53 protein-coding genes and 1 tRNA gene (2 of these 54 only partly in view) are annotated in these 56299 nt (G+C 66.8%); 28 read left to right on the top strand and 26 right to left on the bottom strand.

Annotated features, from left to right (window positions below; all coding sequences use genetic code 11):
• On the bottom strand, positions 1-1882 hold the 5' portion of the coding sequence (ppk1, locus tag I7X39_RS15020; RefSeq protein ID WP_198111968.1) for a polyphosphate kinase 1. It extends 176 nt beyond the left edge of the window; 1882 of the gene's 2058 nt are visible here — the first part of the coding sequence; the start codon lies at positions 1880-1882; the stop codon falls past the left edge of the window.
• A 62-nt stretch (positions 1883-1944) separates the two neighbouring features.
• Between ppk1 and I7X39_RS15015 the strand changes: the two genes are divergently transcribed.
• The 3 genes from I7X39_RS15015 to I7X39_RS15005 all read left to right on the top strand — a co-directional run bounded on the left by I7X39_RS15015 (position 1945) and on the right by I7X39_RS15005 (position 6134).
• Complete coding sequence (locus tag I7X39_RS15015) at positions 1945-2820, top strand: hypothetical protein (protein WP_198111967.1); 876 nt, start codon at positions 1945-1947, stop codon at positions 2818-2820.
• Complete coding sequence (recJ, locus tag I7X39_RS15010) at positions 2817-4547, top strand: single-stranded-DNA-specific exonuclease RecJ (protein ID WP_198111966.1); 1731 nt, start codon at positions 2817-2819, stop codon at positions 4545-4547. Before I7X39_RS15015 ends, recJ begins: the two co-directional genes overlap by 4 nt.
• 186 nt (positions 4548-4733) lie before the next feature.
• Positions 4734-6134: a hypothetical protein gene (locus I7X39_RS15005; protein WP_198111965.1), complete on the top strand. Its 1401-nt coding sequence runs from the start codon at positions 4734-4736 to the stop codon at positions 6132-6134.
• Between the two features lie 69 nt (positions 6135-6203).
• Here I7X39_RS15005 and I7X39_RS15000 read toward each other — a convergent pair whose 3' ends face one another.
• The gene (locus I7X39_RS15000; RefSeq protein WP_198111964.1) at positions 6204-7598 is read right to left on the bottom strand and encodes a wax ester/triacylglycerol synthase domain-containing protein; all 1395 of its coding nucleotides are present in this window, start codon (positions 7596-7598) and stop codon (positions 6204-6206) included.
• A gap of 68 nt (positions 7599-7666) precedes the next feature.
• On the opposite strand from I7X39_RS15000, the gene I7X39_RS14995 reads away from it, so the two are divergent.
• Entirely contained in the window at positions 7667-8530 is an 864-nt protein-coding gene (locus I7X39_RS14995) for a 3',5'-nucleoside bisphosphate phosphatase (protein ID WP_198111963.1), read from the top strand.
• A 4-nt stretch (positions 8531-8534) separates the two neighbouring features.
• Here the strand turns inward: I7X39_RS14995 and I7X39_RS14990 are convergent, their stop codons facing one another.
• Positions 8535-9230 (bottom strand): DUF3047 domain-containing protein, encoded by a 696-nt coding sequence (locus tag I7X39_RS14990; RefSeq protein ID WP_198111962.1) that lies wholly within the window; start codon positions 9228-9230, stop codon positions 8535-8537.
• A 90-nt stretch (positions 9231-9320) separates the two neighbouring features.
• On the opposite strand from I7X39_RS14990, the gene I7X39_RS14985 reads away from it, so the two are divergent.
• From I7X39_RS14985 to I7X39_RS14960, 6 genes are read left to right on the top strand one after another with little or no spacing between them, the layout of a single operon-like run.
• Positions 9321-9539: a DUF4266 domain-containing protein gene (locus I7X39_RS14985; protein ID WP_198111961.1), complete on the top strand. Its 219-nt coding sequence runs from the start codon at positions 9321-9323 to the stop codon at positions 9537-9539.
• Positions 9526-10629 carry a DUF3570 domain-containing protein gene (locus I7X39_RS14980; protein WP_198111960.1) on the top strand — a complete coding sequence of 368 codons (1104 nt, stop codon included), beginning with the start codon at positions 9526-9528 and terminating at the stop codon, positions 10627-10629. The genes I7X39_RS14985 and I7X39_RS14980 overlap by 14 nt, the downstream gene beginning before the upstream one ends.
• A complete protein-coding gene (locus tag I7X39_RS14975) occupies positions 10629-11522 on the top strand; it encodes an FAD:protein FMN transferase (protein ID WP_198111959.1) in 894 nt (297 codons plus the stop codon). Before I7X39_RS14980 ends, I7X39_RS14975 begins: the two co-directional genes overlap by 1 nt.
• Before the next feature lie 9 nt (positions 11523-11531).
• Positions 11532-12419 carry a hypothetical protein gene (locus I7X39_RS14970; protein WP_198111958.1) on the top strand — a complete coding sequence of 296 codons (888 nt, stop codon included), beginning with the start codon at positions 11532-11534 and terminating at the stop codon, positions 12417-12419.
• On the top strand, positions 12416-12892 hold the full coding sequence (locus I7X39_RS14965) for a TlpA family protein disulfide reductase (protein WP_198111957.1): 477 nt from the start codon (positions 12416-12418) through the stop codon (positions 12890-12892). The genes I7X39_RS14970 and I7X39_RS14965 overlap by 4 nt, the downstream gene beginning before the upstream one ends.
• Positions 12893-12903: 11 nt before the next feature.
• Complete coding sequence (locus tag I7X39_RS14960; protein ID WP_198111956.1) at positions 12904-13527, top strand: L-threonylcarbamoyladenylate synthase; 624 nt, start codon at positions 12904-12906, stop codon at positions 13525-13527.
• Here I7X39_RS14960 and I7X39_RS14955 read toward each other — a convergent pair.
• From I7X39_RS14955 to ybaK, 4 genes are all read right to left on the bottom strand, one after another.
• Positions 13510-13929, bottom strand: a complete 420-nt coding sequence (locus I7X39_RS14955; protein WP_198111955.1) for a hypothetical protein — start codon at positions 13927-13929, stop codon at positions 13510-13512. The two genes, I7X39_RS14960 and I7X39_RS14955, sit on opposite strands and share 18 nt — an antisense overlap.
• Positions 13926-14267, bottom strand: coding sequence for a RidA family protein (locus I7X39_RS14950; protein WP_198112040.1), 342 nt, complete (start codon positions 14265-14267; stop codon positions 13926-13928). The genes I7X39_RS14955 and I7X39_RS14950 overlap by 4 nt, the downstream gene beginning before the upstream one ends.
• A gap of 23 nt (positions 14268-14290) precedes the next feature.
• On the bottom strand, positions 14291-14905 hold the full coding sequence (gene plsY / locus I7X39_RS14945; protein WP_198111954.1) for a glycerol-3-phosphate 1-O-acyltransferase PlsY: 615 nt from the start codon (positions 14903-14905) through the stop codon (positions 14291-14293).
• Positions 14906-14989: 84 nt separating this feature from the next.
• On the bottom strand, positions 14990-15484 hold the full coding sequence (gene ybaK / locus I7X39_RS14940; protein ID WP_198111953.1) for a Cys-tRNA(Pro) deacylase: 495 nt from the start codon (positions 15482-15484) through the stop codon (positions 14990-14992).
• Between the two features lie 54 nt (positions 15485-15538).
• Between ybaK and I7X39_RS14935 the strand changes: the two genes are divergently transcribed.
• Both I7X39_RS14935 and I7X39_RS14930 read left to right on the top strand, forming a co-directional pair.
• The gene (locus I7X39_RS14935) at positions 15539-16192 is read left to right on the top strand and encodes a hypothetical protein (protein WP_198111952.1); all 654 of its coding nucleotides are present in this window, start codon (positions 15539-15541) and stop codon (positions 16190-16192) included.
• Complete coding sequence (locus I7X39_RS14930) at positions 16189-17073, top strand: alpha/beta fold hydrolase (RefSeq protein ID WP_198111951.1); 885 nt, start codon at positions 16189-16191, stop codon at positions 17071-17073. The genes I7X39_RS14935 and I7X39_RS14930 overlap by 4 nt, the downstream gene beginning before the upstream one ends.
• Position 17074: 1 nt before the next feature.
• Here I7X39_RS14930 and I7X39_RS14925 read toward each other — a convergent pair whose 3' ends face one another.
• From I7X39_RS14925 to I7X39_RS14885, 9 genes are all read right to left on the bottom strand, one after another.
• Positions 17075-17293 (bottom strand): hypothetical protein, encoded by a 219-nt coding sequence (locus I7X39_RS14925; RefSeq protein WP_198111950.1) that lies wholly within the window; start codon positions 17291-17293, stop codon positions 17075-17077.
• Positions 17294-17425: 132 nt separating this feature from the next.
• Entirely contained in the window at positions 17426-19138 is a 1713-nt protein-coding gene (locus I7X39_RS14920; RefSeq protein WP_198111949.1) for an ABC transporter substrate-binding protein, read from the bottom strand.
• Complete coding sequence (locus I7X39_RS14915; RefSeq protein ID WP_198111948.1) at positions 19138-19911, bottom strand: transporter substrate-binding domain-containing protein; 774 nt, start codon at positions 19909-19911, stop codon at positions 19138-19140. The genes I7X39_RS14920 and I7X39_RS14915 overlap by 1 nt, the downstream gene beginning before the upstream one ends.
• 24 nt (positions 19912-19935) lie before the next feature.
• Positions 19936-20628 (bottom strand): 3'-5' exonuclease, encoded by a 693-nt coding sequence (locus I7X39_RS14910; RefSeq protein WP_198111947.1) that lies wholly within the window; start codon positions 20626-20628, stop codon positions 19936-19938.
• Complete coding sequence (locus I7X39_RS14905) at positions 20625-22514, bottom strand: DUF294 nucleotidyltransferase-like domain-containing protein (RefSeq protein WP_198111946.1); 1890 nt, start codon at positions 22512-22514, stop codon at positions 20625-20627. The genes I7X39_RS14910 and I7X39_RS14905 overlap by 4 nt, the downstream gene beginning before the upstream one ends.
• 68 nt (positions 22515-22582) lie before the next feature.
• Positions 22583-24709 (bottom strand): VC_2705 family sodium/solute symporter, encoded by a 2127-nt coding sequence (locus tag I7X39_RS14900; protein ID WP_198111945.1) that lies wholly within the window; start codon positions 24707-24709, stop codon positions 22583-22585.
• A gap of 1 nt (position 24710) precedes the next feature.
• Entirely contained in the window at positions 24711-24968 is a 258-nt protein-coding gene (locus I7X39_RS14895) for a DUF4212 domain-containing protein (RefSeq protein WP_198111944.1), read from the bottom strand.
• Between the two features lie 71 nt (positions 24969-25039).
• Positions 25040-25597 (bottom strand): tetratricopeptide repeat protein, encoded by a 558-nt coding sequence (locus tag I7X39_RS14890; RefSeq protein WP_198111943.1) that lies wholly within the window; start codon positions 25595-25597, stop codon positions 25040-25042.
• Positions 25588-25884, bottom strand: coding sequence for a hypothetical protein (locus tag I7X39_RS14885; RefSeq protein WP_198111942.1), 297 nt, complete (start codon positions 25882-25884; stop codon positions 25588-25590). Before I7X39_RS14885 ends, I7X39_RS14890 begins: the two co-directional genes overlap by 10 nt.
• 196 nt (positions 25885-26080) lie before the next feature.
• On the opposite strand from I7X39_RS14885, the gene prfB reads away from it, so the two are divergent.
• From prfB to I7X39_RS14870, 3 genes are all read left to right on the top strand, one after another.
• A protein-coding gene (gene prfB / locus I7X39_RS14880) for a peptide chain release factor 2 (protein WP_198111941.1) occupies positions 26081-27185 on the top strand; the annotation gives its coding sequence in 2 pieces (ribosomal slippage) (positions 26081-26161 and positions 26163-27185; 1104 coding nt in all).
• 54 nt (positions 27186-27239) lie between these two features.
• Positions 27240-29897 (top strand): aminopeptidase N, encoded by a 2658-nt coding sequence (gene pepN / locus I7X39_RS14875; protein WP_198111940.1) that lies wholly within the window; start codon positions 27240-27242, stop codon positions 29895-29897.
• On the top strand, positions 29894-30907 hold the full coding sequence (locus tag I7X39_RS14870) for a class 1 fructose-bisphosphatase (RefSeq protein ID WP_198111939.1): 1014 nt from the start codon (positions 29894-29896) through the stop codon (positions 30905-30907). The genes pepN and I7X39_RS14870 overlap by 4 nt, the downstream gene beginning before the upstream one ends.
• A gap of 46 nt (positions 30908-30953) precedes the next feature.
• Here I7X39_RS14870 and I7X39_RS14865 read toward each other — a convergent pair whose 3' ends face one another.
• The 5 genes from I7X39_RS14865 to I7X39_RS14845 all read right to left on the bottom strand — a co-directional run bounded on the left by I7X39_RS14865 (position 30954) and on the right by I7X39_RS14845 (position 36521).
• Positions 30954-31319, bottom strand: a complete 366-nt coding sequence (locus I7X39_RS14865; RefSeq protein WP_198111938.1) for a response regulator — start codon at positions 31317-31319, stop codon at positions 30954-30956.
• Positions 31320-31354: 35 nt separating this feature from the next.
• Positions 31355-32323, bottom strand: coding sequence for a chemotaxis protein CheX (locus tag I7X39_RS14860; RefSeq protein WP_198111937.1), 969 nt, complete (start codon positions 32321-32323; stop codon positions 31355-31357).
• Between the two features lie 11 nt (positions 32324-32334).
• Positions 32335-32937, bottom strand: coding sequence for a hypothetical protein (locus tag I7X39_RS14855; protein ID WP_198111936.1), 603 nt, complete (start codon positions 32935-32937; stop codon positions 32335-32337).
• Positions 32934-33650: a methyl-accepting chemotaxis protein gene (locus tag I7X39_RS23705; RefSeq protein WP_310739932.1), complete on the bottom strand. Its 717-nt coding sequence runs from the start codon at positions 33648-33650 to the stop codon at positions 32934-32936. The genes I7X39_RS14855 and I7X39_RS23705 overlap by 4 nt, the downstream gene beginning before the upstream one ends.
• Positions 33651-33719: 69 nt before the next feature.
• A complete protein-coding gene (locus I7X39_RS14845; RefSeq protein ID WP_198111935.1) occupies positions 33720-36521 on the bottom strand; it encodes an ATP-binding protein in 2802 nt (933 codons plus the stop codon).
• A 245-nt stretch (positions 36522-36766) separates the two neighbouring features.
• On the opposite strand from I7X39_RS14845, the gene I7X39_RS14840 reads away from it, so the two are divergent.
• Positions 36767-36842 (top strand) — tRNA-Thr (locus tag I7X39_RS14840).
• Between the two features lie 523 nt (positions 36843-37365).
• Here the strand turns inward: I7X39_RS14840 and I7X39_RS14835 are convergent.
• Positions 37366-42429 carry a hypothetical protein gene (locus I7X39_RS14835; RefSeq protein WP_198111934.1) on the bottom strand — a complete coding sequence of 1688 codons (5064 nt, stop codon included), beginning with the start codon at positions 42427-42429 and terminating at the stop codon, positions 37366-37368.
• 500 nt (positions 42430-42929) lie between these two features.
• Here I7X39_RS14835 and I7X39_RS14830 point away from each other — a divergent pair, with 500 nt between their 5' ends.
• From I7X39_RS14830 to I7X39_RS14820, 3 genes are read left to right on the top strand one after another with little or no spacing between them, the layout of a single operon-like run.
• A complete protein-coding gene (locus I7X39_RS14830; RefSeq protein WP_198111933.1) occupies positions 42930-44069 on the top strand; it encodes a nucleotidyltransferase-like protein in 1140 nt (379 codons plus the stop codon).
• A gap of 28 nt (positions 44070-44097) precedes the next feature.
• Positions 44098-45042, top strand: a complete 945-nt coding sequence (locus tag I7X39_RS14825; RefSeq protein WP_198111932.1) for an anti-phage phospholipase — start codon at positions 44098-44100, stop codon at positions 45040-45042.
• A gap of 13 nt (positions 45043-45055) precedes the next feature.
• Positions 45056-45949, top strand: a complete 894-nt coding sequence (locus tag I7X39_RS14820) for an anti-phage nucleotidyltransferase (RefSeq protein ID WP_198111931.1) — start codon at positions 45056-45058, stop codon at positions 45947-45949.
• Positions 45950-46193: 244 nt separating this feature from the next.
• Here I7X39_RS14820 and I7X39_RS14815 read toward each other — a convergent pair whose 3' ends face one another.
• Positions 46194-46445 (bottom strand): helix-turn-helix domain-containing protein, encoded by a 252-nt coding sequence (locus I7X39_RS14815; RefSeq protein WP_198111930.1) that lies wholly within the window; start codon positions 46443-46445, stop codon positions 46194-46196.
• A 151-nt stretch (positions 46446-46596) separates the two neighbouring features.
• Between I7X39_RS14815 and I7X39_RS14810 the strand changes: the two genes are divergently transcribed.
• From I7X39_RS14810 to I7X39_RS14780, 7 genes are all read left to right on the top strand, one after another.
• Positions 46597-46818: a hypothetical protein gene (locus I7X39_RS14810; protein ID WP_198111929.1), complete on the top strand. Its 222-nt coding sequence runs from the start codon at positions 46597-46599 to the stop codon at positions 46816-46818.
• 7 nt (positions 46819-46825) lie between these two features.
• Positions 46826-48094 carry a tyrosine-type recombinase/integrase gene (locus I7X39_RS14805; protein ID WP_198111928.1) on the top strand — a complete coding sequence of 423 codons (1269 nt, stop codon included), beginning with the start codon at positions 46826-46828 and terminating at the stop codon, positions 48092-48094.
• Positions 48095-48410: 316 nt separating this feature from the next.
• Entirely contained in the window at positions 48411-48800 is a 390-nt protein-coding gene (locus tag I7X39_RS14800; protein ID WP_198111927.1) for a hypothetical protein, read from the top strand.
• A complete protein-coding gene (locus I7X39_RS14795; protein ID WP_198111926.1) occupies positions 48790-49239 on the top strand; it encodes a hypothetical protein in 450 nt (149 codons plus the stop codon). Before I7X39_RS14800 ends, I7X39_RS14795 begins: the two co-directional genes overlap by 11 nt.
• The gene (locus I7X39_RS14790; RefSeq protein ID WP_198111925.1) at positions 49236-49622 is read left to right on the top strand and encodes a BPSL0761 family protein; all 387 of its coding nucleotides are present in this window, start codon (positions 49236-49238) and stop codon (positions 49620-49622) included. Before I7X39_RS14795 ends, I7X39_RS14790 begins: the two co-directional genes overlap by 4 nt.
• 225 nt (positions 49623-49847) lie before the next feature.
• Positions 49848-50180 carry a hypothetical protein gene (locus I7X39_RS14785; protein ID WP_198111924.1) on the top strand — a complete coding sequence of 111 codons (333 nt, stop codon included), beginning with the start codon at positions 49848-49850 and terminating at the stop codon, positions 50178-50180.
• 387 nt (positions 50181-50567) lie between these two features.
• On the top strand, positions 50568-51611 hold the full coding sequence (locus I7X39_RS14780; protein WP_198111923.1) for a hypothetical protein: 1044 nt from the start codon (positions 50568-50570) through the stop codon (positions 51609-51611).
• A 153-nt stretch (positions 51612-51764) separates the two neighbouring features.
• Here the strand turns inward: I7X39_RS14780 and I7X39_RS14775 are convergent, their stop codons facing one another.
• Together I7X39_RS14775 and I7X39_RS14770 are read right to left on the bottom strand one after the other, a co-directional pair.
• Complete coding sequence (locus I7X39_RS14775; RefSeq protein ID WP_198111922.1) at positions 51765-52292, bottom strand: DUF2199 domain-containing protein; 528 nt, start codon at positions 52290-52292, stop codon at positions 51765-51767.
• Positions 52293-52299: 7 nt separating this feature from the next.
• Entirely contained in the window at positions 52300-52608 is a 309-nt protein-coding gene (locus I7X39_RS14770; protein ID WP_310739931.1) for a helix-turn-helix domain-containing protein, read from the bottom strand.
• A gap of 131 nt (positions 52609-52739) precedes the next feature.
• Between I7X39_RS14770 and I7X39_RS14765 the strand changes: the two genes are divergently transcribed.
• Both I7X39_RS14765 and I7X39_RS14760 read left to right on the top strand, forming a co-directional pair.
• Positions 52740-53585: a CsgG/HfaB family protein gene (locus I7X39_RS14765; protein ID WP_198111920.1), complete on the top strand. Its 846-nt coding sequence runs from the start codon at positions 52740-52742 to the stop codon at positions 53583-53585.
• Between the two features lie 57 nt (positions 53586-53642).
• Positions 53643-53966, top strand: a complete 324-nt coding sequence (locus I7X39_RS14760; RefSeq protein WP_198111919.1) for a hypothetical protein — start codon at positions 53643-53645, stop codon at positions 53964-53966.
• Between the two features lie 429 nt (positions 53967-54395).
• Here the strand turns inward: I7X39_RS14760 and I7X39_RS23700 are convergent, their stop codons facing one another.
• On the bottom strand, positions 54396-56299 hold the 3' portion of the coding sequence (locus tag I7X39_RS23700) for a calcium-binding protein (RefSeq protein ID WP_310739930.1). Its footprint extends 8416 nt past the window's final position; 1904 of the gene's 10320 nt are visible here — the last part of the coding sequence; the start codon falls outside the window, past its right edge; the stop codon is at positions 54396-54398.

Genomic DNA, 56299 nt, shown 5'->3' with positions numbered 1-56299 from the left:
CCAGCTCGATGCGGCCGCGCATATTGCGGCTCATCCAGTCGGCACTCGACAGGTACAGCGCCTCCTCACGCTCGTTCTCGCCCCAGCGGAAGTACATCACCCGGGTGTGCTCCAGGAAGCGGCCGACGATCGAGCGCACGCGGATGTTGTCGCTCAGGCCCGGCACACCGGGCGCCAGCCGGCAGGCGCCGCGCACGATCAGGTCGATCTGCGCCCCGGCCTGGCCGCAGGCCACCAGGGCCTCGATCAGTTCGACATCGGTGAGCGCATTGATCTTCACCACCACGCGCGCGCTGTGGCCCGCCGCGGCGGCCTTGCGCACCTGCTCCAGGTAGCCGCACCAGCGTGCGTGCATGGCAAAGGGTGCGAGCACCAGCTTGTGCATGCGCCGCATATGGCTGGTGCTGGCCAGCAGGCCGAACACGGCATCGGCGTCGGCGGTCAGCGCCGGGTCGGCGGTCAGCAGGCCGATGTCGGTATAGAAGCGCGCCGTGCGCGGGTTGTAGTTGCCGGTGGAGAGGTGCAGGTAGCGGCGCAGCCGGCGCTTGGCGCCGGAGCCTTCGCGGCGCGTCACCAGCAGCATCTTGCCGTGCGTCTTCAGGCCCACGATGCCGTACACCACCTGCGCACCAGCGGCCTCCAGGCGCTCGGCCCAGTTGACGTTGGCCTCTTCGTCAAAGCGGGCCTTGAGCTCCACCACGGCCAGCACTTCCTTGCCGCGCCGCGCCGCCTCCACCAGCAGGTCCATCAGCACCGATTCCGTGCCGGTGCGGTAGATCGTCTGCTTGATGGCCAGCACCTCGGGGTCGTCCACGGCCTGGCGCAGGAACTTGATGACGGGCTCGAAGCTCTCGAAGGGGTGGTGCAGCAGCACATCCGCCTTGGCCAGGCGGTCGAACATCGGCTTCTGGCGCGGCAGCCGGCCCTGCGGCCAGACCGGCTCGTGCGGTTCGAAGCGCAGGTCGGGCGCCTGGGTCTGGTCGATCAGCTCGTTCAGGCGCACCAGGTTCACGGGCCCGTTGACGCGGTAGAGCGCGGCATCGGGCAGGTCGAACTGGCGCAGCAGCAGCTGATAGAGCTCCTCGGGGCAGCTGCGCACGACCTCCAGGCGCACCGCGCGGCCGAAGTGGCGGGTGGTGAGGCTGCTGCGCACGGCGTGGCGCAGGTTGCCGACCAGGTCCTCGTCGAACTCCAGGTCGGAATCGCGCGTGACGCGGAACTGCGAGAAGGACACCACCTCGCGGCCCGGGAACAGCTCGGTGAGATGGGCACGGATGACGCTGCTGAGCAGCACGAAACATTGCTCGCCCGGCGCCACATGCTGAGGCAGGCGGATGACGCGCGGCAGCACGCGCGGCACCTTGACGATGGCGATCGGGCTGTCGCGCCCCAGCGCGTCCTTGCCCGAGAGCTTGACGATGAAGTGCAGCGCCTTGTTGGCCACCTGCGGGAAGGGGTGGGCCGGGTCCAGGCTCACCGGCACCAGCAGCGGCCGCACCTCGCGCTCGAAGAAGCGTGCCACCCAGCGGCGCTGCGTCTCGTTGCGCTCGGCATGGTTGCGGATCAGGATGCCGCGCTGCTGCAGCGCCGGCATCAGCTGGTCGTTGTAGATCGCGTACTGGCTGTCGATCAGCTCGTGCGCGGCCGCACCCACGCGCTCCACGTCCTCGTGCTTGATGTCGCCGCTCTTGTCGCGCAGGGCGTCGAGCAGGTCCGAGAAGCGCACCTCGAAGAACTCGTCGAGGTTGCTGGAGACGATGCACAGGTAACGCAGGCGTTCCAGCAGGGGCACGTCCTCGCGCATGGCCTGGGCCAGCACACGGCGTTGGAACTCCAGGATGGCCTGTTCGCGGTCCAGCAGGCGCAGCGCTTTGAGGGTCATCGAATGATTCTAGAAATCGGTCGTGACGGTTCGGTGACAGGCTCGCTTCGATAATCCCATTCATGCATTGCGTGATCGCCACCTCCGGCAACGCTCCGGAGCTGCGCGCCGGTGCGGAGCTGCAAGCCCTCCTGAACGACTGGCAGATCGCCGGCCCCGACCTCGGCGGCGACGCCAGTAGCCTGGACACCCCCTTCGAACAGACCCTGGCCGCGGCCGCCGGGCTGCACGGCGCCGCGCCCCTGGCTGCCTGGGCCGCCGCGCCGCAAGGCCTGCAGGCACCGGCCTGGGCCTGGCTCAGCCCCCTGCACCTGCAGCTTGACGCCCAGCAGGCCATCGCCCTGCCCCCGGCCCTGCTGGCGGTGGAAGCCAGCGAAGGCCGCGCCCTGTTCGAGCTGTTGGCACCGTTGTTCCCTGCTACCGAGGGCTGGCAGTTCGAATGCCTGCAACCCGACCGCTGGCTGCTGGGCCACGAGCAACTGGCCGGACTTCAGCTGGCCAGCCTGAACCGCATCGCCCAGCGCTCACTCAGCCCCTGGCTGCCGGCCGAGCGCTGGCTGCGCCGGCTGCAGAACGAGGCCCAGATGCTGCTGCACGAGCACCCGATCAACCAGGCCCGTGCCGCGCGCGGGGCCCTGCTCGTCAACAGCGTTTGGATGTGGGGGGCGGGCAAGGGGCCGGCATTGCCCAGCCACCTGGTGCTGGAGCCCGAGCCCCCGCTGGACCCCGCCGACCATGCCGAACATTGGGCACGCCTGGATGGCGGCCCGATCGCGGCCCTGCGGCGCGAGGCCGCGATCGGCCGCCCGGCCCGTTTGACCCTGGCTGGCGATGTGCGTGCGCGCAGCTGGGTGCCGGCGCCCAAACGCTGGCGTTGGCCCTGGCAGCGCCGCAATCCGGTGGCACTGAATGCGCTGCTGCAGGAGCTGGACCAATGAGCGCGCCGCTGCGCGTCATCGCCCGCAGCGCCGAGCCGCGCAGCGCCTGGGCGCTGGAGCAGCAGGGCCTGAGCCCGCTGCTGGCGCGTCTGTACGCCGCCCGCGGCGTGCGCAGCGCGGCCGAGCTTGACCCGGACCTGCGCCACCTGCACCCACCCGCGCAGCTCAAAGGCGCCGAGCAGGCCGCTGCCCTGCTGGCTGATGCCCTGGCCGCCGGCCGGCGCCTGTGCGTGGTGGCCGACTACGACTGCGACGGCGCCACCGCCTGCGCCACACTCTTGCGCGGCCTGGCCCTGCTGGGCGCGCGGCCCGAGCAGCTGGATTACGTCGTGCCCGACCGTGCCGTGCACGGCTACGGCCTCACCCCCGCCATCGTCGACCTCGCGCTCGCCCAGCAGGCGCAGGTGCTGATCACCGTGGACAACGGCATCGCCAGCCTGGAGGGCGTGGCGCACGCCAAGGCCCAGGGCCTGCAGGTCGTCGTCACCGACCACCACCTCTGCGCGGCCGATGCCGAGGGCCAGGTGCAGCTGCCGGCGGCTGACGCCATCGTCAACCCCAACCAGCCCGGCTGCGCCTTCCCCAGCAAGGCCCTGGCCGGCGTGGGCGTGGCCTTCTACGTGCTGCTGGCCCTGCGTGCCGAGCTGCGCGCGCGCGGCGCCTTCGAAGCGGGCAACCAGCCGCGACTGGACAGCCTGCTCGACCTCGTCGCTCTGGGCACCGTGGCCGACGTGGTGCCGCTGGACGCCAACAACCGCCGCCTCGTCGCCCAGGGCCTGCGCCGCATCCGCGCCGGCCAGATGCAGCCGGGCGTGCGCGCGCTCTTCCAGGTGGCGGGGCGCGAGAGCGAGCGCGCCTGCAGCCAGGACTTCGGCTTTGCGCTCGGCCCGCGCATCAACGCCGCCGGCCGCCTGGCCGACATGCGCCTCGGCATCGAGTGCCTGCGCTGCGACGACCCCGCACGCGCGCTGCTGCTGGCGCAGCAGCTCGACGCCATCAACCGTGAGCGCCGCGCGGTGGAGACCGATATGCGCGAACAGGCCGAGCTGCTGCTCGCACGCGCCCTCCCAGAGGGCGCGCCACCGCCCGCGCTGGCCCTGTTCGACGAAAGCTTCCACGAGGGCGTGGTCGGCATCCTGGCCGGGCGCCTGAAGGACGCGCTGCACCGCCCCTGCTTCGTGTTCGCCCGCGGCGCCGATGGCCGGCTCAAGGGCTCGGGCCGCTCCATCCCCGGCTTTCATCTGCGCGACGCGCTGGACCTGCTGGCCAAGCGCGAACCCGGCCTGCTGGCCAAGTTCGGCGGCCATGCGATGGCGGCCGGCTGCACGCTCGACGCCCCCGAGCCCGCGCGCTTCGAGGCCGCGCTGCGCGCCATCGCGCAAGACTGGCTGCCGCCCGAGGCCCTGGCGCGCGAGCTGCGCCACGACGGCGCCCTGGGCGCCGAACAGCTCACGCTGGCGATGGCCGAGCAGCTGGAGAGCCAGGTCTGGGGCCAGGGCTTCGAGGCGCCGCTGTTCGTCGATGAATTCGAGCTGCGCGATCAGCGCCTGGTGGGCAGCGGCCACCTGAAGCTGCGCCTGCGCCAGCAGGGCCAGGACTTCGACGCCATCTGGTTCCGCCGCGCCGACACGCTCGACGGCCCGCGTGTGCGCCTGGCCTACCGGCTGCAGCGCGATGCCTGGAACGGTCAGGCCAGGCTGCAGCTGCTGGTTGAAGCCCTGGCTTAGGGCTCAGCTGAGCAAGCCGGCCGGACTGATGGATGCACGAACCGGATGGCTTCAAGCGTGACCGAGGCGGGCGCAGACCTTCCACCGGCCAAAGCCAACCTCTTTCGGTGACTCTTTGTGTGCACCGACTCGCATTCAGCCAGTCGCGCAGGGCAAGATGCCTTCATCGATCTCCGCTGCCAACTCATGCCCCTGCGTCCTCTCCGCTCCGCTTTCAAAGCCCTTGGCTTTGGCATCGTGCTGCCTCTTGCCCTTGCGCTGCAAGGCGCCCAAGCGAGCGACATGGCGCGCCTGGTGACGGAATTGATGGAGAGCACCAAGCTGCATGCGCTCACCAAGACCGAGGCAGCAGCGCGCCGCCATGTGGCGGATGGGCGTCCTGAAACATTGGAAGTACTGCTGATCTCAGATCGGCTCAAGGGTGTCAGCCGGGTCAGCGAAGACGGCGAGCTGATCTTGCAGTACCGAGAGTCAGACGTCCCGGCGGCAGAGCTGGTGCAGCGGGCTTTCATCCTGCGCGCCCTGCGCAAGATCGAAGATCAGGGGAGCGCAGGGGGCGGACTGGCTGGCATGGGCCCTTGGCACTTCGGCATGAGCCGGGACGAAGTGCGGCAGCAGTCCCTTTTCGGTCCGTACTACAGCTTTCAGAACGCGGACATCGGAACTGAGGGGGGGCTGTTTGCGGGCGATAGGCGTCCGCTGTCCTTCTACTTTGAGCAGGACCGGCTCGATCGCATGATGCTGGTCGTCTATTTCGGCAAGGATCCCCAACTGGCCCAACAAGCCTGGGCTCAGTGTCAGGCGCACCTCCAGAGCCGATTTGGCGGAGCGGAAGGCGACTTGGCGCCGGCCTTGCGGCGCTCCAGCCTGTTCAAAGGCCCTGCCCCGGCACTGCGCATGCGCGCAAGCCCAATGCCACCGCAGCGCGAGGTCTGGGCTGGCGCTCAACGCACCGACGACGGGCGTGTCATGGTTTCCCTGGTCTACGCCCAGCCCCGCCTCCCAGCAGTGAGCCGCTTGCCGAGTCGTGGCGGCGCGGATCAGGTGGCGGTCTATCTGCTGCCAGCGGACGACTTCCCGGAGTCCCTGGCCGATGCGTTGGCGCGCCAACTGGGGCAGGAGACCGGCCTGCGGGTCAAGGCTGCCTTGCGCTTCCCGCTTGGAGAACTGCAACCCTTCGAGGGAAGCAACCAGTTCGCCGGCGAGGATCTGATGGACCGTGCGCGTCCGATCACGCGAAGCCTGCAGGACGCAGGTCCAAGAACCTACTTCATCGTATTGACAGCACGGGACATCAACAGCCGTTCGCGCAACTTCCGTTTCCAGTATTCGCTGCACAACCCGATGACCAATCTTTCGGTGCTATCCGTTGCACGCATGCTGGATCGGGCCGATGGCGTGCTCAGCGAGCGTTCTGCGCTGCGTCTGTACAAGATGACCAAGCGCGCCCTGGGGGAGATGCGACTTGGTTGGCAACGCAGCAGCGACCCGGCAGATTTGATGTACGCACCCATCATGGGCATGGACGACCTGGACCGCATCGGCCTTGAACACCGCCCCGGCAAGGCGGCCGCAGCGCTTCCCTGAACGGGTATCGGCTTGGAGCGGTAAGCGGTTTTCGGCCGGATCCGAGGGGCTCGCCACAGCGCGCCGGAGTCAGCGCCCCAAGCCCACCGCCTGTTCCAGCGCCGCGAACTCTTCGGTCACGTACTGCGCCAGGCGGCCCAGGTTGGGCATCTGGTCAGTCGCGATGAGCCCGAAGTTCAGCTCGCCCGCGTAGCTGAACAGCGTGATGTTGATCAGGTGCGTGGGCGGCAGGGTGGAGACCGGGTGCATCTCGCGCAGCTCGGCGCCCTTCAGGAACAGGCGCTGGTCCGGACCGGGCACGTTGGAGACGGTGGCATTGCCCATCGGGGTGATGACGTCGGCCAGGCCGAACATCGCCGCCAGCTGGCCCAGCACGCCGGTGAGGATGGTGTAGGTCTCGATCGCCTCGGGCGCGACGGTGTCGATCATCTGGCGCACATTGCGCAGCGAGTAGCCGACGTTGCGCAGGCGGATGTAGGCGTCGTCGGTGGGCGGGGAGAGGTCCACCAGGATGATGCCGATCTTGTTGCCGCCCTCGTGCTGCCCTTCGCGGCGCAGGTTCACCGGCATCTGGATGGTGATGGGCCGGTCCAGCGAGATGCCCTCGTCCTGCAGGTAGCGGTGCATGGCGCCGTCCAGGCAGGTCAGCGCCACATGGTTGAGCGTGGCGCGCGCGGCCTTGCGCACGGTGGCGATGCGCGTCATCGGCAGCGCCGCGGTGGCGAACTGGCGGCCCGGGGTGGCGGTGCCGGTAAAGGGCGTGTCGCCCGGCGCCATGAAGGGCAAGGCAATGGCGTTCTTGGTGAGCTTGACGGCTTCCAGCGCGAGCATGGCGCCCAGGCGACCGATGCCGATGGCGCGCTTGCTGTTGGCGGTGAGCTGCTTCCACACGCTGCCCACCAGGCGCTGGTTCAACTTGCTGCGCCCGCCGCCGCCGCGGCGCTTCACATGGTTGGTGGTCCAGACCGGGCGCAGCTCCAGGTCGGCCGGCCCCTCGGCCAGCGAGGCCACGCCCCAGCGCGTCATGGTGATGCCGTCCGCATAGGCGTGGTGCATCTTGTAGTAGATGGCGAACTGGCCGTCCCAGAGCTTGTCGATCACATGCACCTCCCAGAGCGGGCGGCTGCGGTCGAGCATGGGTTCGTGCAGCTTGCTCACCAGGGCGTACAGGTGCTCGCGCTGATTTCTACCGGGCTTGAGCGTGTGGAAGAACAAGTGCTGGCTCAGGTCCACCTGCTCGGCCTCCACCCAGTCCGGCATCAGGCCGGGGCTGATGAAGCGGATCACGCGGTTGAAGGGCGGCGCCACCTCGGTGTGCGTGAGGAACTCCTCGTACAAGGCACGCGCGAAGCCGGCCTTGGCGCCGGCCGGGCGGGCGTGGATGTGCAGGCCGGCCACATGCTTGGGGCTGGCGGCGTTTTCGGCCACGAAGAAGGCGAGGTCCAGCAGCGAGAGTCGGCTCATGGGTGCGCGGAGGTGGGGCCTTTGGATGGCCCAGCATAAGGCGGCGCCCCGGCTTCGATAATCGGCCCATGCCCCGCTTTCATGTCCTCAGCAACGCCGATCTGCACTGCCATTCCACCGTGTCGGACGGCACGCTGGCGCCGGAAGCCGTGGCGGCGCGTGCCGCCGCCCAGGGCGTGGAGCTGTGGGCGCTGACGGACCACGATGAGGTCAGCGGTATCGCCCGCGCCCGCGCCGCCGCCCAGGCCCTGGGCATGCCCTTCCTGGCTGGGGTGGAAATTTCGGTCAGCTTCGCCGGCCAGGTGGTGCACATCGTCGGCCTGGGGGTGGACGAGACGGATGCACAGCTGGTGGAGGGCTTGCGCGCCACGCGCGGCGGGCGCGAGCAGCGCGCGCGCGAGATGGCCGCCGGCTTGGCCGCCGTGGGCATTCCCGGTGCTTACGAGGGCGCGCTCAAGCATGTGGGCAACCCCGATCTGATCTCGCGCACGCACTTCGCACGCTTCCTGGTGGAGAGCGGGGTCTGCAACGACATCCCCGAGGTCTTCCGCCGCTTCCTCAAGGAAGGCAAGCCCGGCTATGTGGAGCACCGCTGGGCCGCGCTGGGGGATGCGGTGCGCTGGATCCGCGAGGCCGGCGGCGTGGCGGTGATCGCCCACCCGGCGCGGTACGCCTTCAGCCCGACGGCCGAGTTCGCGCTCTTCAGCGAGTTCAAGACCCATGGCGGCCAGGGCGTGGAGGTGGTGACCGGCAGCCACAGCGACGCCGAGGCGGCGCGCTATGCCGAGATGGCGCTGGAGTTCGAGCTGCTCGCCTCGCGCGGCAGCGATTTCCACTCGCCGGCCGAAAGCCGCACCGAACTGGGCAGCCTGCCGCCGCTGCCGGCCAAGCTGGAGCCGGTGTGGGCGCTGCTGGATGCCCGGGTCAGCTGAAAGATCAGCTGAAACTGAGCGGCCCGTACCAGCTGCGCGCCCGTCCGCGCGTGTTGTCGCTGTCGGTCATGAAGGCCACCGAGACCAGATCGCCCGGCGCTTCGCCGAAAGCGCGCTCGAAGTCCTGCGCCAGGTGGCGGCGGTGGTCGCGCCAGCGGCCCAGCTGGCTGGCGCCGGTGTCGAGCACGATCTTGCGGATGCGGTCCGAGCGCGGGTTGGTGATCACCGCCTCCAGGGGCGCGCGGCGCTCCCAGACATACATCAGCGTGGCATAGGGCGGGGTCTCGCCCGTCAGCAGCTCGGCCAGCTCGAACTGCGCGCGCGTGGCGGCGCTCAGGCGGCGGTGGTCGCCGTCAAAGCCGAAGATGACGCGCGCCACCGCGTCCTCGCGCGCGCTGTCGCTGACATCCGATTCGGCCAGCAGGCCCTCTACCCACCAGGAAAAACTGACCGGGCCGACACGCGCCGCCGGGATGCTCAGACGCCGCCGCCACAGGCTGGCCGAGTGATCGGAGACGGCCTCGAAGGCCGTGCGCCCTTCCTTGACGACGCTGCGGTAGCGGTTGCGGCGCTTGCCCGGCAGCGCGAACTCGTGCCAGCCCTCGGGATGGGCGCTGGGCGGCGGCGGGCTGGCACAGGCCGACAGCAGGCCGGCGGCCCCCAGCAGCAGGGCCTGACGGCGGGGCAGGTGTTCGGACATGGCAGCAGCGTAGCAAGCTGCAACACAGGCTTTACAAAGGGGCCAAGCGCCTGCGCGAAGATCCGCACACCCCATTGCGCGGAGTGCCCCATGCGTCGCCCCACCTGGCTTCTTGTGCTTGGCCTGAGCTGGCTCTCGGCCTGCTCCATCACCCCGGTACAGCCCTGGGAGAAGGGCCTGCTGGCCAAGAAGGCCATGGGCTTCGAGGCCGACCGCCTGGAGGCGGGCTTTGCTGAACACATTTACGCCAGCAAGGAAGCCGCTGCCGGCACCGCCGGCGTGGGCGCGAGTGGCTGTGGCTGCAACTAGTCGCCTGCTCGCCGCGGCCCTGTGCCTGCCCGGCCTGGCCGAGCCGACCCTGGCCGATGGCGCGCCCGACCAGGGCCAGGTCGCCCTCAAGGTGCTGGACTATCTGGACTACCAGCCGGGCCGCGAACGCGTGCGCATCCGCGCGCCGTCCGTGCAGCTGATGCTGCCGCTCTCCAGCCGCTGGGCCCTGGGCGCCACCGCCATCCACGACGCGATCTCAGGCGCCTCGCCGGCCTTCCACACCCGCGCCATCAGCCAGCTCAAGGACGAGCGCAATGCCGCCGACCTGACGCTGACGCATTACTTCGACGACGCCAGCCTCGGCCTGACCACCGCCTGGTCGAACGAAGCCGACTACCGCTCGCGCGGCCTGGCGCTCAGCGGCAGCTGGTCCACCGAAGACCGCAACCGGACCTGGACGGCCGGACTGGGTGCGAGCCGCGACCGCATCAACCCCGTCACCGGCCTGGTGGTGGATGAGAAGAAGCAGGTGCTGGACTGGACGCTCGGCGTCACGCAGGTGCTGAACCCGCGCCAGCTGCTGCAGCTGACCCTGGGCCACAACCGCGCCCGCGGCTACCTGAACGACCCCTACAAGGTCTCCGACGAACGCCCGCGTTCCCGCCACGCCACGCGCCTGCTGCTGCGCCTCCACCAGCACCTGGAAGACGGCGGCCAGACCCTGCGCTGGAGCCTGCGCCACTACCAGGACAGCTACGGCGTGCGCGCCCAGACGGCCGGCCTGGAATTCGTGCAGCCCCTGCCCTGGGGCTTGAGCCTGACGCCTTCGCTGCGCCTTCACAACCAGCGCAAGGCCCGCTTCTACGTCGAGGTCGACCCCGAGGCCGCGCCCTTCGCCACCCAGCCGCCCGAGGACTGGCTGCAGTTCTCGCTCGACCAGCGCCTGTCCTCCTTCGGCGCCCGCACCCTGGGCCTGAAGCTCGCCTGGCAGCCGACACCCGATTGGACGGCCGACATCAAGCTGGAGCATTACGCCCAGCGTGGCGACTGGTACCTCGGCAGCGGCAGCACGGGCCTGGCGCCCTTTGCCGCGCGCAGCTGGCAGCTGGGCCTGAGCCGGAGCCTCTGATGCAGGTGTTCCGCCACCCCTTCCAGGCCCTGGGCGGCAGCGCCGAGATCGTGCTGGCCGCGGGCGATGAGGCCGAGGCGCAGCGCCTGGCGCAGATCGGCGTCGACGAGGTGTTGCGCATCGAGCACAAGTACTCGCGCTACCGCGCCGACAGCCTGATCGGCCGCATCAATGCCCAGGCCGGCGCTGAGCCGGTGGAACTGGACGACGAAACCCTGGCCCTGCTGCGCTTTGCCGACACCCTGCACCAGGACAGCGACGGCCTGTTCGACCCCACCTCGGGCGTGCTGCGCCGCGCCTGGAACTTCAAGCAGCCGCGCCTGCCAAAGCCAGACGAGCTGGCGCCGCTGCTCGCGCTGATCGGCTGGCCGCGCGTGGAGCGCGAAGGCAAGAGCCTGCGCCTGCCCGAGGCCGGCATGGAGCTGGACTTCGGCGGCTTCGGCAAGGAATACGCGGCCGACCGCGCCGCCGCCGCGCTGAAGGCCGCCGGCGTGCGCCACGGCCATGTGAACCTGGCCGGCGACATCCGTGTGCTCGGCCCCAAGCCCGATGGCAAGCCCTGGCAGATCGGCATCCAGCACCCGCGCCAGCCGGGCAAGCTGATTGCCAGCCTGCCGCTGCACCAGGGCGGCCTGGCCACCAGCGGCGACTACGAGCGCTACTTCGAGCTGGACGGCCAGCGCTACTGCCATGTGCTGAACCCGCGCACCGGCTGGCCGGTGCGCTTCTGGCGCTCCGTCAGCGTGGTGGCGCCGCTCACCGTGGCGGCCGGCGCACTCAGCAGCCTGGCCATGCTGAAGGAGCGTGAGGGCCTGGAGCTGCTCAAGCGCAGCGGCCTGCCCTTCCTGGCCATCGACCCCGACGGCGCGCTGCTGCGCGACGCCCTACCCTAGGAGACCGCCATGGCCACCTTCCGCGGCACCACGCGCGACGACAAATGGAACATCGTCGAGACCGGCAAGTACACGATTGACGGCCTGGGCGGCACCGACACCGTCGCCTTCGGCATCCAGCCGCGCTCTTACTTCGAGATCACGCGCGGCACCGACGGCGCCATCCATGTGGACACCGTCTCCGGTGCCAGCGGCGGCGGCATGCAGGCGGTTCTCTACAACGTCGAGGTGCTGGTGTTCAACAACGGCACCGACACCGTCAAGGTGGCCGACCTTTTCCCCGAGGCCAATCAGGTGGGCAGCGCCGGCAACGACCGCTTCACCGCCGGCACCGGCGCGCAGAACATCGACGGCGCGGGCGGCATCGACCAGGTGGACTTCAGCCTCTCGCGCATCAACTACCTGCTGGCCAAGGGCGCGACGGACTGGACCGTGACCGCCACCGCCGGCAATGCCACGCTGACGCTGAAGAACGTGGAGCGCCTGGCCTTCAGCGACTACAAGCTCGCGCTCGACCTCGCCGGCAATGCCGGCACCGTGGCCAAGATCCTCGGCGCCGTGTTCGACAGCCCGAGCCTGAGCCTGCAGGACTACCGCAGCTACGCCGGCATCGGCCTGAGCCTGATGGACAGCGGCCAGTACACCTATGCCACCCTGATGCAGCTGGCCCTGGATGCCCGCCTGGGCCCGAATGCCAGCCATGGCGCGGTGGTGGACCTGCTCTACGCCAATGTGGTGGGCCAGGCCCCCGACGACGCCACCCGCGCCAGCTTCGTGGCCCTGCTGGACGGCGGCATGAAGCCCTATGACCTGGGCATCCTGGCGGCCGACCACGAGCTCAATCTGGTGCAGATCGACCTGACCGGCCTGCAGCTCAATGGCCTGGGCTTCGTATGAGGGCCGCGCTGCTGGCCTGGCTGCTGGCGGGCGCCGCGCAGGCCACCGAACCCAGCCAGCCCGCCCCCGACATCGCCCTGCCCCAGGCCACGCTGGCCGCCAAACAGCTGAGCGAGCTGCGCGGGCAGCTCGTCTACCTGGACTTTTGGGCCTCCTGGTGCGGGCCCTGCCGGCAGAGCTTCCCGTGGATGGGCGAACTGCAGAAGAAGTACGGCGCGCGCGGCCTGCAGGTGCTGGCCATCAACCTCGACAAGCAGCGCGCCGACGCTGACGCCTTTCTGGCGCGCACGCCGGCCGCCTTCGCGCTGGCCTTCGACGCGCAGGGCGAGGCCGCCAAGCGCTTCGCCATCAAGGGCATGCCCAGCTCGGTGCTGATCGCCCCGGATGGCCAGGTGTTGTGGACACACCGCGGCTTTCGGGTCGAAGAGGCGGGTGAACTCGAGGCGCGCATCGTCCAGGCCCTGCCCCGCTGAAAATGCCGGGCATGGCCCTGCTCTTCGACGTTCACCCCGACAACCCGCAGATCCGCCTGCTCAAGCAGGCGGCCCAGCTGCTGCACAAGGGCGGCCTGGCCGCCATTCCCACCGATTCGAGCTACGCGCTGGTCTGCCACCTGGACGACAAGAACGCCGCCGAGCAGCTGCGCCGTGTGCGCGGCGTGGACGAGAAGCACCACCTGACCCTGCTCTGCCGCGACCTCAGCGAGCTGGCCAATTACGCCATGGTGGACAACCGCCAGTACCGGCTGCTGAAGAGCTGCACGCCCGGGGCCTACACCTTCATCCTGCCGGCCACCAAGGAAGTGCCGCGGCGGCTTTCGCACCCGAACCGCCGCACCATCGGGCTGCGGGTACCGGATTGCGTGGTCACCCAGGCCCTGCTGGCCGAGCTGGGCCAGCCGCTGCTGGCCACCACCTTCATCCCGCCCGGCGAAGACGAGCCGCTCAATGACCCGGACGAAATCCTGGAGCGCTTCGGCCATCAGCTCGAAGCGGTGGTGAGCATGGGCGCCTGCCCGCGCGAGCCCACCACGGTGGTGGACCTGACAGACGGCGAACCCCAGCTGGTGCGGCTGGGGCGGGGCGAGCCCTCAAGGCTGGGGCTTTGAGGCCGCGGCCTCCAGGGCCTCGCGCAGGTCGCTGAGCTCGGTGCTACGCACCAGCTGGCGGCCATGCACCACGAACACCGGCAGGCGCTTGAGCTCCTGCGGCGGGTGGGCCGCGCCGCAGGCCGGCTGCTGGCCCAGATCACAGGTCTCGACGCGAATCTCGACCTTGCGCAGCCACTCCAGCGTGGCGCTGCAGTCGCGGCAATCGGCGCGCGTCAGCATCTGCAGGCCGCCGTCGCGCGAGAGCGCGCGCACCGACTCGATCAGCTCGCGCTCACGCGTGTCACGCCGCAGTTGCAGGCCCCAGGCCAGCGCAAAAGCCAGGGCCACCACCAGACCGACACCGGCCCAGGCGCGCACCGTCCAGCCCGGCGCGGCGGCAACCGGGGCCGGCTCGCTCACGCCGGGCTCCGCTGCGCGGCGGTGACGACCATCTCCACCCGCCAGGCCGGCTTGGCCAGCTGGGCCTGCACGGTGGCGCGCGGCGGCGCAAAGCCGGGCGCTACCCAGGTGTCCCAGACCTTGTTCATGCCGTCGTAGTCGGCCAGGTCGGCCAGGTAGATCTCGACCCGCAGCAGGTGCTGCTTGTCGGAGCCGCACTCGGCCAGCACCCGGTCCACCATCGCCAGCACCTCGGTCGTCTGGGCTTCGATGCCCTGGCCGGCCGTGGTGTCGGCCACCTGGCCGGCCAGATAGACCACGCCGTGGTGGATGGCGGCTTCGCTGTAGCGCTTGGCCATGCCCACGCGCTGCACGGAATTTGTCACTTCTTGGCTCCCAGCCGGCTTTCGGTGCCGGCAAACAAACGCTTGATGTTCGCCTCATGGCGCCACACCAGCAACAAGCCCATCAGGCCGGCCGCGCCGACGATGGGCCCCATATCCCAGATCAGGGCCTGGTAGAGCGGCGCGAACAGCGCCGCCACAATCGAACCGAGCGAGACCAGGCGGGTGAAGAACACCAGGATGGCCCAGGTGGCCAGCGTGGCCACGCCCAGCAGGGGGTTGAGCGCGAACAGCACGCCGGCCGCCGTGGCCACGCCCTTGCCGCCCTTGAACTTGAAGAAGGCCGGCCACAGATGGCCGAGGAAGGCCCCGAGGCCGACCAGGGCCGCGGTGCCCTCGCCCAGGCCGTAGCGCTCGCCCCAGATCAGCACCGCCAGCACCGGCAGGTAGCCCTTCAGGGCGTCGAACACCAGGGTCAGGATGGCGGCGGCCTTGTTGCCGCTGCGCAGCACATTGGTGGCGCCGGGGTTGCCCGAGCCATAGGAGCGCGGATCGGCCAGGCCCATCAGCTTGCTGAAGATGACGGCGAAGGACAGGGAACCGATCAGGTAGGCGGCAACGGTAGCCAGCAGAGAAAGCAGGGTGTCGTTCATGTCCGTGGGCGAAGGGCCGCCCCGAGGCCACGAGGGCCCCCCTGGGGGGTGGCGACTGAAAGGAGACTGGGGGCTGTCACGTCGCTATTGTGGCGAGGCGCAGTCGACTGCTTTTGCACCCAAGGCGTCGGTCAATACCCGCGGATCAATCCCCACCAAAAACCCGCGGCGCCCGCCATTGATGCAGATGCGCGGCAGCGCCAGCACCGAGGCCTGCACGTACACGGGCATGGCCTTGCGCAGGCCGAAGGGCGAGGTGCCGCCCACCTGGTAGCCGGAATGCCGCTGCGCCACCTCGGGCTTGCAGGGCTCGACCTTCTTGCAGGGGATCTGGCGCGCCAGCTCCTTCAGGCTGACCTGGCGGTCGCCGTGCATCAGCACCACCAGGGGTTTGGCGTCCTCGTCCTGCATCACCAAGGTCTTGACGACCGAATGCTCGTCCAGGCCCAGCTGCCGCGCGGACTCGGCCGTGCCGCCGTGCTCGACGTAGTCGTAGGGGTGTTCCGTGAAGGGAATGCCGTGCGCGCGCAGCCAATCGGTGGCCGGCGTGGCGCTGACATGGGATGACTTCTTGCTCATGTGCCGGATTTTGGGCCGACGCAGAATGCGCGACCCTTCGTCACTGCCTGCGCCTTGCCCTACCAGCCGCCCCGCAAGACCGCCCTGCCCGTCACCGCCGTGCTGCTGCTGCACGGCCTGCTGGGCCTGCTTTTGATCCAGCAGCGCAGCCTGCCCCAGGCGTCGCACCGGCGCAGCGAGGTGCGGCTGATTCCGCTCAAGCTACCCCCACCCCCGCCACCGGCCGCCGCCCCCACGCCGGCGCGCGCCCTGGCCACCGCCGCCCCGCGCCCGGCCATGGTGCCGGTGCCGGAGTTCAGCAGCGCCCAGCCGGCCCCCGGCGCCATCACCCTGCCGGCGGCACCGGCCAGTGCGGCAGAGGGCGCCGCAACGCCGCGCCCACTCAATCTGAACCTGCCCAAGGGCTGGCAACCCAGCCAGGACCTCAGCCCGGCCCAGCAGGCCGTGCAGGACCCGCGCGCCAACAGCCCCCGTTACTCGGCCGAAGAGCGGATGGCCCGCGCCATCGCCAACGAGCCCGTGACCATTGAGCTGGCCGGCGGCGGCACCATGACGCGCTGGCCCGATGGCCGCTGCACCCGCACCCTGCCCAACCGCTCCAACCAGCTGGTGCCCATGGACTCGCATCTGCAGGTCGGCACCAGCCACGGCGGCAATTGCTTCAACGACAAGCCGGGCTCGGCCATCCGGCACACTCGGCCGCGATGAACACCTACCAGCCCCAGCGCGCTGCGCAGTCGCGCTTCGAAACCCTGCGCGGCCTGCGCCTGCATGCGCTGCACTGGCCCGGCGAGGGCCGCCCGCTGGTGCTGCTGCACGGTTGGATGGACCTGGCCGCCTCGTTCCAGTTCCTGGTGGATGCGCTGGCCGGGGATCGCCCGATCTGGGCGCTGGACTGGCGCGGCTTCGGCCACAGCCAGGCCAGCGGTGCCGATGCCTACTGGTTTGCCGACTACCTGGGCGATCTGGACGCCTGGCTCGATCTGATCGCACCCGGCGCGGCCGTGGACCTGCTGGGGCACAGCATGGGCGGCAATGTGGCCATGCAATACGCCGGCGTGCGGCCCGAGCGCATCCACCGGCTTGTCAATCTGGAGGGCTACGGCCTGCCCGACAGCCCGGTGAGTGAGGCCCCCAAGCGGCTCGCGCGCTGGCTGGACGAACTGAAGCAAGCGACCGAGCTGCGCCCCTATGCCGACCTGGATGCGGTGGCCGCGCGCCTGCGCAAGACCAACCCGCGCCTCAGCAGCACCCGCGCCGCCTGGCTGGCGCAGCAGTGGAGCGAGCCGGTGGAAGGCGGCCGGCGCCTGCGCGCCGATCCCGTGCACAAGCGCCTGCATGGGGTGCCGTACCGCAGCGCCGAGGTGCTGGCCTGCTGGGCTGGCATCCGCGCGCCGGTGCTGTTCGTGGAGGGCGAGGACGACAGCCTGGCCGCCTACTGGGGCACCCGCTTTCCGCGCAGCGAGCTGGAGGCCCGCCTGGCGGTGCTGGCGCAGCTGCGGCACGAACGCCTGAGCGGCTGCGGCCACATGCTGCACCACGACCAGCCCGAAGCGCTGGCCGCCCTGCTGAGCGACTTCCTGCGCTGAGTTACTGCGCCGAGCGCACGCTGCTGGGCGTGCGCGTGTTGTTGTCCTGAATGTTGCGGAGCGCGTCCTGCGAGGCCGCCACCTCGGCGGCACTGGCCTTGCGGCAGGTCTGCTTGCGGGCAATGTTGCTGCCCAGCGGCGCTTCGGTGCGCACGCAATCGTCGGCGGCAGCCTGCTTGGCCTCCTCCGGCGCCGAGGCACAGGCGCTCAGGCTAGCCAAGCAAAGAACGTAAAGACTCACACGCAGCATCACAGGCTCCCTCGGCACCAAGCGCCGTTGCACACAAAGGGCGGCGATGCTCGCACGCCCCCTGCCGGGGTGACCTCCGTCATGGGGATGAAGGGGAAGGCCCTATTTGGCGTCGGAGCCGAACTGCCACATGCGTAGCAGGCGCTCGTAGGCGATCGTGCGGCCGGGTGGCTTTTCATTGGCCAGGCGCGGCCGGGCCGCGCCAGGCAGGGTCTGCCACTGCGCCTCGCTCAGGCGCTCGCGCAAGCGCGGGGCGCAGGGGCCGTTTTGGCTGCGCGCCAGCCGGGCCAGGCTGGCGTCCATGGCCTCGGCCAGGTCGTCCAGCGCCTGCTGCGCGCCCACGCGCCCTTCGCTGGCCATGCCGACGTGCTGCCACCAGAGCTCGGCCAGCTCGGGGTAGTCGGGCACGTTCGGGCCGGTCGGCGTCCAGTACACGCGGGAGGGGCTGCGGTAGAACTCCACCAGGCCGCCCAGGCGCGGGGCCAGGCGCGTCATGGCCTCGGAGCGGATGTCGCTCTCGCGCACGAAGGTCAGGCCGGTCAGGCTCTTCTTCAGTGACACCGCCTTGCAGACGCAGAACTGCGCGTACAGCCAGGCCATGCGGCGGCGCGCCAGCGGGGTGCTCTTGAGCAAGGTCCAGGCGCCCACGTCCTGGTAGCCGCGCTGCATGCCGCTCTGCCAGTAGGCGCCGTGCGGCGAGGGCGCGACGCGCCATTTGGGCCGGCCATCGGCATGGTTGACCGGCAGGCCCGGTTTGGACATGGCCGCCGTGAAGGCCGTGTACCAGAAGATCTGCTGGGCGATGGCACCCTGCCCCGGCACCGGGCCGGCCTGGTTGAAGTCCAGCTCGGCCGCGCCGGGCGGCGCGAAACGGCGCAACCAGTCCAGATAGCGCTCCAGCGCATAGCGCGCCGCCGGGCTGTTGGTGCCGCCGCCGCGCGCCACGCTGGCGCCCACCGGGCGGCAGCCTTCCATGCGCAGGCCCCATTCATCCACCGGCAGGCCGTTGGGGTAGCCGGGACTGCCCTGGCCAGCCATGGAGAGCCAGGCGTCGGTGAAGCGCCAGCCCAGCGAGGGGTCGCGCTTGCCGTAGTCCATGTGGCCGTAGATGCGCCGGCCGTCGAGCCGTTGCACCTCGTGGCTGAAGAACTCGGCGATGTCCTCGTAGGCCGACCAGTTCAGCGGCACGCCCAGCGCGTAGCCGTAGCGGGTCTGGAAGCGGCGCTGCAGATCCGGCCGGCTGAACCAGTCGTGGCGGAACCAGTAGAGGTTGGCGAACTGCTGGTCGGGCAGCTGGTACAGATCGCCGTTGGGCGCGGTGGTGAAGGCCAGGCCGATGAAGTCCTTCAGGTCCAGCGTGGGCAGGGTCTGGGCGCGGCCCTCGCCGCGCATCCAGTCGCTCAGCACCAGCGTGGCGTCGTAGCGCCAATGCGTTCCGATGAGGTCGCTGTCGTTCACATAGGCGTCGTAGTGCGGCGTGCCCCTGAGCATCTGCTCGCGGATGCGGCGCACCACCTCGCCTTCGGGAATCAGCTCGTGCTGGACCTGGATGCCGGTGATCTCGCTGAAGGCCGGGGCCAGCACCTTGGCCTCGTACTCATGCGTGTCGATGATCTCGGAGACGACCTTGATGGACTGGCCGCGGAAGGGCGCGGCGGCGGCGCGGAACCAGGCCAGCTCCTCGCGCTGCGCCTGCGCACTGAGGGAGCTGGGCTGGAACTGCGCCGCCCAGTGGGCGATGGCATCGCGCGCGCCCCAGCCGTGGGGCAGAAAGCCGAGTGCGGCACAGGCGGCAAGGGCGGGGCGGCGCTGCATCAGGCGGGCAGGGTCTGGACGTTTTCGGGGCGCACGCCATAGCGTGCCAGCAGCGCGTGGTAGGCCGGCTGGGCCTTGTAGCGGCGCAGCGCCTCGCCAAAGCGCTGCGCCAGCTGCGTGTGGCCACGCTGGCGCGCAAAGCCCACGTACAGCCGCCCTGGGGCGATCGGCGTCTTGTCGGCTACCAGCTCGCGCTGCCAGTTTTCGCGCTGCAGCAGGTGTTCCCCCACGCCGGCGTGCACCAGGGCCAGATCCACGCGCCGGGCCAGCAGCTTGCGCAGGCTCTGTTCATGCGTGGCGGAGGGCTCGCGCGTGAAGTAGGCCGCGGCCATGAAGTCGGGGGGGTACTGGTAGCCCGCCAGCACCGCCACACGCAGCCCTTTCAGCGTGAACAGGCCATCGAACGCAAAGGGCTGGTCGCGGCGGAAAAAGAAATGGCTGTGCGAGCCGGCGAGCGGTTCTTCCGGAAAGGCCAGCACCTCCTCGCGTTCATTCAAATTGCCGCGGCTGATGCCGATGACGCCATCCAGGCCGCCACGCTCCAGCTCCAGCAGGGCACGCTTCCAGGGCAGCAGCTGGATCTCGGCGCTGCGCCCCAAGCCACCCAGCACCGCGCGCACCAGTTCGCAGTCCAGGCCCTCGGCGCGGCCCTCTACCTGTTGGCTGAAGGGCGGGAAGACTTCCGCCGCCAGCTGCAAGGGGGCCAGTGCGGCGTGCGCAGGCAAGCCCAGGGCCGCACCAAAGGCGAGGGTCTGGCGGCGGCTCAGGGGCATGGGCGCTCCGGTGAATCAGGACCCTCAGCTTAGCCAACGGCGCGCAGCGAGCAACTCCCGCGCCACCGTCCAGGGAGGGCGGCCGGCCGCCAGGGTACGCCAGCGTGGCCACAGGCATTGCAGCAGCTCGGCGCTGGCCCAGGCATCCGCGCTGGCGCGGTGGCGCTGGCTGGCGGCCAGGCCGAAGGCATCGAGCCAGTCGTCCAGCGTGCGGCGCTCGGGCCATTCGGGGTAGAGCGCACGCGCCAGCACGGCCAGGTCCAGCCAGGCGGCCGGCCAAGGGCGGCCGGTCTGGCGGCGCCACTCGCGGTCCAGCATGCCGGCGTCGAAGGCGGCATGAAAGCCCAGGCAGGGCGCACCGGCCACGAAGGCCAGCAGCGCCTGCAGCGCCTGCTCGGGCGCCTGGCCCTGGCCTTGCTCGCCACGGCCGATGCCATGCAGCAGGATGTTGCGGCGCGCCACCTCGTCGAGCACCAAGCCCACCGGCGCGCGCAGCACGATCTCCAGGCTGTCGGCCACGCGCAGCAAGGGCCGCCCGCCGCTGAGGTCCGGTTCCCAGTGCAGCGCCACGCCGGCCACGGCGATCAGGCGGTCGCGCACCATGTCCAGGCCGCTGGTCTCGACGTCGATCAGCACCCAGCGCCGGGCCGTGGCCGCGGCCTGCTCGCGTGCGGCGGCGGCGCGCCAGTCCTGCCATCGCTGCAGCAGCGGCTTCATGACTTCAGGTAATCCAGCTGCAGGCGCTGCTGCAGACGCTGGGCCACGCGCAGCGACACCCGCAGGGTGCGGCGGTCCAGGTCGTTGAGCGATTCGAGCAGCACCCAATTGGGGTTGTCGGGATCGGCGGGCGACTCCAGATGGGCGCGCAGGCGCAGGCCCTGCAAGAACTCGAAGGCCGCCGTCCAGCCCTCGCGCTCGGGCGCAGGCACGCCCAGCTGCTCGCCCGCACGCAGCAGGCGCTCGCGGGTGCCCAGCGCATCCAGGCCCTGCGCCAGCGCCAGGATGCGCGCGGCCTCGACGAACACGGCCGAGCCACCGGCCTTCAGGTCCAGGCCCAGGCGGCCCTCGCGCTCCTGGGGGTCGAGCGCGCCGCGCCAGGACAGCGGCACCTTGCCGCGTAGCGCCGCCTCGGTCAGCAGGTGCAGGAAGCGGCCGCTGGCCGGGCCGCGCGCAATGGCGCGCAGGGGCTCGGCCAGCTGCACGGCGCCCGCCAGCGCCCGGCCATCGAAGTAGATCGAGGCGGCCAGCAGTTCCTCGGGCGTGCCGCGGCCCAGCCAGCTTTCGAAGCGCTCGCACCACTCCTCGACCGAGCGGCAGCAGTCCGGCTGCGAGGCCATCACCCCGCCCTTGCAGAGCGGAAAGCCGCAGGCGTCCAGGCTGGCGCAGACGCGCTCGCCCAGCGCCAGCCAGCGCGGCCGGTCGGCCTCGGGGTTGGCGCTCTGGAAGACGATGCCGTTGTCCTGGTCGGTGGCGACGGACTGCTCGCCGCGCCCCTCGCTGCCGAACACCAGCCAGGCGGCCTGGCTCAGATCCAGGCCGAGCTGCTCGGCATGCAGTTCCACCAGGCGCTCGGTGAGCAGATCGTTCAGGTGGGAAATCAGCGCGGTGAGCGTGTGCGCGCCCACGCCCTGGGCGCCGAGGTGGCGCGCCAGTTCGCGGATGCGGGGCGCCAGTTCGCGCAGCTCCTGCACCTCCTGCGCAGCGCGCAGGTCCGCCCCGATGCGCTGCACCGACAGGCGCGAGAGCGCGAACAGGTCGCGCTCCGAGACGATGCCCACCAGACTCTCGCCATCGACCACCGGCACATGGCGCAGGGTGTAGCGGCTCATCAGCAGGGCTGCGTCCTGCGCGGTGTGGTGCACGGTGAGCGTGCGCACCGGCTGGCTCATCACCGCGCGGATGGGTGTGGCCAGCGAGCGCTGCGGCAGGGTGATGCGCTCCAGCAGGTCGTCGCGCGTGAGGATGCCGATCGGACGTTGCTGCGCGTCCACCACCATCACCGAGCCCACGCGCCGGCCGGCCATGGCGCGCAGCGCCAGCTCCAGCGGCATGTCCGCCGCCACCGCCAGCGGGTTGCGGCGCATCAGCTCGCCCAGCGGCCGCTCCATCGACTGTTCCGCCAGCGCCGCCTGCGTGGCAGCCTGGGCCTGGGCGCGGCTGGCCAGGCTGATGAGCTGCAGCACGCGCTCGCTCAGGTGCGCAGCCAGCGGCGGGCTGACGGCCGCCACGCTGCGCACCAGCTCGGCCGGCAGCGCCCAGGCAAACACATCGGTCTCGGCGCTGTAGGTGGCGGTAACCGCACGGCCCTGCATCAGCGCCGCCATCGGGAAGCAGTCACCAGCCTCGTACTGCCAGCCCTCGCCGGGGCGGTCCAGCTCGGCCAGGCCGCGCTGCGCCGTCACCACCCCGCTCTTGACGACGTACAGGTGCCGGGCCTCGCCATCGCTGGGTGCAGCGATCACTTCCTCGGGCGCGAAGTACACCAGGTCGGCGGCGCGCACCAGCTGCTCCAGCGGCGCCTGCGCCATCGCATCGAAGGGGTGGTGCTGGCGCCATTGCGCCATCTGCTGCGCCAGCAGGTGCGCGGAAGGGGTGTCGGCCATGGCGGGGCGGAAAAGAAAAAGGGCCCTGCATGATGCAGGGCCCGGGCCTCAGCGGGGCTTGCGCAGTATCAAGCGCGGCCCAGTTTCAGATCGGGGTAACGCACATGCTCGACGAGCTCCTGCGTCTCCTTGCCGGGTGCGGGCGTCAGCAGGCTGACGATGATGATCACCGCAAAGCCCAACGGCACGCCGAACAGGCCGGCACTGATGGGCAGGATGCCCCACCACAGCTCCACCGGCGAGGTGACGCCGAACACCGAGCGCAGCCAGGGCTGGGTCATGACCATGTAGTAGAAGGTGATGCCCAAGCCGGCGGCGATGCCCGCGCTCGCTCCCCACTTGTTGGCGCGCTTCCAGAACACGCCCAGCACCAGGGCCGGGAAGAAGGCCGCCGCCGCGAAGCTGAAGGCCGCCGACACCAGGAAGAGGATGTCCGCGGGCTTCTGCGCCGCCACCGAGGCCGCCAACAGGGCCACCACCAGCAGCAGGATCTTGCTGATGGTGACGCGGCGAGCGGTCGAGGCGTTCGGGTCGATCATCTTGTAATAGACGTCGTGGCTGAGCGCGTTGGCGATCGTCAGCAGCAGGCCGTCCGCGGTGGACAGCGCCGCCGCCAGGCCGCCCGCCGCCACCATGCCGCTGATGACATAGGGCAGGCCGCCGATCTCGGGCGTGGCCAGCACGATGATGTCGCCGCCGATCTTCATCTCGCCGAGCTGGAAGATGCCGTCCTTGTTGATGTCGGTCACCGACAGCAGGCCCGGATCGACCTTGGCCCAGCTGGCAATCCAGGCCGGCAGCTGGTCAAAGGGCGTGCCCACGAGGTTGTTGAAGACCTCGAACTTGACCAGCACGGCCAGGGCCGGCGCGGTGAAGTACAGCAGGAAGATAAAGAACAGCGACCAGGTGACGGACTCGCGCGCCTCCTTCACCGACGGGGTGGTGTAGTAGCGCATCAGGATGTGCGGCAGCGCGGCCGTCCCCACCATCAGGCAGAACACCAGGGCGAGGAAGTTGCGGCGGTCGACGTCGAAGGCCTCCTTGGCCTTGGCGTCCCCGTTCGGGTCGCCCTTGAACTGCGCCGCATGGGCCGGCATGCCAGCCAGGGGCTTGGCGCGGTCCTCGTTGGCCTTCTTGGCCTTGGCCCAGCTGTCCTTGGCCGAAGCCTCGTCCTTGGGCACGGCGGCCAGCGCCTTCTCGGCGGCCTGGATGTCGGCCAGCGGTGCGTTGGCGGCCTTCAGCTCGGCCAGCTTGTTCTCGGCCGCGGCCTTGTCGGCGGCCAGCGCCGCCGGCACGTCCTTGAGCTTGGCGTCGAACTCCGCGGCCTTCTGCTTGAAGATCGCGATGACCTCCAGCTCCTTCGGGTCGGCCTGGATCAGCTTTTCCTTGGCCGTCACCTTCTCCAGCTGGTAGCCGTAGACGATCTGAGGGATGGGCACGCCGGTCTGCTTCACCGACAGCCAGGCCACCGGGATCATGTAGGCAATGATCAGGATGATGTATTGCGCCACCTGCGTCCAGGTGACGGCACGCATGCCGCCCAGGAAGGAGCAGACCAGGATGCCGGCCAGGCCGGCAAAGATGCCGACCGTGAACTCCAGGCCGGTGAGGCGGGCGGTAATCAGGCCCACGCCATAAATCTGCGCCACCACATAGGTGAAGGAGCAGAGGATGGCGGCCAGCACCCCGAGCATGCGCGGCAGATTGCCCTCATAGCGCGCACCCAGGAAGTCGGGGATGGTGAACTGGCCAAACTTGCGCAGATAGGGCGCCAGGAACAGCGCCACCAGGCAGTAGCCGCCGGTCCAGCCCATGATGAAGGCCAGGCCGCCGTAGCCGCCCAGGTAGAGCGTGCCGGCCATGCCGATGAAGCTGGCGGCGGACATCCAGTCCGCCCCCGTGGCCATGCCGTTGTAGACCGCTGGCACGCGCCGGCCGGCCACGTAGTACTCGCTGGCGTCGCTGGTGCGGCTCATGAAGCCGATGCCCGCGTAAAGCAGCACGGTGGCGGCCAGGAAGGTCAGGCCGATGGCCTGGCGCGAAAGGCCCATCTGCTCGGCAATGGCCAGAAAGATGATGAAGGCGATGAAACCGCCGGTGTACCAGCCGTACACCTTGTTGAGCTGCTTTTTGAAGGCCGCGTTGGCTGCCTTGGAGCTGCCGCCGGCGGTGGCGCTGGGTGCAATGCCTGCCATGTCATTCCTCCTCGGCCACGCCATGTTCAAGATCGAGCTTGTTCATGTAGTGGGCATAGAACCAAATGATGACGACATAGACGATCAGCGCCCCTTGCGCGGCCATCCAGAAGCTGAAGGGCCACCCGAAGAAGGTGAAGTTCAAGTCGCGGGCGTAGAAGGCGACCCCGTAGGTCACCACAAACCAGATGGCCAGAAGCACTGCGGTGATGCGCAGGTTCTTCTGCCAGTACTGGCGATGCTTTTCGGTTAACTGCATGGTCTCCTCGGCTTCGCTCGTGTCAGCACCGGGTGGTGCGGGTTACCGGCTTGGTGGGATCAGGCCGGCGCTCAGGAAACGGTGCCCAGCTCGCGGCGCAGGGCCTCGGCGACCTGGGGCTCGAAGCCGCTCAGGTGCTCGACGACGCGGGCCGCCTCACCGGGCTGGTTGTGGCGCAGCAGCGCGCGCGCCAGCTGCGTCCAGCCATAAGGACTGAGGGGCTGCAGCTCGGTATTGCGCTTGAAGGCTGCGATGGCCTCCTCATGCCGGCCCAGCTGCAGCAGGCTCAGGCCCAGGCCGTACCAGGCGCGATCCAGCTTGGGGTCGTGCTGCACGGCGCAGCGCAGCGCGGCCTCGGCCTCGGCGGCACGGCCCTCGGCCTCCAGCAAGAAGCCGAGGTTGAACCAGGTGGCAGCGTCGGCCGGGCGCTGGGCCAGCAGCTGCTGCAGATCGGCAATGGCGGCGCCGCGCTCGCCCGCCTGCGCGCGCAGGTGTGCGCGGCTGGCGCGGGCGAAGGCGTGGCCGGGGTCCAGCGCCAGCATGCGGTCGAACACCCGCAGCGCCGCGCGCTGCAGGCCCAGCACCAGCAGCAGCCAGGCGCAGCCGCGCAGCAGCAGCATCAGCGGCATTGCTCGACCCCGATCTGCACGCAGGTCTGCACCTTCAGCAAGGTGGCGATGAACCAGGTGGACGCCAGCAGCAAGCCGGTGGCCAGCGGGATGTGGCGGTCCAGCACCTGGCGCGGGCTGATGGCGCGCGTGAGGCGTTCCACCGGCCGGGTGACGATGCCCAGCACCTGGTAGAACAGATTGGACTCGCGCTGCTTGCCGGCCAGCAGGCCGAGCAACCAGCGGCCGATCAACGCCATCAGCGCGATCTCGGCCAGCAGCTTGATGAGGGTGACGCTGAGCAGCATGGCGGCTCCTCTGCTTTGGGGTGCAGGCATGGTGCGGCTGCGGCGCTTACGGCTTTCTGACAAAAGCTGTCAGCGCCGCGTAAGCCCTCCCCGGGCTTACCCGCAGGGGTGACATGAGAGAATCCGCGCCCTTCAACGGCCCGCGCCGCGCCACCCTGGCGCCCTTCCCTGACGGGCCCCCAACCGAACGAAGCACATGGACGCCGAACGCATCAATGCCTTGGGCACGCTGATCAATGACCTCCGCGCGCGCACCGACGCGCTCCGGGGGTATCTTTGACTACGACCGCAAAGCCCTGCGACTGAACGAGGTCAACGCCGCCCTCGAAAACCCTGCCGTCTGGAACGAGCCCAAGCGGGCCCAGGAACTGGGCAAGGAAAAGCGCGAACTCGACCGCGTGGTCGAGACCATCAATCACCTCGAGTCCAATCTGGCCGACAACCTCGAACTGTTCGAGATGGCCAAGGCCGAGGACGATTACGACTCGATCGAGACGCTGGAAGGCGAGACCGCCAAGCTGACGGCCGCCGTCGAGGAGCTCGAGTTCCGCCGCATGTTCAACAACCCGGCGGACCCGAGCAACTGCTTCATCGACATCCAGGCCGGCGCCGGCGGCACCGAGGCCTGCGACTGGGCCGGCATGCTGCTGCGCCAGTACGTCAAGTACTGCGAGCGCAAGGGCTTCAAGTACACGATCGAGGACGAGACCCCGGGCGACGTGGCCGGCATCAAGGGCGCCACCATCAAGGTCGAGGGCGAGTACGCCTTCGGCCTGCTGCGCACGGAAAGCGGCGTGCATCGCCTGGTGCGCAAGTCGCCCTTCGACAGCAGCGGCGGCCGCCACACCAGCTTCGCCTCGCTGTTCGTCTATCCGGAAATTGATGACTCGATCGAGATCGACATCAACCCGGCCGATGTGCGCACCGACACCTACCGCGCCAGCGGCGCCGGCGGCCAGCACATCAACAAGACGGACTCGGCGGTGCGCCTGACGCACCTCCCCACCGGCATCGTGGTGCAGTGCCAGGACAGCCGCAGCCAGCACAGCAACCGCGACGTCGCCTGGCGCCGCCTGCGCTCGCGCCTGTACGACCACGAGATGAAGAAGCGCATGGCCGAGCAGCAGAAGCTCGAGGACAGCAAGACCGATGTGGGCTGGGGCCACCAGATCCGCAGCTACGTGCTGGACCAGAGCCGCATCAAGGACCTGCGCACCAACGTCGAAATCTCCAACACGCAGAAGGTGTTGGACGGCGACCTCGACGCCTTCATCACCGAATCCCTCAAGCAGGGCGTCTGATCGTTCCAGCCCGGCCCCAGCCGGGCTTTTTCCATATCCGCGAAGGAGCCAGCCATGCGCGAAGGCCATGCCCACGTCATCCACCGCCACGACTACCAGGCGCCCACCTATTGGATCGCCACGGTCGACCTGACGCTCGACCTCGACCCCGCCAAGACCCTGGTCACCAGCAAACTGGCCGTCAAGCGCAATGCCAACCAGCCGCATGGCCCGCTGGTGCTGCACGGCGAGGAGCTGACGCCGCTGCGCGTGATGATCGACGGCGAACCCGTCAGCTTCCGCCAGGACGGCAACGAGCTGACCATCGACGCGCCGGACCGCGACTTCGAGCTGGTCATTCGCAACACCTGCTGCCCCGAGAAGAACACCGCCCTGAGTGGCCTCTATACCTCGGGTGGCGGCTTCTTCACGCAGTGCGAGGCGGAAGGCTTCCGCCGCATCACCTACTTCCTGGACCGCCCCGATGTGATGGCGGTCTACACGGTGACCCTGCGCGCCGACAAGACGAAGTACCCGGTGCTGCTCAGCAACGGCAACCTGCTGGAGCAAGGCGACTTGGACGGTGGCAAGCACTTCGCCAAGTGGCACGACCCCTTCCCCAAGCCCAGCTACCTGTTCGCCGTAGTGGCGGCCGATCTGGTGGCGCGCGAGCAGCGCATCCGCACCCGTTCGGGCAAGGACCATCTGCTGCAGGTGTTTGTGCGCCGCGGCGACCTGGACAAGACCGAGCACGCGATGAACTCGCTGATCGCCTCCATCGTCTGGGACGAGGCGCGCTTCGGCCTGCCGCTGGACCTGGAGCGCTTCATGATCGTTGGAGTCAGCGACTTCAACATGGGCGCGATGGAGAACAAGGGCCTGAATATCTTCAACACCAGCGCCCTGCTGGCCAGCCCCGCCACGGCGACGGACGCCGACTTCCAGCGCATCGAAGCCATCGTCGCGCACGAGTACTTCCACAACTGGACCGGCAACCGCGTCACCTGCCGCGACTGGTTCCAGCTCTCGCTGAAGGAAGGCCTGACCGTCTTCCGCGACCGCGAATTCAGCATGGACATGGCCGGCAGCCCTTCGGCCCGCGCCGTGCAGCGCATCCAGCAGGTGCGTGCCCTGCGCGCCGTGCAGTTCCCCGAGGACGCCGGCTCGATGGCCCACCCGGTGCGCCCGGACAGCTACGTTGAGATCAACAACTTCTACACCGCCACCGTCTACGAAAAGGGCGCCGAGGTGGTGGGCCTGTACCAGACCCTGCTGGGGCGCGAGGGCTTTGCCAAGGGCCTCAAGCTCTACTTCGAGCGCCATGACGGCCAGGCCGTGACCTGCGACGACTTCGCTCAGGCCATGGCCGATGCCAACCCGGGCTCGCAGCTGGCCAGCCAGCTGGACCTGTTCAAACGCTGGTACAGCCAGCCCGGCACGCCGCGCGTGACGGCGCGTGGCCAGTACGACGCCGAGTCGCACCGCTACACGCTCCGCTTGAGCCAGCACAACGGCAAGGGCGAGCTGCCCCAGCTGATCCCCGTGCGCATGGGCCTGCTCGGCCCCGAGGGCCAGGCCCTGCCGCTGCAGTGGGAAGGCGAGCTGGCCAGCCACGGCAGCGAGACCGTGCTGCTGCTGGAGCAGACCGAGCAGGCCTTCCACTTCGTCAACGTGCTGGTGGAGCCCACGCCCTCGCTGCTGCGCGGCTTCTCGGCCCCGGTGCTGCTGGACGACGGCCTGAGCGACGCCCAGCTCTTGAACCTGCTGCAGCACGACAGCGACGCCTTCAACCGCTGGGAAGCCAGCCAGCGCCTGGCGCTGAACCGCATCCTCGGCGCCGTGCGCGCCGGCCAGCCCCTGGTGCTGGATGCCGCCTACCTGGACGCCATGCGCGCCGTGCTGCGCCACCCGCAGCTGGACGCCGCCTTCAAGGCCGAGGCCCTGCGCCTGCCCGAGGCCGCCTACCTGGCCGAGCAGCTGCAGGTGGTGGACCCGCAGGCCATCCACACCGCCGTGGAAGCGGCCTGGACGCAGATCGCCCAGGCCCTGCGCGCCGACTGGGAATGGGCCTTCGAAGCCCATCAGGTGAGCGGTGGCTACCGCCCCAGCGCCGAGGACGCCGGCCGCCGCGCGCTGGCCAATCTGGCCCTGAGCCTGCTGGTGCGCGCCTCCACCTTGAGCGGCGAGCCGGTGTGGCCGGGCAAGGCCTACCAGCGCGTGAAGGACGCCGACAACATGACCGAGCGCTTTGGCGCCCTGGCCGCACTGGTGAGCGCGCACGCGCCGTTGGCCGACGCCGCGCTCGCGCACTTCCATGCCCAGTTCGCGCACGACGCCCTGGTGATCGACAAGTGGTTCATGCTGCAAGCCCGCGCCCCCGAGCGCGACGGCAAGGTGTTCGAGCGCGTCAAGAAGCTGCTGCAGCACCCGGACTTCACGCTCAAGAACCCCAACCGCGCGCGCAGCCTGCTGGTGCAGTTCTGCAACTTCAACCCCGGCGCCTTCCACCGCGCCGATGCCGGCGGCTATGTGCTGTGGGCCGATCAGGTCGCGCACCTCGACGCCATCAACCCGCAAGCCGCCAGCCGCCTGGCGCGCGCCATGGACCGCTGGGCCACGCTGGCCGAGCCCTTCCGTGGCGCGGCCAAGGTGGCGCTGCAGCGCTTGGCCGAGCGCAGCACGCTCAGCAATGATGTGCGCGAGATCGTCACCAAGGCCCTGGAGGTCGCATGAGCTCCCGCATCAGCCTGACCCAGTACCTGGTCGAACAACAGCGCCAGAACAACAGCATCCCGCCGCAGCTGCGCCTGCTGATCGAGGTCGTCGCCCGCGCCTGCAAGCGCATCGCCATCAGCGTCAACAAGGGCGCGCTAGGTGATGTGCTGGGCAGCGCCGACAGCGAGAACGTGCAGGGCGAGGTGCAGAAGAAGCTGGACATCATCGCCAACGAGGTGCTGATCGAGGCCAACGAGTGGGGCGGCCACCTGGCCGCGATGGGCTCCGAGGAGATGGACTCCATCCATCTGGTGCCGAACCGCTTCCCGCAGGGCGAGTACCTGCTGCTGTTCGATCCCCTCGACGGCAGCTCGAACATCGACGTCAACGTCAGCATCGGCACCATCTTCTCGGTGCTGCGCAAGGTTAACAACCACCGTGGCGTCAGCGAGGAAGACTTCCTGCAGCCCGGCAAGCAGCAGGCCGCCGCCGGCTACTGCATCTATGGCCCGCAGACGACCCTGGTGCTGACGGTGGGCGACGGCGTGGCCATGTTCACGCTGGACCGCGAGATGGGTTCCTGGGTGCTGACCGAGGACAACGTCAGGATCCCGGCCGACACCAAGGAGTTCGCCATCAACATGTCGAACCTGCGCCACTGGGCCCCGCCGGTGAAGCGCTACATCGACGAATGCCTGGCCGGCACCACGGGTCCGCGCGAGAAGGACTTCAACATGCGCTGGATCGCCAGCATGGTGGCGGACGTGCACCGCATCCTCTGCCGCGGCGGCATCTTCATGTATCCCTGGGACGCGCGCGAACCGCAGAAGGCCGGCAAGCTGCGCCTGATGTACGAGGCCAACCCGATGGGCTTCATCGTCGAGCAGGCCGGCGGCCTGGCCACGAACGGCAAGCAGCGCATCCTCGACATCACCCCCACCAAGCTGCATGAGCGCGTGGCGGTGGTGCTGGGCTCGAAGAACGAGGTGGAGCGGGTGACGCGCTACCACCTGGAGCAAGGCGACTGAGCGTCGCCAGCTTCCGCATCAAGGGGCCCTGCGGGGCCCCTTTTCATTACTCACACAGCTTCTTGAAGGTGGCGATCACCGCATCGCCCTTGAAGGGTTTGACGATCCAGCCCTTGACGCCGGCGGCCTTGCCGCGCTCCTTCATCACCGGGCTGTTCTCGGTGGTCAGCATGACGATGTTGACCGTCTTATTGCCCAACTCGCCGCGGATCTTCTCGGCCATGGTCAGACCGTCCATGTTCGGCATGTTGACGTCGCTGACCACCAGCTTGATCTTGGGGTCGGCCTTGAGCTTGGCCAGGCCGTCGCGGCCGTCGTTGGCGGTCGCCACGTCCAGGCCGTTCTTCTTGAGGAAACCGGCCACTTCATCGCGCACGGTGCTGGAGTCGTCGACGACAAGAACTTGTGCCATGGGTCTCTGCTTTCGGGAGTTTCGGGGTGTTGGACTTAGAAAAGTTCGAGCTCGCCGGAAGCCAGCATCGAATCGGCCGCCGCCTGGTTCTCACGGAACAGTTCGGGCGACCAGCTGAGGTTGAAGACGAAGCGCTGGTGCAGCTCGATGGCCTCGCCCTGCTGCAGCGCGTTGTCCCACAGGTGGTAGCGGAAGCACAGCTGCGGGTCTTCGCTGCCGAAGGAGATGTAGCGCTGCGGGTGGTTGATGACGATGGGGACCTGGGTCATCTTGCTCAGGGTCGCGTCCTCGCAGGCGATGAATCGGTTCTTGAACGCGCCCCAGATCAGGTTGGTGGTCTCGGAAAACACGTTGTTGATGGCACGGATCGAGTCGCGGTGCGTGGCCTCGACCTCACCCAGCTGATGCGACTGCAGGCGCTGCAGGCCGCGTTCCTCGATCTGCAGCATCATGTAGCCGCGGCACCAGCTGGCTTCGAGCGGAATCAGCGAATAGACCTCGCCGTAGATGAGCCGGTCGCGCACGATGATGGGGGCCTCGGCCAGCAGGGTGATGCCCTTGAACTGCCCTTGCAGGGCCTGCTGGGTCAGCTCCGAGATGCCGCGCACCAGGGGCTCAGGGTAGACGAGCGAGAACAGCGAGACCTGGATCACGGCCGCCATGTCCTCCAGCTGCTCCAGCCGGTAGGCGTGGCGCACCACGCGCTGATCGGCCTCGCTCAAGGCGATGTGCTCGGCGCAGCGCAGAAAGATCGGCAGCTCGGGCCGGATGCGGTGCAGCTCGTGCGCCAGGCGCCGCCCTTGCAGGCCCTGGCAGGCGTAGTTCTCGGAAAGGAACAGCGCGCCCAGATCGATGCTGGAGCGCAGCACCGCCATCAGGTGCTCGGGCTGCACCTTGACGGGCAGCAGGTCCGCGCCCTCGCAGAAGGCCTTGAGGGCTTCGGCCGCACCGCCCTCCTCTTCCAGCACCAGCACCTTGACCTGCAGTTTGGCGGCGGCATGCATGGTGCGTTTCCTTAGAACATTTCCAGTTCGCCGGCGTCGGCTTCTTCGGCCTCGGTTTCCACCTCGGCGTGGAAATCCAGCGGCACGAAGGCGGACACGAACAGCGTGGCGTAGAAATCCAGGCCCAGGCCGCTGACCTGGTACAGCCGGCGGTGGCCCGCCCCCAGGGCGTCCAGGTAAGCCAGCGCCTCGCGCTCCAGCAGATTGGGCGTGGACATGCCGACATGCGTGAAGTGCCGCCCCAGTTCGCGGTTCATCGTGCCCACGCAGATGTTTCCGCACTCGGACACCGCATCCACGAACGCCTGTTCGCTCCACTCCGCGGCGTCCACACGGTTCAGGCGCGCGAAATGCTGCTTGCCTTCGGCGTCCAGGCGCACATGCAGCGCCAGCACCAGGCGGAACTCGGGGCTGGCGATCGTCAGCACCACGGCCTTCTTCTCCTTGGGCTTGCGCGGCAGCTCCTGGGCGATGTGCACTTGACCCTGCTCGCCCTCGGGCGCCAGGGCCTTGGCCAGGGCGTGCTGCACCAGGCGGTCGAAGCTGGTCTTGGCGCGCTCGCTCAGGCCGACGGTGGGCGCGGCGGCCGGCTTGGCGCCGAAGGAGGCCCTCATGACTCCAGCGCCCCCACCGAGTCGCGTGCGCGGTTGCTCATCAGATCCAGCCCCGAGATCGCCGACGTGATCATCTTGCTGCCCGCCTGCAAGTCCTGGAAGGTGGCGGTGGTGATCATGTCGTTCTTGTACAGATTGGCGCGGTATTCCTTCGAGAGCCGCTCGGCGCGACCGGCCAGGTTGCGGATCTCGGCCGCCACCACCCCGAAACCGCGGCCATGCTCGCCCGCGCGCGCGGCCTCGATGGACGCGTTCAGCGCCACGATCACGACCTGCTCGACGATGGAGGCGAACTCCTCGTTGCGGCTGTGCATCTCGCGGTTGTGCGCCAGCAGGTGGTGCATCTCCTGCTCCCAGCGCTCGAAGGTGCGCACGACCTCGTGCATCTGGCCCAGCTGCTGGCCCAGGCCTTCGATGTGCTTCAGTGCCTCGCCGCGCGCCTGGGCGTTGCCGCTGCGCAGATTCTTCAGCAGCTCATCGGCCTCGTGCCGCGCGCTCGCGGTTTCAGAGGCAGCGGCCCGCTCGGCCGCCTGCAGTTCGCGCTGGGCCTGCGCCAGGTCGGCGCGCAGCGCGTCCAGCTCTTCCCGCAGGCTGGCCTCGCGTGCGCCCCCGGCCGGCTCCGCATCGACAGCGCGGGCGCCAAAGCCGGTCTGGCGCGCGCGCTGCGCCCAGAACCAGCCCGCGCCGCCGCCCAGCGCGAGTCCGGCCAGCATTCCCCAGATCCAAGTCGGCATAGTGGTTTCCGTCCGCCCGAAGGCTCAGTGGCGTGAAGGTTCAGATGCTCAAGTTTCCACCGCCACCGCGGCCGGCAGTTCGATGACGAACTCGGCGGCGCGGAAGTCCTGACCCGCGTCGGCCGTGGCTCGGAAGCGCAGATCGATCCGGCCCGCCTCGCGCGCCAGGAATTCGCGCACCGCGTCCATGCCCACGCCGCGGCCCGACACCTCGGTGACGTGCTCGGCCGTGGAGAAACCGGGCAGGAAGATCAGCTGGGCCACCTGCTCGTCGCTCAGCTGGGCATCGGCTTCGATCAGACCGCGCTCGATGGCGCGTGCACGGATCTTGGCCAGCGCCAGGCCCCGCCCGTCGTCCCGCAGCACCAGGCGGTAGTGGCCGCCCTCCAGGCTGGCCAGCAGTTCGATGCGGCCCTGCGCCGGCTTGCCGGCGGCCGTGCGCTCGGCGGGGGTCTCGATGCCATGGTCCACCGCGTTGCGCAGCAGGTGCGTGAAGAGGTTGCGCAGCAGTCCCGACAGCTGCGACTTGATCATCAGCCCTTGGTCCTCGATCTGCACCTGCGGCGCCGGCTTGCCCAGCTCTTGCGCCAGCGAGGGCAGCGAATCCACCACCCCGGCCAGCACATCCTGCAGCGGCTCGGTGCCCATGCGCTTCAGCGTGCGTTCGATGCCGCTCAGCGCCTCGCGCATGGCCGCCACGTTCTCGCGGTCCAGGCCCTCGAACTGCTGCAGCGCCTGGCCGAGCTGGGCCTTGTCGATCATCAGGAACTTCTCGACATTGCCGCGCCGGCCCGGCCCCTTGCGGCCCAGGGTGACGTCGTTGATCTTGGCGTACTCGCTCACCAGCGCCTGCACGGCATCCAGCTGCGCCGTCAACGCGGTCGCATCCCACACCGCGGCCTCATCCTTGCGCAGCAGGTCGTAGGCCTGCTCGGCCTCGTGCACCACATTCGTCAGGTGCAGCAGCCCGTAGGTGCGGGCATTGCCCTTGATGGTGTGCATGTTGCGGAACAGCAGGTTCACGGCGTCGGCATTTCGCTCACTGTGGCTGCCGATGACGGCCAGGTTCTCGCTCAGGAACTGCTGGCTGGATTCGATGAAGGACTGGAACTTCTCCTGGCTGACGCCCAGGATCTCGCCGATCAGCTCCAACTCGCGCTTCTGGCCCGCGGCTTCGGCGGCCAGGCGGCGCAGCTCGGTGACATCGCGCACGCACAGCATCAGCTTTTCCACGGTGCCGCCGTCGTCGCAGATCGGCGACCAGCTGAACTCCAGCGCCTTGCGTGCGCCGCTGGCGGTTTCAAGTTCGCACTCACCTACCAGCAGGTGCGAGTTGAAGTCGTAGTTCATGCTGTCTTCGCCAATGACCGAGGCGATCGCCACCTCGATCTGCGAGCGCACGTCGGGGCCCAGGTTGGAGCGCTCGAACAGGAAGCCCATGGCGTCGCGGTTGGCGATGTCGCGCGTCTCGAAGATGGTCTCCAGGTAGGCCGAGTACTCGGGGTGGATGCGCCCACCGCTGACCAGGGTGAGCACGCCCTGCGGCATGTTCTGCAGCATGCTCTGGATGTCGTTGGTCTTTTCGCGCAGCGCGGCCGTGCGCTCGCCCACCAGGTTCTCCAGGTTCTCGTTGATGTGCGTGAGGTCGCTCACCAGGCGCTTGTTCTCCACGAAGGTGTCGGAGAAGCGCCGGCTGGCCACGAAGAGCATGGCGGCCAGCACGATGCTGAGGCCGCTGGCGCCGAGGCTGACGGACTGGATCAGGCCCATGCCCAGCAGCGAGTCGTTCGTCACCGAGAGCGCGAACATGCTCATGCCCACCAGCATGATGCCGGCGCCATGCTGGCGCGCACGCATGCCGCGGTAGTAGAAGTAGACCGAGGCCAGGCAGGTGCCGAGCAGCATCAGGAAGAACACCGAGCGCAGGGCCTGGAACAGCGCAGGCACTTCGTGCACCGCCATCACGCCGATCCCCAGCGCCGGCACCGCCAGCACCACCGCCAGCACCTTGTTGACGCGCGGCGTGAACTTGTAGAAGTACTGCGAGAACAAGTACATGAACAGGGCCGCGTACAGGCCCAGGTAATGCAGATAGGTCAGCGTGCGTTCGGGGAACAAGGCCATCAGGTAGTCGGCCGGCAGCACCAGGAACCAGGCGCTCACCACATTGGCCGCTGACGCCACCAGGTACATCGAGTAGCGCACTTTCACGAACACCAGCAGGAAGAACAGGCCGAAGAAGAAGGCCACCCAACCCACCGTCACGCGCAGCTCACCGCCCCAGACGGCCCAGCCGACCAAGGACTTGTCATGCGGGTCAAAGCGGTGCAATTCGAAGGGCAGTTGGTAGACGCCCGTCATCAGCGGGGTGTCGATGCGCAGCGCCAGTTCCACCCGACCCTGCGGCACCACGAAGCGCACCGGCGCCGCCTGGATCGAGTAGTAGCGCTCGATGTTGACGTGATGCGGCCGCTGGTACACCTGCTTGCCGTTCACATAGACCTGCATCGGCGCCATGTAGGTGTTGACCAGCAGCACCACCTCGGTCCCCACCAGGGCAGGCGCGAACTCGAAGCTGCCGCGGTACCAGCCCACCGAATAGACCTGCTTGTCCGCATAGGCCTTCTTCCAGGGGCCGGGCGCCTTGATCACCACCCAGTCCTTCGTGTCGAGCCCCGGCTGGGCGTTTTCTGGGCGGTCATCGCGCGTGAACAGCCAGGTGCCGGCGAGTTTGACCGGCTGATCGAGCGATTCGATCCGGCGGTCACAGGCGTCGCAACGACTCTGCGCCTGCGCGCCGGCCAGGCAGCCCAGCCAGAGACCCAGCAACACGAGAAAAAGCTTGCGCATCAACCACTCCGTTTAGACAGGTGGCTCCAATCCTGGAACTGCAGGGGCGCCGGCCACGTTCGGCGTGTAGGCGCGATCGTCGGCCGGCAGCCGCTCAAGCGTCAATGCAAGCGCATGAGGATTTGCCCGCAGCTCTGCAACACCCGAGATGTGGGGGCGCATTTCCTGCGCAAGGGATCACGGAACGGAGCTCCAGAGCCGCAAATGGGCCGCCAGTGCCTATATACTCTTGGGCTTCGCACCGTGCCGGTGTAGCTCAGTTGGTAGAGCAGCGCATTCGTAATGCGAAGGTCGGGGGTTCGACTCCTCTCACCGGCACCAAAAAACTCCAGTTGCAATAAGGGCTTGGCTTCGGTCAGGCCCTTTTTGTTTCTGGGCCGTGGGCCGCAGTTGCGGCCCACGCGGCCCACGCGGCCCACGCGGCCCACGCGGCCCACGCGGCCCACGCGGCCCATGCGGCGCCTTCACAGATGAACCTGGCCGCCAAGTGCTAGGTGTGGTGCAGTTTGGCATCGCCTAACTCAGCATCATGGCCCACCGTTGAGGCAGCAACTTCTACCGTCGCGTTCAGGCTGGGAGCTGCCGGTCGCCCATCGGGCAAATTGACGCGACAGAAGCGCGAAGTCGATTGCCTGTCAGCGGCCATTCGCGGCGGCCGGCGATCGACCTGTTGCGGTCATCGGTAGGCAAGAACTCATTGCCTTAAAGCCGTCGCTCAACGCTGGAGCCATTCCTTCCATTGCATCTTGGCTTGCGCCAACGATCAGGCCCTAACTTTGCCGCCCGACGTTGATCTCGGTTTCCCTGGCCACCGATCGAGAGGCTTCGGGCCTGCTATCGACCATCAATCGATGGCGGCGCTAGGTGTCGTTGCGGAAGATGCTAGGTAGTCTCTGAGCTGAAAGGCTAGGGAAGATCCTGCGTCTACGAGCCGGTCAAGCACATCGAGCGTCGCCCTTCGCAGGGTGACGTCTCGCATGAGCGCCGGACGGTTCTCATGCACTGCCACACGGCAGATAGTCTCCGCATCCCAAAGACAGTTCTCATCATCGAACAGGTCGGCTGGGGCGCTGCGAATCGCATCTCGAAGCTGCGGTACAGCGGCAGGCACTGCTTGTGTCCGGCCAATGCCAGCCATGAGTCGAAGCAAGTTCTCTAGTGCGGGCAGGCTGTCCCCTGCCGCCCTGAGGCAGTGCGCAATGAAGGCGGGTCGGTGCTGCAGAAGGGGTAGGTCGTACCGCGTGTTCATCCAAGGAACCGAACAAAGCAGCAAGGTTCGAAGAACCTTGTCGAACCTGCTGAATGACCGCCTCGAGCGAGTCCTAAGGGACGGATCGCCAAGGACGGTGGCAATGGCTTCATCCCAGACTCGCCAGAATGCTTCAGCGTTCGCGTACTCCTGCTTCATGCTCGCCATGAGAGTCGACTCGAGTACTCGTTCGCTCAATTCAGGAGCGTTCTTTAAACAGTAAGCCAGCAGTTCGAAAGCTGGGCCCTCCCTAGACGGCTGCGCCAGAAGCTCGCAAGCTAGAAGGTCCCCCGTGTCCCTACGAGCTTCAAAGTCAACATGTCCAGGGTCATGGGGATCGACTCGGGGCTTTCCTTCCTGATCCGCCATAAGGCGCACCAGCGCTGCGAGCGCTCTAACCCGCCATGTCCCCGGCGACTCTGTCCTGGCGGCATCTAGTGCGATCGTCCATTCCTTGGCAGCAACAAGACTCGTTGGAACCGGCATTTCGCCAGGTTTGCCGATTGCCAAGGCGCGAAGCAGAACCTTGACGGTTGCGTCCCGAGCGCCGTCGACCAGGTCTCGCCGTCGGCCACGTGGGCACGAGATCATCGTCTCCAGGGACTCCGCGTAGTGAGCTAGGCCCCAAGTGAGCACGGCGGCCAGCTCTGGCTGCTGAGCTCTCACGACATCCGAAATGGCATTCGCCGCTGCGCGCCTTACCTGCCAAACCGGCTCGGTGACGATGTTCGCCAGTGCTGTCGGCATGTTGGGCAGCGAGGGGCTTCTGCTCGCGAGCATCACCAAGGTACGAAACCTGAGCTCACCTTCCATCGGCCCGCGTTGCACCCATGTGTCTTTGTCCGGCTTCTGTGCGGTTGTCGCGATGAGGTAATGCCGGGCCCATTGAAGGGCCGGAGACGAGTCCTCTGGCCAACGCTGAATCAGCGCGCACGGAAGCTCATCCTGCAGGCCGATGAGCATTGCGCTGTCGTCGTCGGTGAACTCCTCGCGGACCTTCAAGAACTCGTCAAACACCTCCGTTGGGGAGGAGAAGCTATCGGCTCGATTGGGATCGGAGACCGTGTCTGGTCGTGTTATCGCTGCTGCCCATAGCCGAATAGCCGACAGCCGGTCCATCCACCGCAAGCGCTCTCCCGCTCGAGCGCTTGCCTGCTGCAACTCAGGTTCCAAGTTGGCAATTTCAAGGGTCACCGCTCTTCCGCCCTCAACTTGCTTGCCGACCTTCAACTCCCGAAGATCCATGCGCTTAAGAGCTATGCGCCAGGACCGAGCGTCCTCTGGGTTCGCTGGCAGGGCTGCCTTATGCTGGTCCAGGATTGCAAAGATCGCCTCACGAAGGTCCAAGCGACTCAGCTGAAGTTGAAGCGCTAGGTCTTCCAAGTGGTAGCGTCTGTGCGGGAGATTCTTGCTTGCAACCCGTTCCTTCTGCCGCTCGCCGTCCAGTCCATCGTGTCCGCCATGTATCGCGAGCGCTAGCGGATCTTGCTGGCAGCGGGAAAAGTCGTCGACAAAGAACCACGGACTCTTAAAGATGCCCAACATCTTCTCTGTGACCAGACTCGGATGAGCCGTCATCAGGCTGGCCGCCACACTCGTGGTGAAGCTTGAAGTGCCTCGGTCGAGGATGAATTCAAGCGCGTGTTTGATCAGCTCAGGCTGTGACTTTGCGTCGATGAGAAGGCGTTCCTCCAGCGACATGAGGGCGCTTGCCAAGATGTCGCTGGAGACTGACATCCCGCGGTATGCGGCCCAGAGTCTCCAATCGTGGATGTGTGGCCTGCCATTGGGGCTCCACGCGGCCTCAATTACAGACACCTGATCGGGGCGATTCTTCGCGAAGTGCTCTGCTGCGTGATTGCAAAGTTCGATAACAAATACGAGGCTCTTAGCAAACGAGAAAAGTAAGAGATTCCGAAATGGGCCCTGCATGACCGAAGCGGGCCAGAAGGCGTGTGCAGCCCTCCCGCTGAGGCCCATGTCGGCCTCCCAGCCGTTCATGCCGAACCCCCGATGTTTCTGCGGCTCGGTCTCGACGTAGAGGGCTCGGAAGGCCCTGCGCACCAGTTCCGGTTGAAAGCAGCTCGCTTCCCTGCTGTGCTTGAAGTTGGTAAGGTACTCGAGGCGCTCTTCCGCGTAACCATCTCTGCTCTCGGTTGCCTTCGCCAGTCGCTCAATGAGCGCGTCGACGTAGGCCTTGAACCGAGGCCCGTCTGCCCCGCAGGTGCTGCAGAGGAGCGCATAGAAGCGTTGGCCAAGTGACCTCTCTCTATACCAAGGGTCGTTATCCCGCCAGCAGAAGTGCTCCGCAAGCTTGAAGACATCGAGGACGCGGTGCGACGGCTCCCACCACTGCGCGTTGTGGGCAATCGCGTCTTCGGCGAGTTGAACGACCCAGCCGTGCGCTTCGGGCGGCAAGCTCGGGAATGTCTTGGTGACAAGCGAAGTCATTACGTCCCAGGCCTTGCCGACGGGAGCAGCCATCCCAATACGAGCCAAGACTTCCTTGTGCGCAGGATCGTCAGCAAGCTGCGAGTAGTCGAGTGCCGTGGGACCCTTGCAAGCAACCCGCAACAGGTGGCTCAGGCGCTGGAGCAGCGCAGCGTTGTTGAAGGCGCCGCTGCTTCCAAGCTTTGCGACGAGTTCTTCCACGCGCTCTGAGCGCAGGAGCCCAATTGCTACCTCGTCGCGCCACAGCTGTGGCATCGCCAGGTCGGGTCTGAGCGCCGCCTCAAGCAAGGCGTAAGCGTCTTCATCACCGACGGCTGACTTCTCGGCCGTCCAGGATCGCAGGGCTCGGCGCATACCCGCGTGCGAGCCAAGTCTTGCAAACAAGGCAACCCAGTCTCGTTCAGCAGACCGCACTTCGCGCTCCACGCGAAAAATGAGCGACCAGTCCTCCAGCACGTCATGGGCAGGGGCTACTCTGTCGGTGCTGTCTCTGGCCAGGACGGAGTCTTGAATGAGCGCCGCCACCGCCTCGGCGTCTGATGGCGCATCTACGAACTGCGCGAAGCGGTCAGTGCGCTGGTAGCAGACCTCGTCAAAGGCGGCTTGGCGCCTGGTCGCCATCCCTGCAGGGCTCATGCTGGGCGCAACACGTTCCTTCCATAGGAGGCGCCGAAGGTCATTGCCGGAGGCTGGAGGCAGTGTTCCTTGCGCAGCGATGTAGGTGAAGGCCAGTTTCAGGTAGTACGGTGCCCTCAGCACCTCACGCACACCAGCGTCTCGGTATAAAGCGTTTTCAAGTGCGCTACCGGCGACCGCAGCGGCTACCTCGGCGTCCGTGAGCGAAGGGACATCGACCACCTGGTGCGGAAGGCTAGAGAGAAAGTTCAAGTAGAGGCTGTTGAGCGCATACGAGCGAGTCGTTACGCATAGCCGTGCCTGCTTGTTTTTGCGAACGAGCGCCAGCAGTTCCTCGAGAGCCCCGCGATTGCTGCCTTCGAGGAATTTCTCCATGGAGTCGATGACAACGGTGGGCCGTCCTGCGCACAACATTGCAGACAGGCTAAGAACCGGATCGGGTAGGCCTTGCAGGGACTGAACTGCAGCCAGGCCAGGCGCTTCGAGCTCGTCGGCTCGAAAGAAGAAGAGCGGACCGGACTCTCGCAGCAGGGGCGTCAGCTCCGAGACGACTGCTGACTTGCCCGCACCCGGGCCTCCGGTCACGATAGCCAACTGGCGCTCATCGAAGCTTGCAAGCACACGCGCAACACAATCGCCTCGCGGTATGTGCGCATCGTTGGGAAGCTTGGCTGATATCAGCGACAGCTGCATCAGTGCACGCTCGCTCATGCGTTCGGCAGCGCTGCCAAGGCCTCGGTGGCTGCTCAGGCGGCTCACCATTTCCTGCAAACCCGCCTTGGCAGTTGAGGGCCAGGTCTGTCGGTTTACTGTGCCTACCGAGATGCCATGTTCTTGTACATAGGCGAACAATCCGTCCCAGACGGCCTCACCTGAGTCACTCGGCTGCCCGGAGGTTAGCAGCGCTTGGACGAGGCTCAGTTCCTGAGACGTGTCATTTGCTAGGTCGTGAATGTCGACTCGCAGGTGCTGCAGCAGCTCGAAGACAAGCTCCTCGGTGTATTTGTCCCCAAGGGTGGCCTGGGAAACCGTCTTGAAGGCCGCCCAAGTGGCCCTGTGCTTGCGGTCAAACAGCTTCGACTCCAGCTTGAGGAGGAAGTCCGCCAAGTCAACAGAGGCCCGGGATAGCTCGCATAGCCGTTTGGCGGCTTGATTGGCTGAGGTCGCGGGCGCGATGGTGGCAATCACCAGCACGTCATGGCCACGAACGAAGGGAGTCCCTTCAACCCTCAGGAAGTCTCGCCAGGCCCCTTGCAGGCTGTCGATGAAGTCCGTGTCGCCAGCTGTGGCGTTCAGGCCCCGCTTGCACTGGATGAACTGATGCCAAGTCGTACCGATGCGGCTGATCTGGCAGTAAATGTCGTCGGTGTGGGCCCCGGTGTAGCGGGCCTCAAATCGGAGGGTATCGACGCGGCAGCCATGCAAGCAGAAGGCCGTAGGCAGGCCTGTAAGCATGTTTGCCAGGTAGAGAGCTCCCACGCGAGCCTGGAAGATCCCTCCGCCGCCGCCTGTGGCGACGGCGCTCATCACCTGGGTGCCCGTGAGGGGATCGCGCTCGGTGTCTTCCTTCATGCTCATGTGCAAAGACTCTCGCCACAGCGTGGCGCTTCCTGCGATCCAGGATAAGGGAGACGGACTGAGTCATGGTCAAGACGTCGTCTCAAGGGACGACCGAAGAGCACCCGATGCGGCGGAGGCCGATGTCGGTTGGACGAGGCATGGTCGAGCTGAGCTCGACGGCACGCGCGTTCGGCATCGATGTGAGGGTGGGGACGGCCCGATAGCAACCGCTGGGCAGCGTCGGCTCTTGGCCGAGAACGACCGAATGAGTCGCCAGCGGCGAACGGCAGCAACCGCTGCAGAACCGACTTCGGCTGTAGGCTGAACTGAGCCATTCGCTGCCAGCAGTCTGAGCGGCTGCTTCGACCCGCATCGGCCATTCAACTGGCGGTACAGCGCGCGAGCGGCCGCGGTCCTTGTGCCACCGCTAGCATCGCGGCTCATGCCAAGCAGCCCCTGGAGCGCAAGAGTGCTCCAGAGGGCACTAGAACAGATGGGTCCAGGGAGGACGCATGGCCGACATACAAAAGCGGTTGATCCAATTGCGCGCCCGGCGCGTGGGTGATGACCGTCCGGCACGTACGCTGCTGGATGCGGCTGAGACCCGTGACGCGTTGATCAAGTCGCTGACGGCTTCAAATGAGTCGTGGGAGGAGAAGCGCCAGAGCAAGCCCTTTACTGCCTATGCGATCGGGGCCATGCAGCCCGTCGACGCTCAGTACACGCGGGTGAGCCGTGAGGAGGCTAAACGAGTCGAGGATCAACTCAAGCCGCGTCTGTCCGCTCGAGGCATTCCGACTGAGTACCGCCTCCAGGGCTCGGTCGCGCTCGACATCCATATCCGACGCGTCAGCGACGTCGACATCTTGGCGCTAGACAAGAGTCATCTCACCTACGAACGCCACGGCGTCGCGGCCGGCCGCGGGATGTACCTTGGCTTACCTGCCAGGATGTCTCCCACGGTGCTTGCGAATCTGCGTCGCGGGATCGTGACCTGCCTGGAGGACGCGTTTCCACGGGCTCAGGTGGAACCCGGTTCGAAGGCGGTCAGCATCGCGGGAGGATCACTAAGGCGCGTTGTCGACGTCGTTCCATCCCACTGGCATGACACCGCCGAGTACCAGCAGTCGCAACTCGAGCGAGACCGTGGCGTCACCATCCTCGATGCCAGCGATGGCAGGACGATCGAAAACCTACCGTTCCTGCACATCCACCGAATCGCCGAGCAATGCAAAGCCACCTACGGCGGATTGCGCAAGGCCATTCGCCTATGCAAGCAGCTCAAGGCCGACATGGAAGCTGACGGCCGCACCGTCGCACTACCCAGCTTCGATATCGCAGCCCTTATGTATCACGCCGACGAGACATGGCTCCGCTACGGCATCGTGTCCGAGTTGTCGATTCTTGGGGAGGCACAGCGCCACCTCGACCACCTGGCGTTGAACCGCACCGAGGCGAGGAAACTCAAGACGCCAGACGGCCTTCGGACCATTCTGGATACCGAGAAGAAGTTTGAAGGACTCACAAGTTTGTCGGTTGAGATGGACGACCTGGTTCGCCAGGTCGCACGAGAGCATGGTGTCGCTGACCCGACCCAGCTGACGATGGATGGGCTACGGACCACGCTTCGATCGGCCAAAGTAATCGCATGACGTGGCGGCGACACAGAGAGAGGGAGCGATGCCGAACCTAGATACTGCAGGCGTGCAGGTAAAGCCACTGCGGGTTCTGTCGTTGGATGGAGGCGGCGCCAAAGGCTTCTATACCTTGGGCGTGCTCAAAGAGATCGAGGCCATGGGCGGCTGCCCACTTCATGAGAAGTTCGATCTGATCTTCGGAACCAGCACCGGGTCCATCATCGCGGCACTGATCGCGCTGGGCAAATCGGTCGAGGAAATCCTCGCGCTCTATCGCGAGCATGTGCCCAAGGTGATGTCCAACCGTACGCGAGCGACGCGCACCGCTGCGCTCAAAAAGCTAGCTAGCGAGGTTTTTCTCGACGCCGCGTTCACCGACGTCAAAACCCGCGTCGGAATCGTCGCCGCGAATTGGCAGAGCGAACGGCCAATGATCTTCAAGGGTAGCGTCGACCAGGCGCATGGGCGCGCTGCCTCTTTCGTGCCTGGCTTCGGCGTTCGGATCGCCGAAGCGGTCCAGGCTTCGTGCTCTGCCTACCCATTCTTCGAGCGGACAAGGGTCAAGACTTCCACGGGCGAGGAGATCGAGTTGATCGACGGTGGGTACTGCGCCAACAACCCGACCTTGTACGCCATCGCAGACGCCGTCCACGCGCTCAAGCGGGCGCGCGAGGACATCCGCATCGTCAGCGTCGGCTGCGGCGTCTATCCGGAGCCCAAGAAGCTCAGCATGTGGTTCGCCAAGAACTTCCTCTACGGCGTCGAGCTGCTGCAGAAGACGCTTGAGATCAACACCCAGTCAATGGATCAGTTGCGTCAGGTGCTGTTCCACGACGTTCCCACCGTCCGCATCAGCGTTACCTACACGGAGCCGGCCCTGGCTACAGACCTGCTGGAACACGACGTCAGCAAGTTGAACGTGCTGTTCACGCGCGGCCGTGAGTCCTTCTCGGCGCACGAGAAGCAACTCGCCGCATTCCTGCTCTGAAACCCCTTAGTCCATGGCCATCCCTGAATCCCAGCTCGACACGTGGTCGCACCAAGGGTCCATCGCGCAGTCGTCAGCCACGTACAAGAGCATTAAGGACGTCCTAGAGGACAGCGACACGCCCTACGCCGCCAAGAACTTCAAGGTCTTTCTGCAGGGCTCTTACGGCAACGACACCAACATCTATGCCGAGAGCGATGTCGACATCGTCATCTGCCTCAATGACTGCTTTCAGAGGGACATCGATCAGCTCTCCGAGGAAGACAAAGCGGCCTACCAGGAAGCCTTTGACGACGCCACGTACACACACGTGGAGTTCAAGGCTGACGTGGTCAGTGTGCTGGTCGACCAGTACGGCAAAGCTGTTGATGTTGGGGACAAGGCCATTGCCATCGACGCCAGCGGATCCCGGCGCAAGGCCGATGTGATCTCGGCTATCCAATTCCGCCGATACACAAAGTTCAAGTCGATCAGCGCCTCAGAGTTCATCGAGGGCATTTGCTTCTACAACGCCAAGGGCGAACACATCGCGAACTACCCGCGACAACATTCCGCCAATCTGACGCAGAAGCATAAGGACACGTCCAAGTGGTTCAAGCCGGTCGCGCGAATCTTCAAGAACATGAGGAGCCGGTTGGTCGACGACGGGGTGATCGCCAAGGGGATAGCGCCGTCGTACTACCTTGAGGGACTGCTCTACAACGTCCCGAGCGGGAAGTTCCATACCGACTACCAAACTTGCGTCGCCAATGCGATCAACTGGTACCGGAACGAAGCCGTCAAGAAGGAGCTTGTCTGCGCCAACGAGCAGTACTACTTGCTCCGGGACGGTCACCACGTGTGCTGGAACCAAGCCAACTGCGATACCTTCGTCGACGCTGCAGCTGACCTGTGGAACACCTGGTGACGCGCAGGGCGGCTTTGAGTTGCCCAGAGGCGGCCAAAGGTCAGTGCTCGCTTCTTGACCGTCAGCGGCCAGCCAGAGAGATGACCTCGACCGCCTGCAATCGCTGCAGAGCGGTCTCTTCCTCACGCAGCCCCTTCGCGTTGAATCGGAGCGGCCTCCATGAGGGGCACGCGCCCCTCCAAGCTTGATTCAACAGGGGTGGCGAATCCCTGCACGCCGGCGGCAAACGCTGGTGAGCCGCAAATCAGCTCTGTCGACGCGGCCCCAACGGCCGGTACTGACCTTTGAGTTCCTCATCAGGCATGTAGGAAATGAGCGCCTGAAGTTCTATCTGGAAGTAGGCGCAAAGCACGTCCAACACTTCTGAATCAAACCGCTCCGCCGTCTCTTGGTACATGCGCGTCAACGTGCCTCGATTGACACCAGTGTCTCTCGCGACGTCTGCAATCTTGAGCTTGCGCTCACCTAGGAGCGTGGACAAGTGACAACGAATCATGCTCTTGTATGGACTTTTTTGATCCTACAAAGATCAAAACAACTTGCACAGGAACTTCCCGTGGACAACAATGCTCCTCAGAAGATCATTTCTCTCTTATTAGAGACCTAATGCTCTACCGAGAGTGTATTCGCCCGAAGGAGCCTACCGCATGGAAGCAACGACGTACCTCACGGCCAAAGAGCTGGCCGAGCGCATCAAGTACAAGCCAAATGTCATCAACAACTGCTTGAAGGACTCGGTGTTGCTTGAAGGAGTGCACTACCTGCGCCCTTTCGGTCGGCGGAAGGTGCTCTATATCTGGGAGGCGGTTGAGCAAGTCATGCGTAGCGGTGGTGCCGCGTCTGCCGCCAAACTGAACCTGCCCACGTGAGGCATCGATGGCATCCATCCGAACTTCACGGGGAAAGCTCTTCATCGACTACAGGGCAAATGGAGAGCGGCAGCGCGTCTATACCGGGCTGGCTGACACTCCAGCCAACCATGCGCGGCTCGCCGCACCAGCACAACACATTGACCGAGCCATCAAAGCCGGTGAGTGCATTCAGGACGTTTTGGTGGCATTTGGGTTGGCAAGCGAGACCACATCCGTTGCTTCGACGGCAGCAATAGCCCCCGTCGCACCAGTGCGGCAAAAGTCGTCTTTCACAGAGACCCATCTGCTCGTTACTGCTCCGGCTTTCATCGCGTTCGCCGAGCAATGGTTCTCAGAATTCAAGGTCGGCTGGCGCAAGACCTACGAGGCAACGGTCCACGGCATCCTCGAGCAGCACTTGCTGCCACGCTTCGGCAGGCACGCGGTCTCGGCCATCACCCGCGCCGAGATCCTCGAGTTCCGCGCCCACCTCGCCAGCCTGCGCGGCCGGCGCGAAGGCACCAAGCTCTCACCCGCTCGGATCAACACCATCATGCTGATCCTGCGCCAGATCCTGCAGGAAGCCGCGGACCGCTACGAGTTCACGATGCCCATGGGGCGATTGCGGCCCCTCAAGGTCCCAAAGTCCGATGTGGCCCCTTTCAGCCTGCCTGAAGTCCAACGCCTGCTGCAAACCATCCGGCCGGACTACCGGAACTACCTGACGGTGCGGTTCTTCACCGGCATGCGCTCCGGCGAGATCCACGGCCTCAAGTGGAAGTACGTCGACTTCGAGCGCCGCCTGATCCTCGTGCGAGAAACCATCGTGGGCGGCGAGGAGGAGTACACCAAGACCGACGCGTCCCAGCGCGACATCGTGATGAGCGAGGTGGTGTTCGAAGCACTCCGTGCTCAGCGACGGGCCACCGGGAACCGCGACTACGTGTTCTGCAACCTCAAGGGCGAGCCGCTGGACACCATCAATTTCACCAAGCGTGTCTGGTACCCCCTGCTGCGGCACCTGGGCCTGGAGTTGCGTCGCCCTTACCAAACGCGTCACACCGCCGCCACGCTCTGGCTCGCCGCCGGTGAAACCCCAGAGTGGATCGCGCGCCAGCTGGGCCACGCCTCCACCGAGATGCTGTTCCGCGTCTACAGCCGCTTCGTGCCAAACCTGACGCGACGTGATGGCTCTGCCTTTGACCGCCTGCTGACCCAGGCCTTCACGCCCAAGGACAAGAACGACGGCCGCGATGCGCAGCCTCCGCCCCACTTGATGCGGCTCGCAGCCTGACCGACCGCAAGCCAGGCTGAGCGCGCCTTGCGCCTTGGCCTGACTGCTGCTCGGTCATGGGCTTCGCCGCCCTACTCCAACCGCCACGACCTTCTTGATCGACATGACCGTACGGACGGTCGTGAGGGCGAGCGCATGCCTGTCGAACCGACGTGCGCACGGCCCTGCCCTTTCCGCTGACTCCTTTTCGCTGAGTCCTGTCCGCTGTCTTCCGCTCTCTTCCTCTGGAGAACCCATGCACCGATTTACTGCCTCGGCCCAAAGGGGCCGCACACAGCCTCGCTCTCATTTGGCCCGTCTGCTTGCAGACCCCACGGTGTGGAAGCTCACGATCCTGACCAGCGCGCTGAGCGCCTCTGAGCAGCAGCGCTATCGGACGGCCTTTGCAGACTTTGCGGCCACCCGTGGAATGCAGGTTCACTTCACGCCGGGCACCACCTTCATTGCGCCCAGTCAGGCGCCGCTGACCAGCGACGACCGCGGTGCGGTACTGGGCTGGCTGTGTGCCCAACCGGAGGTGCAGTTCATTCATGTGCGCCGAGCGACGCCCACCTCGCGCTTCTGCTCGGTGGTGTGCACCCGCCGGTCCGAGCCTCAGGACCAAGCCGAAAGCGGCCGGGCAGCTGGTGCGTGTCGTCACACGCCACAGGCACAGCCCGCAAGCTCGGGCAGCCAAGACACGGCGGAGGCATCCCATGGTCAGTAAAGCCCGTGCGTTCGACCCGGCGACAGGCCAGGGCTTCTGGCTCGCCTTCACGCCCTCCCCAGGCATGGGAGAGCGTGCCGAGCGGCACCTGATGCGGGACTTGGAGGACCACCTGGCACAGGTGGGTCTGCGGATCGACGGCGGTACCCAACGCCACCTGTACATCCGAGGGACGGAGCGGGAGCTGACGCTCGCCGACCAGATCGATCTGGTGGACTGGCTGCTGCTGCGCACCACGGTTGCCCGAATCGATGTCACCGAATTCACGGATGACGCCACAAGGATTCCAGTGACCAGCAAGGTGATGCGCGTGGGTCGCTGGGACCTGGCGACCCTGGGTGTGGGCCTGCTGTATCGGATCGGCCGCATCAAGCCCGAGCTTTACGCCGAGATCCTCGGCGGCTTTGTGGATGAACCCAACCGGGAGTTATTTGCATGACCATTCCGCACGAATACCTCCGCGCCATACGCGGCACCCGGCCCTTGCTAGAGGCCGTAGTGGCCGACCCGGCCATGCCGATGCATCTCCGCGCCTGGTCCGCCACTTCGCTGGAGTCGTACCCGAGCGAGGACGAGCTGGCAGCAGAGCTGAACGCGAACGCGTTGGGCCTGGAAGCCGAGCGAGTCAACGCCTGGGGCGACGCGCTGATGTACGCCCGCCGCGTGATCGACATCCTTGTGCAGAACCGGGTTTCGCCCGCCCTGCGAGATCAAGCGGTGTGGGCGGAGCGGCACTTCCCGCAGACGTGGCAGCTGCCGCAGCGACCCCGCATCGAAGAGCCGGACCGAGTCTGGCGGGTGACCTTCATGGGTCTCATCTGACACGGACAAACGCCACCGACGGGTCAGGACGGCGCGCCGGGAAGGTGCGGCCCCTGGCTTGTCGCCAAACCACCTGACCTTGCAATGCCGCGCAGGCGCCTGACTGCCCTTCGCAGGCATTGACGACGGAGACCTCTGATGACCGCACAGCTTCATTTGCCTCTGCGCCCCACGCAGGCCCCTACTCCCCGGCGCCCTGCCCTGCTCTGCCCGACTGCGTCGCCCTTGGACGCATGGCTGCGGCTGGAAGACCTGTGCTGGCGCTTGCGCAGTGCGGGCATTCGGGTCAGCGCCGTCGGACGCACCCTGCTTGTGGAGGGCCTGCGGTACGCGCAGTTGCCCGCAGACCTTCGCAATGCGCTCCTGGACACCGACACCTACGCCTGGGCCATGGACGGCTCGCAGGGCGCCGTGGTCTGTACGCTGGACTATGTGGGGGCGGACCTCGTGCTCACCTTGCCGTCCGAGGCGACCGTGCGCAGTTGGCCAGAAGCTGAAGCCGTTCTGCAGCTGCGTGCCGCGTTTGCGATCGCCTTGGTGCGCCGGAGCCTGCAGTGACTCGCTCCCAAAAGCATCACGGGGCCCGCCAGCGCGGCAAGCGAAAGCCCAGCCGCGGCGCCTGGTGGTCTTCTTCAGAGTCAATCACGCTGCTCCCCCGAAAGACGCCACAAGGCCATCTCGTTCTGGACGTGCCGCTGGCCAAGCTCGGCCATCTCGGCACCGTCGGCGTGAGGCTATGGGTTCGCGCGAGTCCGGAGCAGCTCGTGCTGTCCGGCAGGCCCACCAGTCCCAATCCAGGCCAACGCCGCACCACGGTGCGATTGCGCCGGAGCAGTCGGCCGGTTCGCCTGGGATTGGCGCCCTCTGTGCGCGCGCTGTGGCGACGTAATCGAGGCTTGCAGAGCCGTCTGGACGAGATCGCTTGCCAAGATCAGGAGCAATGACATGCCACACCACGAGGGTGCGCCCCTTGATCCGGCAGCTCAGAGCGAGGCTGCCCAGGGGTTTGAGCTTCTGCGAGGTTTCCTGGAACAAGTGGCCGATGCAGAGCGCGTGGATCCAGTGGCCTCGCGCCTGGCCCGCATCGCATTGGTCTTTGCGCCAGACGAGGAGGCCTTGAGCTGTCGCCTGGCCGACGCCGACGCGCTTCAACTCAACGTGTACCTGCGGGGCCTGGACTGGGGCTGCAGCGTTCTGGACGGTGCTCAGTTCAATCTGTGCCGCAATGAGCGGCTGGCCGCGCTGGGGCAGGAGATCTATGCGCGTGTGCTGCCCCGTGACGACTTGCCACGCTTGCCCTTGTTGCCTGCGGCTGGGCGGCTATGGCGCGCGCAATGCCTGGGAGTCGATGCCCTGAGCTCAAGCAGTCAGGCAGGACCGAATCACCAACTCCCCATCCGAGGCGACGCAAGCGGGCGACTGCGCGCGCTGCGTCAGGGGCGCAAGCTGCTCTACGTGCTGGCAGCCAATCCCTGTCGCATGCCCGGCGCCAACCAATGGCGCGCCGCCGCACTGGAGTTGCTGGGACGCTATCCCGAGCGCTCTACCTGGACCCGCGCGCACCTGTGGTCCCTCTCTGATGTGAGACTCTGGGAGGTCCATCGAGCAGTGGAGGACCTGCGCTTCATGATGGATGCGGCGCTGGCCGGCTTGATGATCGTGAGCCCGAGAACCCGCCGGGTCATTCGACGCACGCTTCGGCACTGGCCAGCGGCCGAGCAGCTTGCGCATGAAGCACAGCGCCAGGGCCTGGCTCACACCTGGCTGGCGCGCTGGATCGGTCCCACGCCTCTGCTTCGGCAGCACCCGCGAGTTCAGCCTGCGCGCCAAAAGTCTTGGCGGGTCACGTTGGCGTTTGCGCGGCGGCATCCTGGGAGTCTGTTTGTGGCCGCGCGCGCGGGCGAACTCGTGTTCATCAAGCTGCGCAACAGGGGGTCAGGTTGCGGGGTTTGGCTGGTAAGCGCAGAGCCGGATGGCGAGGCCTATTGAGCATGTACAGGATTTCCTTGAAGCCGACGCGTCAAGGAGCGTGGAGGGCTTTTCTGCCGCGGAAGAGATATTCGCAATGCATGCGCCAAGTGAGCTGCCAGTCCCACCGACGCACGGCGCCGCTGCCCACCAGCAGTGGCTCTGGCTAAGAGCCTAAGCTGCCACCTCGTCGTCGAAGTACCCCACGGCAGTCAGGATGTCGTGGTGTCTGCGTGAGCTGATGCCGCCTCGCTGCTCCAGTGCGACGGCATTGACGGTGTCGACTGGACACCAGGCCAGCGGACGCTCGGTGCCGGACCGGAACTCGATCTCCACGGGCAAACCGAGGGTGCCGCCGTAGACCTTCAGATCGTTGGCGATCTGTCCGCTCGCGCGCGGCCGATCTGCAATGTCCTCTTCCCAGCTGGTCACATAGAGGTCATGGGTCGCCTTGTCGACTTCGATCCAAACACCCCAGTTGAAGACCTCGTCGGGCTCCCCCTCCTGTAAAGGAATGGGCAGCAGCGCACGAATGAACCAGCGGGACTCGTCGAGGGTGCACAGATCGGCGCAGTGCCGTGTGCGTGCGTAGCGCTCCGGATAAGACAGCGCATGAACCTCGTCAGGAAGCTTGAATCCCCAGTCTGTAGGCAGTCCGTCGTGCTCTTGGCCGCAGTGGGCGCAGGTGTAGGTCGATGACATGCGCGCCTTATCGCACGCGCCCCCGAGACGGCGGATTGCCGAGCTTGCGGTTACTCGCTCGCCCGGGTGGCGGAGGCGGCGCCTCGGGAAACAGCTCCGTCACCCGAACCCCAAGCGCATCCGCCAACGCGCAGATCATCGTCAAGGTCGGGTTCGCCTTGCCGGTCTCGATGCGGCTCATGTACGTCCTGAACAGTCCGCAGTGCTCGGCCAGGTCCTCCTGCGTCATGTCCACGGCCATGCGCAGCTCGCGGATGCGAGCTCCAAATGCCTGCTGTGGCGAAAGCGCTGAAACGCGGGGTTGTGACTGAGACACCCGCGCAGGGTGTCGAAAGTACACTCATTCATACACACACTAATTCGCACATTGCTCTCCAGGCCATTGCCATCTGGCAGGCCGGGGGCAGGCAGCGCTTTGTTCCGCTCCAGTCTGAACTTGGGGAGTCCATGTCCGGCTTTTTCTCGAAGACCTATCGGGTCAACCCTATCCACGCCGCTGTCGCGGTGGCCTTCGGCGCATCGGTCCTCTTCTCGACACCTGCGGGCGCTGCTGAAGGCACCACGGTGACCACCCGAACCTATGACCTGCCGCGGTGCGACAAGCCAGTCGCCAGCGTGATGGTGGGCAAGCTCGCCTGCAAGGCCGCCGCCTGTCAGCCGCTGCCGCAGACCAACAACCCACTGCTTCAGCTGGCGATGGCTCAACAGCAGGGGCCCAACTTGAGCATGGTGGGCGACGGCATGGCCGCGATGCTGACCACGGCGCTCAAGGAGACGGGCTGCTTTGATTTGCAGGACCGGGAGGCCATGGAGGAAATGGCCAAGGAACTGGCGCTCGTGGGCAAGAAGATGGAGGTCCAGCAGGCGGACTTCATGATCTCGGGTGCGATCACCTCCATCAGCATGGTCACGGAGAAGTCGCGCCTGGGCGGTGGAGTGATTCCGATCGTCGGAATGATCTCGAAAACGACCCAGAACGCCGAGATCGGCGTGGATGTGAAGGTGCTGGACGTCAATCGTGGTCGGGTTGTTGAAGCCAAGACCTTCCAGGCGAATAACCAGACCTCCAGCACCTCGTTCGGTGGTGCGGGCGTTGGGCCCGGTGTCGGGCTGATTGGTTCGATGCAGAGCCTCAAGGGAACCCCCATGGAGGGCATCGTGCGCGATGTGCTGGCCCAGGTGGCTTCGTTCACCGCAGGCAGGATGGTGCAAGCGCGCTCTGCAGCGGCGGCACCGCCTGCATCAGGCCCGACTGCTGTGGCTGCTGGCGAAGCGAGCAGTCCCGCTCAGTAATCAAGGCCTCTTGCCCGCGGGCGGAGCCAGAGCAATCAATCGATAGAAAGCAAGCGCATGACGCGTAGCACTGCTGTACTTCTGAGCGTGGCCATTGGACTTGCAGGGTGTACCGAGCGCAAGGCCGATCAAGACACGGCCTGCCAGGCCAGCGACCTGAAAGCCCCAGACACCTGCAAGCCAGGCCAGAAGGTGGTCTTCCTGCCGAAGACCTTTGGCAACCCGCAGGTGCCGGTTCTATTCGCCGGCATGAACTGCGACCTGAGCTACTCCGTGGTGGTGACCGACGGTGCGGTTACCTGCATCTACCGCCCCGTGAAAACCGCTGTCCCTGAGAAGCAGGGAGGATCACAGGGAAGCAGCAAGCCGGTCGAACAATAAGCAGTGAGATGCTCAACAACAAGAAGGCTTGAGGTCTCCTTGCTGCCAAGCCATGAGCACCTGCGAACGATCCCAATCACGGCGGGGTCTGGCACCTACCGCACTTGGATTGCAGGTACAGCACCCTCCTGTACTTTGAGCTGGCTGGCATCGCCCTGTGAGCTTCACCGACAAGAGGTTCGAAGTCGTGATCGTCGTGGGCTGGCAGTCCGGCAGTCCCACAGGATCATTCCAGTCAGCCCTGGGACCCATCACTGGAACGACTTCGTCACTTGGCGCCTAGGCTAAGCGCTGCGTGACTGTGCTGCTTCACGGCAACTCGTTTTGGCGCTTCGCAAGGTCGTTCGAGATGTGGTCGATGACACCAAAGAAACAGGGTGCGTGCCCACTTGCACACACCCTGCCCAATCGCCGGAAGCAAGCGGCAACTTACACAGCAGCCTCGATACCCACAGCGAGTCCGAAACCGAACTGGCCGTGCTGACGCCGACGCGACAGGTCTCCATCTCCGGCCTCTAGCGCCTGCGCACCGAAAGCCGCCATGGCTTGCACCAGTCCAGCCGCCTGCGCATCGGTGATCACCGTTCCCGGGCTGTCCACAAAGCGGAACTCTTCCACTTTGTACTGGCTACCGAGGTACCAGTCCTTGATGGTCAGCAGCTCGCTCGGTGATCCGGCCAGCCGAACTTCCAACGCGTTGCCGTTGCGCTTGAAGCTCACGTCTGCCGGGGCGACCCCGGTGCCGAACTCCACCACGTCCTTGATGTTCGCGGTGGCGTCGTTCTCGGTGATGGTGTCACTGCCATACCCGCGCCCAAACCGGTAGCGGTCAGCGCCCGCGCCACCCACCAGGCTGTCGTTGCCGGCGCCGCCATCCAGGGTGTCACTGCCATCACCGCCGCTCAGCGTGTTCACGGCAGTGTTGCCCGTCAGCACGTTGTTGCCGGTGTTGCCGGTGGCGTTGATCGCCGAGGTTCCCAGCAGGGTGAGGTTCTCCAGGTTGGTGCCAAGGGTCAGGGTTACCTGGCTCTGAACGGTGTCTGTGCCTTCTCCCGCCAATTCGGTGATCACGTCGTCGGCTTGGTTGACGACGTAGGTGTCGTCGCCCTTGCCGCCCACCAGGGTGTCCTTACCCGCCCCGCCATCCAAGGTGTCATTGCCGTCCAGGCCGCTGAGGCTGTCGGTGCCGCTGGTGCCCGTGAGTCGATTGGCCAGGGCATTGCCGACGCCGGTGCGCCCGGTCGTGCCGGTGAAGCGCAACTCTTCCACGTTGGCAGGCAAGGTGAAGTTCAGGCTGGCTTCGACTGCGTCATTGCCGGCGCCGCTGGCTTCGGTGATCACGTCGGAGGCGTTGTCCAACACATAGGTGTCGTCGCCCATCCCGCCCGCCATCGCGTCGGCGCCCGCCTTGCCGTCGAGACGGTTGTTTCCGCCATTGCCGGTCAATGTGTTCGCGAGCGAATTGCCGATCGCATCGTTGGCGCCGGTGCCGGTCAGCGTGAGCTTCTCCACCTCGGCCGGCAAGGTGTAGCTGATGGAGGCTTCCACCGTGTCCGTGCCGCCACTGGCGGCTTCGGTCACCACGTCACCTGCCGCATCCACGACGTAGGTGTCGTTGCCCGTGCCGCCGACCAGAGTGTCTGCACCGGCGCCGCCGTCCAGTCGGTTGGCACCACTGTTGCCGGTCAAGGTATTGGCGCCTGCATTGCCGGTGGCGTCGATGTTGCCCGTGCCCGTCAACGTGAGCTTCTCAACCTCTGCGGGCAAGGTGTAGCTGACAGCGGCTTCCACTGTGTCAGTGCCTGCCCCTGCGACTTCGGTGATGACGTCGCCAGCGGCATCCACCACATAGCTGTCATCGCCGGCACCTCCTGCCATCGTGTCGGCGCCCGCCTTGCCGTCCAGGCGGTTGTTGGCGCCGTTGCCGGTGAGGACGTTGGACGACGCATTGCCGGTTGCGGTCACGGCACCACTGCCCGTGAGCTTGAGGTTCTCCACTTCGGCGGGCAGGGTGTAAGTCAGCGCCGTCTCCACGGTGTCTGATCCGTTGCCGGTCAGTTCGGTGACTACATCTCCTGCGGCATCGACCACGTAGGTGTCGTCACCGGCTCCACCCAGCATCGTGTCGCTACCCGCGCCGCCGTCGAGTCGGTTGTTGCCGCTGTTGCCGGTGAGGGTATTGGCTGCTGCATTGCCGGTGCCATTCAGGTGTGCCGTGCCGGTCAGGGTCAGCTTCTCCACCTCGACCGGCAAGGTGTAGCTGGCCGAGGCTTCCACCGTGTCCGTGCCACCGCTCGCGGCTTCGGTCACTACGTCGCCGGCTTGGTCCACCC

This window comes from Inhella proteolytica (assembly GCF_016093275.1).
GTDB classification, from domain to species: Bacteria; Pseudomonadota; Gammaproteobacteria; order Burkholderiales; family Burkholderiaceae_C; genus Inhella; species Inhella proteolytica.
This window is presented reverse-complemented; position numbering and strand designations above follow the sequence as displayed.

Coding starts and splice junctions, on each gene's coding strand:
- I7X39_RS15015 (WP_198111967.1), top strand. CDS start 1,945: ATGCATTGCGTGATCGCCACCTCCGGCAACGCTCCGGAGCTGCGCGCC.
- recJ (WP_198111966.1), top strand. CDS start 2,817: ATGAGCGCGCCGCTGCGCGTCATCGCCCGCAGCGCCGAGCCGCGCAGC.
- I7X39_RS15005 (WP_198111965.1), top strand. CDS start 4,734: ATGCCCCTGCGTCCTCTCCGCTCCGCTTTCAAAGCCCTTGGCTTTGGC.
- I7X39_RS15000 (WP_198111964.1), bottom strand. CDS start 7,598: ATGAGCCGACTCTCGCTGCTGGACCTCGCCTTCTTCGTGGCCGAAAAC.
- I7X39_RS14995 (WP_198111963.1), top strand. CDS start 7,667: ATGCCCCGCTTTCATGTCCTCAGCAACGCCGATCTGCACTGCCATTCC.
- I7X39_RS14990 (WP_198111962.1), bottom strand. CDS start 9,230: ATGTCCGAACACCTGCCCCGCCGTCAGGCCCTGCTGCTGGGGGCCGCC.
- I7X39_RS14985 (WP_198111961.1), top strand. CDS start 9,321: ATGCGTCGCCCCACCTGGCTTCTTGTGCTTGGCCTGAGCTGGCTCTCG.
- I7X39_RS14975 (WP_198111959.1), top strand. CDS start 10,629: ATGCAGGTGTTCCGCCACCCCTTCCAGGCCCTGGGCGGCAGCGCCGAG.
- I7X39_RS14970 (WP_198111958.1), top strand. CDS start 11,532: ATGGCCACCTTCCGCGGCACCACGCGCGACGACAAATGGAACATCGTC.
- I7X39_RS14965 (WP_198111957.1), top strand. CDS start 12,416: ATGAGGGCCGCGCTGCTGGCCTGGCTGCTGGCGGGCGCCGCGCAGGCC.
- I7X39_RS14960 (WP_198111956.1), top strand. CDS start 12,904: ATGGCCCTGCTCTTCGACGTTCACCCCGACAACCCGCAGATCCGCCTG.
- I7X39_RS14950 (WP_198112040.1), bottom strand. CDS start 14,267: ATGGCCAAGCGCTACAGCGAAGCCGCCATCCACCACGGCGTGGTCTAT.
- plsY (WP_198111954.1), bottom strand. CDS start 14,905: ATGAACGACACCCTGCTTTCTCTGCTGGCTACCGTTGCCGCCTACCTG.
- ybaK (WP_198111953.1), bottom strand. CDS start 15,484: ATGAGCAAGAAGTCATCCCATGTCAGCGCCACGCCGGCCACCGATTGG.
- I7X39_RS14930 (WP_198111951.1), top strand. CDS start 16,189: ATGAACACCTACCAGCCCCAGCGCGCTGCGCAGTCGCGCTTCGAAACC.
- I7X39_RS14920 (WP_198111949.1), bottom strand. CDS start 19,138: ATGCAGCGCCGCCCCGCCCTTGCCGCCTGTGCCGCACTCGGCTTTCTG.
- I7X39_RS14915 (WP_198111948.1), bottom strand. CDS start 19,911: ATGCCCCTGAGCCGCCGCCAGACCCTCGCCTTTGGTGCGGCCCTGGGC.
- I7X39_RS14910 (WP_198111947.1), bottom strand. CDS start 20,628: ATGAAGCCGCTGCTGCAGCGATGGCAGGACTGGCGCGCCGCCGCCGCA.
- I7X39_RS14905 (WP_198111946.1), bottom strand. CDS start 22,514: ATGGCCGACACCCCTTCCGCGCACCTGCTGGCGCAGCAGATGGCGCAA.
- I7X39_RS14900 (WP_198111945.1), bottom strand. CDS start 24,709: ATGGCAGGCATTGCACCCAGCGCCACCGCCGGCGGCAGCTCCAAGGCA.
- I7X39_RS14895 (WP_198111944.1), bottom strand. CDS start 24,968: ATGCAGTTAACCGAAAAGCATCGCCAGTACTGGCAGAAGAACCTGCGC.
- I7X39_RS14890 (WP_198111943.1), bottom strand. CDS start 25,597: ATGCCGCTGATGCTGCTGCTGCGCGGCTGCGCCTGGCTGCTGCTGGTG.
- I7X39_RS14885 (WP_198111942.1), bottom strand. CDS start 25,884: ATGCTGCTCAGCGTCACCCTCATCAAGCTGCTGGCCGAGATCGCGCTG.
- pepN (WP_198111940.1), top strand. CDS start 27,240: ATGCGCGAAGGCCATGCCCACGTCATCCACCGCCACGACTACCAGGCG.
- I7X39_RS14870 (WP_198111939.1), top strand. CDS start 29,894: ATGAGCTCCCGCATCAGCCTGACCCAGTACCTGGTCGAACAACAGCGC.
- I7X39_RS14865 (WP_198111938.1), bottom strand. CDS start 31,319: ATGGCACAAGTTCTTGTCGTCGACGACTCCAGCACCGTGCGCGATGAA.
- I7X39_RS14860 (WP_198111937.1), bottom strand. CDS start 32,323: ATGCATGCCGCCGCCAAACTGCAGGTCAAGGTGCTGGTGCTGGAAGAG.
- I7X39_RS14855 (WP_198111936.1), bottom strand. CDS start 32,937: ATGAGGGCCTCCTTCGGCGCCAAGCCGGCCGCCGCGCCCACCGTCGGC.
- I7X39_RS23705 (WP_310739932.1), bottom strand. CDS start 33,650: ATGCTGGCCGGACTCGCGCTGGGCGGCGGCGCGGGCTGGTTCTGGGCG.
- I7X39_RS14845 (WP_198111935.1), bottom strand. CDS start 36,521: ATGCGCAAGCTTTTTCTCGTGTTGCTGGGTCTCTGGCTGGGCTGCCTG.
- I7X39_RS14835 (WP_198111934.1), bottom strand. CDS start 42,429: ATGAAGGAAGACACCGAGCGCGATCCCCTCACGGGCACCCAGGTGATG.
- I7X39_RS14830 (WP_198111933.1), top strand. CDS start 42,930: ATGGCCGACATACAAAAGCGGTTGATCCAATTGCGCGCCCGGCGCGTG.
- I7X39_RS14825 (WP_198111932.1), top strand. CDS start 44,098: ATGCCGAACCTAGATACTGCAGGCGTGCAGGTAAAGCCACTGCGGGTT.
- I7X39_RS14820 (WP_198111931.1), top strand. CDS start 45,056: ATGGCCATCCCTGAATCCCAGCTCGACACGTGGTCGCACCAAGGGTCC.
- I7X39_RS14815 (WP_198111930.1), bottom strand. CDS start 46,445: ATGATTCGTTGTCACTTGTCCACGCTCCTAGGTGAGCGCAAGCTCAAG.
- I7X39_RS14810 (WP_198111929.1), top strand. CDS start 46,597: ATGGAAGCAACGACGTACCTCACGGCCAAAGAGCTGGCCGAGCGCATC.
- I7X39_RS14805 (WP_198111928.1), top strand. CDS start 46,826: ATGGCATCCATCCGAACTTCACGGGGAAAGCTCTTCATCGACTACAGG.
- I7X39_RS14795 (WP_198111926.1), top strand. CDS start 48,790: ATGGTCAGTAAAGCCCGTGCGTTCGACCCGGCGACAGGCCAGGGCTTC.
- I7X39_RS14790 (WP_198111925.1), top strand. CDS start 49,236: ATGACCATTCCGCACGAATACCTCCGCGCCATACGCGGCACCCGGCCC.
- I7X39_RS14780 (WP_198111923.1), top strand. CDS start 50,568: ATGCCACACCACGAGGGTGCGCCCCTTGATCCGGCAGCTCAGAGCGAG.
- I7X39_RS14775 (WP_198111922.1), bottom strand. CDS start 52,292: ATGTCATCGACCTACACCTGCGCCCACTGCGGCCAAGAGCACGACGGA.
- I7X39_RS14765 (WP_198111920.1), top strand. CDS start 52,740: ATGTCCGGCTTTTTCTCGAAGACCTATCGGGTCAACCCTATCCACGCC.
- I7X39_RS14760 (WP_198111919.1), top strand. CDS start 53,643: ATGACGCGTAGCACTGCTGTACTTCTGAGCGTGGCCATTGGACTTGCA.